Below are 52,362 nucleotides of genomic sequence, written 5' to 3'. Positions count from 1 at the left end.
GATGACGAGGTTGATAGGTCCGAGGTGGAAGCGTGGCGACACGTGGAGCTGACGGATACTAATCGATCGAGGACTTAACCAAGCGGAAAAACGGAAACCGCCTAGCGAAACGGTTTCTTCCGAACGGACGGTTATCTAGTTTTGAGGGAACGAATCCCTCTTGACAAAAGAAATGATTGAAATATAATAATATCTGTCCAATAGAAATACTTGCCTAGTGACAATAGCGGAGAGGAAACACCCGTTCCCATTCCGAACACGGAAGTTAAGCTCTCCAGCGCCGATGGTAGTTGGGGCCAGCGCCCCTGCGAGAGTAGGTCGTCGCTAGGCAATAGTTATAGAAAACAGCTGGCTAAGCTTTTACGCTTAATCAGCTGTTTTTTATATTTAGAAAGAAATATCTCCACTTCTCACATTTCCCTCTATTAAACTTCAGTAAAAGTGTGCATTCCCTAATCTGTTTTTGTTCATATGGTGTTATAAAATGATAAACATCTCTAATTTTATTAGTATACAAATTTATAAATGTGGGAAAAATAAAAGGTGGGAGGTGGAGAAGGTGGGTGCGCCGATTACGGATAAAGATAGTATTGAAAATGTATGTATCGTTTGTGAGCAACCAAAACAAGAAGGTATTAAAATTTATGATCAGTTTCTTTGTTTCGACTGTGAAAGGAAGATTGTGCAAACGGATACGACCGATCCGAAATATCGTTTTTACGTAAAACAATTAAGGAAAATTATATCTTCGAAAATATATTCATAGGGTCCTGTCGATAGGACCTGTTTTATTTATATAAACATGTTGACATGTTCAACTTTCATATGGAATGACATAGGAAATCGTATGTGTTTTTATTTAAGGCAAATCAGATTAATGATAATATATATCTTGTTATCTATGGTAAGATATTATCATTTGTGGACAGAAAGAGGAAAGAGGGACATTCATGGATCAACAGCAAACTCCTTTATATACCGCTTTAAAACGGCATGATTCCATTCATCCATTTTCGTTTCACGTACCAGGTCACAAATATGGCACAGTATTTCCTATAGAAGCGAAAGATGATTATAAACAGTTATTAAAACTAGATGCGACAGAGTTAAGCGGTCTTGATGATCTCCATCATCCAGAATCGGTCATCGCCGAGGCGCAATCGTTGGCAGCAAAGCTGTATAATGTAGAAGCAACGTTTTTTTTAGTAAATGGCTCTACTGTTGGAAATTTAGCGATGATTTTTGCCGCTTGCGGAGAAAAGAAAAAGGTAATCGTGCAGCGGAATTGCCATAAATCGATTATGCACGCGCTTCAATTAGTCGGAGCTACTCCTGTTTTTCTCCCTCCAGAACTCGATGAAAACGTCCGTGTCGCCTCTTATGTAGCGTATGAAACAGTGAAGCAGGCGATTGAGCTTCATCAAGATGCCGCAGCATTAGTGTTGACTAATCCAAATTATTATGGAATGGCGGTTGATCTTACGGAAGTCGTAAACATCGCGCATCGCTATCGTATTCCTGTGCTTGTCGATGAGGCGCATGGCGCTCACTTTGTTATCGGGGATCCTTTTCCGAAAACAGCGGTTGCGTGCGGAGCGGACGTAGTTGTCCAGTCAGCGCATAAGACATTACCGGCTATGACGATGGGATCGTATTTGCATGTAAATAGTTCATTAATAGACAAAGAAAAACTAAAATATTTTTTACAAGTGTTTCAGTCAAGCAGCCCATCTTATCCGATCATGGCTTCACTTGATTTGGCAAGAAGCTACCTTGCCTGTTTGACGCGAAAAGATGTAGAAGATATTTCTAAACAAATTCAACAGTTGAAAGATGCTCTTAGTGAGATAGAAGGGATTGCTGTCGTTCATTCGCAACATCCGTTTGTCAAAACGGATTTATTGAAAATTGTTGTTCAAACGAGAAGCAAGTTGTCTGGTTACGAGCTTCAGCAACGTTTAGAGAAAGAAGGAATTTTCGCGGAGCTTGCCGATCCGTTTAACGTTTTACTCGTATATCCACTTGCGGTTGTCGATCGTTTAGAGGAAGTGATCGAAAAGATAAAGCGGGCATTTCATGGATTAAACTATAGCGAAGAGGTGATAAATTCATTCCGTTCTTTCTCGTTCTTGGCATCTACAAGTTCTATTTCCTATAAAGAACTAGAAACATTACCGAAAAAAGTGGTTGACTTAGAAAAGGCGGAAGGATTTATCGCTGCGGAAACGATCACGCCTTATCCGCCTGGAGTGCCGTTATTATTTATAGGAGAACGGATTAGTAAAGAGCATATTGAACAAATAAAACAGTTAAAAAGTTATCACGCGCGGTTCCAAGGAGGAAAGTTTTTATCTTCTAATCAAATAGAAGTGTGTTCACTAGTAAAATAAGGGGGATATAAAGCATGAAAGGGCGTTTTTTTTCTTTTGAGGGGCCGGAAGGAGCGGGAAAAACGACAATGATTGCCATGGTGGAATCGTTTTTGCGAGAAAAAGGGTTTGACGTTTTAGCGACAAGAGAACCGGGAGGTGTTCGTATTGCCGAGGAAATTCGTTCGATTATTTTAAATCCAGCACATACGGAAATGGATGGACGTACGGAAGCGCTACTTTATGCCGCTGCGAGAAGGCAACATCTTTTAGAAAAAATTATTCCCGCGGTAAAAGCCGGCAAAATTGTATTGTGCGATCGATTTGTCGACAGTTCTTTAGCTTATCAAGGATTTGCGAGAGAATTAGGGATTGATGAAATATTACAAATTAATCAATTTGCTATTGATGGCTATTTTCCAACGCTGACGATTTATTTTGATATTGACCCTAAAATAGGATTAGAGAGAATTCAAAAAAATAAACAACGCGAAATGAATCGGCTTGATATGGAAAGTTTGTCTTTCCATTATAAGGTAAGAGAAGGATATTTAAAGCTAGCAGAACTGTTTTCTGACCGCATCGTTACTATTGATGCTTCCAAATCGGTCGATGAAGTGTTTGCAATGACGATAGCGGCGGTGATGGACCGAATCGAAGAAAGATAGCAGCAGCGTTGCCACGAAACAACACATGATGAAAAAAACAAGGCATGCTAGAATAAAAATATAAAGGATAGCGAGTGATGAACGTGGCGATGAAATGGGAGCAGTTTGAACGATATCAACCTGCAGTAGTGAAAATGATTACAAAAAGTCTGGAAAAAGGGCGAATTTCTCATGCTTATTTGTTTGAGGGACAGCGCGGAACGGGAAAAAAAGCAATGAGCCTTTTATTGGCAAAAAGCTTATTTTGTTTGAATCGTTCCGGAATAAATCCTTGCAATGACTGCCGAAATTGCCGCAGAATCGATTCCGGAAACCATCCGGATGTGCATGTCATTGAACCGGATGGGCAATCGGTGAAAAAAGAGCAAATTGAAATGCTGCAGCAAGAGTTTACGAAAATGGCGGTGGAGTCAGACCGAAAGCTATACATTATTGAGCATGCTGACAAAATGACAACGAACGCAGCGAATAGCTTGTTAAAATTTTTAGAAGAACCCCGTCCAGGAACGGTAGCGATATTGATTACGGAACAATATCACCGCATGTTGGAAACGATCATTTCCCGTTGCCAAGTGTTTTCGTTTAAGCCAATCCCACCAGTTTTGCTTGCTAATTATTTAGAAGAACAGCAAATTTCGCCTCATATTGCTTTCCTCGCTGCACATGTGACAAACAATCGTGAAGAAGCGCTCAAATTAAGCCGAGATGATTGGTTTGCGCAGGCGAGAAAAATAGTGTTACAATTATATGAAACGTTAAAGAAAAATGATTTGCAGGCACTTTTTTTTATTCATGATCAATGGCTGCCTCATTTTCAAGAAAAGGAACAAATCGATTTAGGATTAGATTTGCTTTTGTATATATATAAAGATATGCTGCATATTCAATTAGGACAGGTTGACAAGATCATTTATCGTGATCGTCTTGATGATTTGCGACAATGGTCTCTTTCTTGTTCTCAACGACAGATTGTAAAAAGCATGGAAATGATTTTGCGTGCAAAAGCGCGTTTAAATACAACCAATATGAGCGTGCAACTTTTAATGGAACAACTTATCCTTGACTTAAAGAAGTAAAGGAGGGAAAAGCGTTTGTATAATGTCGTCGGTGTCCGTTTTAAAAAAGCGGGAAAAATTTATTATTTCGATCCCGGAGAATTGACGATTCCTGTCGGGGAGTTCGTCATTGTGGAAACGGTTCGTGGAATCGAATACGGAAAAGTCGTTATTAGCAACAAGCAGGTTGATGAGAACGATATCGTTTTGCCGTTGAAAAAAGTGATCCGCGTCGCGGACGCGAAAGACAAATTAATTGTCGAGGAAAACAAAAAGGCGGCGCGGGAAGCGTACGATATTTGTTTGAAAAAAGTAGAAGAGCACGGTTTAGAAATGAAATTAGTCGATGTCGAATATACGTTTGACCGCAATAAAGTGATTTTTTATTTTACCGCAGATGGACGTGTCGATTTTCGCGAACTTGTCAAAGACTTAGCAGCGATTTTTCGTACGCGCATTGAATTAAGACAAATTGGTGTTCGCGATGAAGCAAAAATGCTTGGCGGGATCGGCCCGTGCGGAAGGATGCTTTGCTGTTCGACATTTTTAGGAGATTTTGAACCAGTGTCGATTAAAATGGCGAAAGATCAAAACTTATCGCTCAATCCGACGAAAATTTCCGGTCTTTGCGGTCGGCTAATGTGCTGCTTAAAATACGAAAATGATGAATACGAAACAGCGAAAGAGCAGCTTCCTGATTTAGGTGAGTATGTGAAAACTCCGCATGGCCTTGGAAAAGTGATCGGATTAAATATTTTAGAACGAGTATTGCAAGTCGAATTATCGGAATATGGGCGAGTCGTGGAATATACGCTTGATGAATTGATGAAAGATGGCACTTTACCAGTCCAAGCCACAGATTAATTGGGGTGGATTGACGTGGATAAGAAAGAAATTTTTCAGTCGGTAACAGGCATGGAGGAACAACTTAGCCATTTGTATCGTCAGCTTGTGCAATTAAAGGAATATGTAACGGAATTGCTTGAGGAAAACCATCATTTGCAAATTGAAAACGATCATTTGCGCCGCCGGCTCGAACAAGTGAGCGGAGAGTTGGCGGGAGAAAAACGAAAAGAAAAAGATCATAAGCATGGCCATGAAAGAAAATTGATTGATATCGGCGAAGGATACGATAATTTAGCCCGCCTTTATCAAGAAGGATTCCATATTTGCCATGTCCATTATGGAAGCGTCCGCAAAGAAGGCGATTGTTTATTTTGCTTATCCTTTTTAAATAAAAAGTAAGCCTTTCCTTTCCGCATAAGGAGAGGTTATTTTTTTGAGATAAGGAGGATGTGCGATGGTGGAATTGTATGACGATGAGAGGCTTGATTATCTTTTCAATGAAGATATCCGCATTATTCAAAGTCCGTCGGTGTTTTCTTTTTCCCTCGATGCGGTTTTGCTTGCGAAGTTTGCTTATATGCCGATTCAAAAAGGGTTGATTGTCGATTTATGTACGGGAAACGGCGTTATTCCGTTGTTATTAAGCATGAGAACGAAGGGAAAAATTATCGGTGTAGAAATTCAAGAGCGGCTTTGCGACATGGCAAAAAGAAGCGTAAAGTACAACGGCTTGGAAAAGCAGATAGAAATTATTCACGGAGATATTAAAGATGCGCCGAAGCAATTAGGATATAGTAAATATGATGTCGTTACGTGCAATCCTCCCTATTTTCCAACGATCGGCAAGGAGGAAATGAACAAAAATGTCCATTTTGCGATTGCCCGCCATGAAATTTATTGTACGCTTGAAGATGTGATTCGCGTGAGCAGCCAGTTGTTGAAGCAAGGGGGCAAAGCCGCATTTGTGCACCGGCCGGGAAGGCTGCTTGACATTATTACGCTAATGCGCGAGCATCGGTTAGAGCCAAAACGGCTGCGGTTTGTTTATCCGAAACTTGGAAAAGAGGCCAATACGATTTTGATTGAAGGCATTAAAGACGGAAATCCGGATTTGAAAATTTTGCCGCCGCTTATTGTATATAATGACGATAATGAATATACGGATGAAGTGAAGCAGCTGTTATATGGAATCATCCCATCGTAAAGGAGCAAGGACGAATGCTTTGGCAACAAAAAAGTTTTGACGATAATGATAAAGGAACGCTATATATCGTTCCGACGCCGATTGGCAATCTTGAAGATATGACGTTTCGGGCGGTGCGCATTTTGCAAGAAGTAGATATGATTGCTGCGGAAGATACAAGACAAACAAAAAAACTGTTAAATCATTTTAAGATTCATACGCCGATCATTAGTTATCATGAGCATAATAAATATAAAAGCGGACCGCAAATTGTTGAGCGACTAAAAGCGGGAAAATCAGTGGCACTCGTCAGCGACGCGGGAATGCCGGGAATTTCAGATCCGGGCCATGAACTGATTGTTTCCGCCCTCAAAGAGCGGTGTCCGGTTGTCCCGCTTCCGGGAGCGAACGCAGCGTTAACCGCGCTTGTTGCGTCGGGGCTATCGACAAACCACTTTTACTTTTTTGGTTTTCTTGAACGGACGAAAAAGGAAAAAAAGGAACAGTTGGAATCATTGAAAAAAATTCGTGAAACGATGATTTTTTATGAAGCTCCTCATCGCATGCAAGAAACGCTTATGATGATGCATGAAGTATTCGGAGAGCGCCGCGTTGTTTTATGCCGCGAGTTGACGAAGCGGTTTGAAGAGTTTATTCGCGGAAATCTTAGCGAGATTGTCGAATGGGTGAAAATCAACGAGATTCGCGGGGAATTTTGCGTCATTGTGGAAGGGGCAAAGGAAACGCAGGAAGATGAAGAAACGGAAGCGTGGTGGCATTCGTTAACACCGATTGAGCATGTGGAATATTATATTCAGGAAAAAAATTTTACGACAAAAGAAGCGATTAAACAAACGGCGAAAGATAGAAATATGTCGAAGCGGGAAGTTTATCGGCAATATCATCACCAATAAAAAAAGAGAGTTTCTCTGATACTAGAGAAACTCTTTATTTGTTGTTATCGTTATTCGATGATTGTTGTAGATGTTCTTGAATTTCTTTTAACAAAATTTCTGCGCCTTCGCGGCTTAAAATAATTTTACCGCCGGCTAATTTGAAATTGTCATCAGAAACTTCGCCGGTTACGACACATGTCATATTTGGTTTATATTTTTTCAAAATGATGCGATCGTCGTCGACATAGATTTCCAATGCGTCTTTTTCGGCAATGTCTAACGTGCGACGCAATTCGATCGGGATGACGACACGACCTAACTCATCAACTTTGCGGACGATACCTGTTGATTTCATACAGTGCTCTCCTCTCCATCAAATAGTTTTTTATTTTGATAGGATTTATTCGTCAATATTCGACAAATTTCCTACACCCTAATCATATCAGTGCTTCCATTATACGTCAATCCTTTTATATGTAAAATTAAAAAAAATTGTATATTATTATTTCAAAAAAGATAATAGTACTAAAATGGTGTTAACAAAAAATAGATGGATGGTATGCAAAGTTTTATGTGGAGCTTTTACGGAACGAGTAGGCATGGAATCTTTGCGCAACTAAAACGTTCAAGAGAGTATGCCTAAAAGCATATCGGATGTCAACTTAGAAACATTCTTTTTTTCGAATATAACTTTTAAAAGTATATTTTTTTCAATTGGTGAAATAGATGTTTTTGTAGAACGAAAAAAATTATGTAAAATAAAAGTAACATCGCTCTCGTCCGTCGGGCGGGGGCTTTTGTTCTAACAGAATAGGGAGGTATGAGGATGGAGAAAAAAACGTTTTATATTACGACGCCGATTTATTATCCGAGCGGAAACTTGCATATTGGTCACGCGTATACGACCGTAGCGGGAGACGCGATGGCACGTTATAAACGTTTGCGCGGTTATGATGTCATGTATTTGACGGGCACAGACGAACATGGGCAAAAAATTCAGCGAAAAGCGGAAGAAAAAGGAGTAACTCCGCAACAATACGTCGATGAAATTGTCGCAGGCATCCAAGAATTATGGAAAAAACTTGATATTTCTTATGATGATTTCATTCGTACAACGCAAGATCGCCATAAAAAGGTAGTGGAAAAAATTTTCGCGCGTCTTGTCGAACAAGGAGATATTTATTTGGGCGAGTACGAAGGATGGTATTGTACGCCGTGTGAATCATTTTATACAGAGCGGCAACTCGTTAATGGAAACTGTCCGGACTGCGGTCGCCCGGTAGAGAAGGTGAAAGAAGAATCGTATTTCTTTAGAATGAGCAAATATGTCGACCGGCTTTTGCAATATTATGAAGAAAATCCGGAATTCATTCAGCCGGAGTCACGCAAAAATGAAATGATTAACAATTTTATTAAACCGGGGCTTGAGGATTTAGCAGTTTCGCGCACAACATTTGACTGGGGCATTAAAGTTCCGGGTGATCCGAAACACGTCATTTACGTATGGATTGACGCGCTCACAAACTATATTACGGCGTTAGGATATGGCACGGATGATGACGAGAAATTTCGCAAATACTGGCCGGCTGACGTTCATTTAGTCGGGAAGGAAATTGTCCGCTTCCATACGATTTATTGGCCGATTATGTTGATGGCGCTTGATTTGCCGCTGCCGAAAAAAGTGTTCGCGCACGGCTGGCTATTAATGAAAGACGGCAAAATGTCGAAATCAAAAGGAAACGTCGTCGATCCGGTCACATTAATCGACCGTTACGGATTGGACGCGCTGCGCTATTATTTGCTTCGCGAAGTCCCGTTTGGCTCCGATGGCGTGTTTACTCCAGAAGGTTTTGTCGAACGCATTAACTACGATTTGGCCAACGATTTAGGAAACTTGTTGCACCGCACGGTGGCGATGGTGGAAAAATATTTCGGCGGCGTGATTCCGACATATCGCGGCGCAAAAACGGCATTTGACAATGATCTTGTCGAAACAGCGAAAGAAACGGTAAAACAATACGAAGAAGCGATGGAGAAAATGGAATTTTCCGTTGCGCTTGCGACAGTATGGCAGCTGATTAACCGGACAAACAAATATATTGACGAAACGCAGCCTTGGGTACTCGCGAAAGAGGAAAGCAAAAAAGAACAGTTGGCGTCGGTAATGACCCATTTAGCGGAATCGCTTCGCCATGTTGCGATTTTGTTACAGCCGTTTTTAACGCGCACGCCGGAAAAAATTTTCGCGCAGCTTGGCATTGTCGATGAATCATTAAAACAATGGGACAGCTTGTACGAGTTCGGCCTCATCAAAGAAGGAACAAGAGTGACAAAAGGTGAACCGCTGTTTCCACGGCTAGACATTGAAAAAGAAGTGGAATATATTAAAGCGCATATGCAAGGCGGTGCGCCGAAAAAGCAGACAGCGGAGCCGCAAACGCCAAAAGCGGAAGAGATCACGATTGACGATTTTGCGAAAGTCGATTTGCGCGTTGCCGAAGTCGTGCATGCGGAACCGGTGAAAAACGCGGATAAATTGTTGAAGCTCCAGCTAGATCTTGGCTATGAAAAACGTCAAGTCGTATCAGGAATTGCCCAATTTTATAAACCAGAAGAACTCGTTGGCAAAAAAGTCATTTGCGTAACGAATTTAAAACCGGTGAAATTGCGCGGCGAATTGTCTCAAGGCATGATTCTTGCCGGAGAAGAAAACGGCGCGCTTTCCATCGCTACCGTTGATAAAACGATTCCAAATGGGACAAAAATAAAATAATGGCGAACATAAGAGGTGTGGTGTTTATCGTACACGACACCTCTTTGTTGTCGTTTTGTAATGGAAATGTTAACAATTTGTGATATATGTAATGGATTTCTATGTTACACTTAACACCAAGGTACAGAAGGGGTTGCCGTTATGCTTTTTGACACACATGCGCATTTGAATGCCGTCCAATATAACGATGATTTACAAGAAGTGATTGATCGCGCTCTTGGCGAAGGAGTTTCTCATATTGTCGTCGTCGGTTTTGACCGTCCTACGATTGCCCGAGCGGTGGAACTAGCGGAACAATATGATTTTATTTATGCTTCCGTCGGCTGGCATCCCGTTGATGCGATCGATATGACGGACGAGAACTTCGACATGATCGCAGAGTTGGCTGCCCATCCAAAAGTGGTGGCGTTAGGAGAAATGGGATTGGATTATTATTGGGATAAGTCGCCAAAGGAAATACAGCATGACGTATTTCGGCGGCAAATCGCTTTGGCGAAAAAAGTGAAGCTGCCGATCATTATCCATAATCGTGAGGCGACAGCGGATATTTTGCGGATTTTAAAAGAGGAAAATGCCGCTGAAGTCGGTGGAATTATGCATTGTTTTAGCGGAAGTGTGGAAGTGGCGAAACAATGTATCGATATGAACTTTTTTATTTCTCTCGGCGGTCCAGTAACATTTAAAAACGCGAAAAAGCCGAAGGAAGTGGCGGCGCAAATTCCGCTTGAACATTTATTGATTGAAACAGATTGCCCGTATTTAACGCCTCACCCTTTCCGCGGAAAACGAAACGAGCCAAGCTACGTCAAGTACGTGGCGGAGGCGATCGCCGAGATAAAAGGCATTTCCTTTGAGGAAGTGGCAAAAGCGACGACGGAGAATGCGAAAAAAATATTCGGCATCGATCGCTAAAATCATTTGTCAATCGGTAAGGGGACTTGTCTAAACGCCAGCGAATAAAAAAGTTTGACAAATTTAGAACGTTACAGACGATAAACGTGTCGACAAGTCTCCCTTTCTTTTTCAGCGAATTTTCTGCATAATAGAGTGTGTTTACGCGTACATGTTTAGAGAAAGAGGGGAATATTCGCGCAAGAAGGAGGCGTTTTGCATGATGTTACCCAATATGAAGAGGATTTCTGATTCATTGAGGAAAAATTTCACGGTTACCGCTAGTAGTTTCATAGCTTTTTCAGCGACAACGGGATTTGCCGGGTATGAAATAGCGAAGGATGATGTGACGTTAACGGCGAACGGAAAAAAACAAGAGATTCGCACACATGCCAAGACGGTAAAAGAAGTATTGCAGGAACAAAATATTGAGCCAAGAAAAGAAGATTACGTCTATCCATCGCTAGATACGCCAATTACAGATGATTTAAACATTGTTTGGCAGGCGAGCAAAAAAGTAACGTTGACAGTAGACGGAAAAAAGCAAGAAATATGGACGACTGCAAAAAACGTTGCCGAGTTGTTAAACTCGCAACATATTAAAATTGGAAAGCACGACAAAATTGTCCCGTCGCCAGATGCAAAGATAAAAAAAGGAATGGAAGTGAACGTGGAAAAAGCATTTCCAGTCCAATTAAATGTCGGCGGTAAACAAAAACAAGTATGGGCAACTTCGACTACTGTCGCTGACTTTTTAAAACAACAAGATGTCAAATTAGGAGAACTTGATCGTGTCGAGCCATCTTTGCAAGAAAAAATAAGAGAAAACATGATGGTAAAAGTGGTTAAAGTTCAAAAAGTCACCGATGTAGTGGAAGAACCGATTGATTTTGCAGTCGTCACCCGCCAAGACGCACGATTGCCAAAAGGAGAACAGCGTGTTATCAGCCCAGGTGAAAAAGGAAGCGCTTTGAAGAAGTATGAAGTAGTGCTTGAAAACGGAAAAGAAGTATCGCGAAAACTAATAGAAACAAAAACGATTAAAGCAAGCAAAACTCGCATCGTTGCAATCGGCACACGATCTACAAATGCGCAAAGTCGTTCTGTTCCAATAGCGTCGCGCGGTCAAAGGCATGCAGCGAAAGAATTTTATGTTACTGCTACCGCTTATACCGCTTATTGCGGAGGCTGTTCGGGAACAACGAGCACAGGAATTAACTTGCGCGCGAATCCTTCTGCGAAAGTTATCGCGGTTGATCCAAGCATTATACCGATCGGATCAAAAGTGTACGTAGAAGGATACGGATACGCCATTGCCGCTGACACAGGCGGGGGTATTAACGGTTATAAAATTGACGTATTTTTCCCGAAAAAATCGGACGCGTTTCGTTGGGGTAAAAAACGCGTAAAAGTGAAAATTCTTCAATAAAGGAAAGAATGCGGAGGGTTTTTTACCCTCTGCTTTTTCGTTATAATGAAGAAAGATTTTTCTACTTATTTAGACGAAAAAAGTCGAAAAAAGTTTCAGTCATTTTTGAAAGAAAATAGAGGTGAAAACCTTTCAACAATTATTTTATCGGAAAGGGGGCAGCGCAGAAATAGGAAAAAAGGCTTATTCCTTGGGGAATGAGTGGACGATTTCTGCGTGTTAGTAATGAAAATCAAAGAAATTATTGTTGTCGAAGGTAAAGATGATACGGTGGCGATTCGGCGCGCCGTTGATGCAGATACGATTGAAACAAACGGGTCGGCAATCAGCGAAGAAACGATTGAGCAAATTAAGCTGGCAAAAGAAAAACGAGGGGTGATTATTTTTACAGATCCCGATTTTCCGGGTGAAAAAATTCGAAAAACGATTACAGAGCGTGTTCCGGGATGCAAACATGCATTTTTGCCAAGAAAAGCGGCTATTGCGAAAAATGGAAAAGGAATTGGCGTGGAGCACGCCTCTGTGGAAGATATACGCGAAGCGTTGAAAAATGTGTACGAGGAAGCGGTGGAGTGGAATGAAGAGATCACGTTTGACGAACTTATCGCCGCAGGTTTAATCGGCGGGCAATTAGCGAAAAAGCGGCGCCAGCATTTAGGGGAAATTTTAAAAATAGGATATACGAATGGAAAGCAGCTTTATAAGCGATTGCAAGTATTTCAAATCTCTAAAGAAACGTTTTACGCCGCATTAGAGCAAGTGCTGCAGGAGGAAGTAAACGATGAATAAAGACATTGCCACACCGGGGCGTACTCGGGAAATTTTAGAAAAGTACGGGTTTTCCTTCAAAAAAAGTTTAGGACAAAATTTTTTGATTGACACCAATATTTTGCGGAAAATTGTCGATGTTGCCGAGCTTTCGGACGATACAGGAGCGATTGAAATCGGTCCCGGTATCGGAGCGTTGACGGAACAGCTGGCGCGCCGCGCGAAGAAAGTAGTCGCGTTTGAGATTGACAAGCGGCTTTTGCCGATTTTGGAAGATGCGCTATCACCGTATAGAAACGTCCGCATTATTCATCAAGATGTTTTAAAGGCGGATATTCACCGTGTGATTGCAGAAGAGTTTGTCGATGTGGCCGATATTATGGTGGTGGCGAATTTGCCGTATTACGTTACAACGCCGATTATTATGAAGCTATTGACGGATAACTTGCCGATTCGCGGCATTGTCGTTATGTTGCAAAAAGAAGTCGCTGACCGCATTTCTGCACAACCGGGAACGAAAGATTACGGTTCGCTGTCCATTGCGATTCAGTATTACACGGAAGCAGAGAAGATCATGACTGTTCCAAGAACGGTGTTTATGCCGCAGCCGAACGTGGATTCCGCTGTGATTCGGTTAATGAAGCGAAAGCAGCCGCCTGTTGATGTAGACGATGAATCGTTTTTCTTTCAAGTGGTGCGGGCGAGTTTCGCTCAGCGCCGGAAAACGATTTTAAACAATCTAATCAGCAATTTGCCGAACGGAAAGGCGATGAAAGAGAAAATCGAGCGCATTTTAACAGAAAAAGGGATTGACCCGCGTCGCCGAGGAGAGACGTTGACAATGGAAGAGTTTGCCGCGCTTAGCAATGCGCTAAGGGAAGCCATGCACATGTAATTTTGTTTTTTCGATGATGTGAGAAACAAGGGAAGACCCGTGTCTATCACCTATTTTCCAGATGCGCATATGTTACTTAGTAAGCAATTTGTTTACAATGGAGTGAATGGTGATGGACGTTAAGGTCGGCGATATTGTCGCAAGGAAGTCGTATAACTGTGATTTATTGTTTCGTGTCATAGATGTGAAAGAAAAAAACGGGGAAAAAGAAGCGATTTTGTATGGTGAAAATGTGAGACTTATCGCCGATGCCCCGTGCAGCGATTTAGTCATTATTGATGAACGAGAACAGCAGGAAAGAAACAAAAAGGAAATAGAGTTAATCGAGCAATCGTATAAGCTGTTTCGCCAAGATTATCATGTCATCAAACAAAAAACAGAGTATCGGGCGACGGGGGGATACCGGACAGACAAAGATTTTTTTCAAATTCCGGGGCGCGTCCTTCATTTGGACGGTGACCCTTTATATTTGCGTAAGTGTTTGGATTTGTATGAACGAATTGGCGTGCCGGTGTATGGCATCTTTTGCGAGGAAAGCGAAATGCCTGAGAAAGTCGGTGGACTTCTTGAGCGGTTTCGCCCTGATATTTTAGTGATCACCGGTCACGATTCCTATTCGAAATCGAAAGGAAAAGTGACGGATTTAAAGGCATATCGCCATTCCAAACATTTTGTCCAAACGGTAAAAGAAGCGCGTAAAAAAGTTCCTCATCTTGACCAATTGATCATTTTTGCGGGGGCATGCCAATCCCATTTTGAATCACTTATTCGCGCCGGTGCAAATTTTGCCAGTTCTCCGGCGCGCGTAAACATTCACGCGCTCGATCCAGTTTATATCGTTTCAAGAATTAGTTTTACTCCTTTCATGGAAACGGTAGATGTTTGGGACGTTCTTCGCAATACATTGACCGGAGAAAAGGGACTTGGAGGGGTGGAGACGAAAGGAGTATTGCGCACGGGGATGCCGTTTCGTTTGATTGATGCGATGAGCGATTAGCAGCCGCCATGTAGGCGGTTTTTTTATTTCCTACTAAAGTTTATACATATTTTTACATAAAAAACGACATAATAAATAAAAACAGTATTGTGTAGAAAAATATGCATTGACAGTAAGGAAAATGCACTGATATAATTTTTATTTTTGACTTTGGGAATAAATTTTGTTATAATTACAAACAGTGAGGTGGATAGCGAATGCCAAAAACTTTATCCGATATTAAAAAAACGTTGGATTCTAACATCGGCAGACGTTTGACGTTACGCGCTAACGGCGGGCGAAGAAAAACGATTGAGCGGTGCGGAATTTTAGCAGAAACGTATCCATCTGTGTTTGTTATTGAACTCGACCAAAAAGAAAACGCGTTCGAACGGGTGTCATTTAGTTACGCTGATGTGTTAACAGAGACAGTCAAATTGACGTTTTTAGATGACGATAAGGCGGGTGGGCAGTAGACATTTGTTTGCTGCTTTTTATTTTTGTCATAAATCGGGCAACATAAACGTGCGCGTTTTTTTTCATACTAAAACTGTCGCGGCGATTTGAAAGGGGTTGCTCGCATTGGGTCGACGTCGTGGCATTATGTCGCAACGCTTTAAAGAAGAGTTAGCAAAAGAATTAGGCTTTTATGATGTCGTTCAAAAAGAAGGATGGGGAGCGATCCGCGCAAAAGACGCTGGAAATATGGTGAAATTGGCGATTGAAATGGCTGAACGACAGCTGTTGAAAAGATGATAGTGCCAACTTACGAAAAAATAAAAACAGCCGCGGCAGCCGAAGCAACATCGCTTCGGCTTTTTGTTTGACTTTGTTTGCCGTATTGTTTTGAATCGGCAAATTTACACGTTTCTGCTTGTTAGCAGTATACGTAATTTATGCTATTATGGTAAATGGATCTTGCAAGAAAGTTCGAAGTCATTAGTCATTAAAGTAGGTGGAACGTTTGAAGGTATTGGTCAAGGCGCCGGCAAAAATCAATTTATCGCTGGACGTATTACATAAACGGCCGGATGGATATCATGAAGTAAAGATGGTAATGACAACGATTGATCTGGCGGATCGAATCGAATTAATTCCGCGTTCTGATGATGCGATACAAATTATTTCGCAAAACCGATTTGTTCCCGATGACGACCGCAATTTGGCGTATCAAGCTGCAAAAGTATTGAAAGATACATTTGGCATCAAACAAGGAGTGGCGATTTCCATTACGAAAAATATTCCAGTAGCGGCAGGGCTGGCCGGAGGAAGCAGCGACGCCGCGGCGACGCTCCGCGGTTTAAACAAGCTTTGGCGTTTAGGGCTTACACTTGATGAATTGGCGGAACTAGGCGCGCAAATCGGTTCTGACGTCCCGTTTTGCGTTTATGGTGGAACCGCGGTTGCAACAGGGCGAGGCGAAAAAATTATGCCGATTGCTTCCCCGCCGCCATGTTGGGTGATTTTAGCGAAACCATCGATCGGCGTGTCTACTGCCGAAGTGTACCGGAATTTAAAGTTGGACGAGATTCGGCACCCGGATGTGGATGGAATGGTAGAGGCGATTGAAAGCCAAGATTATGCAGCTATTTGCAAACTAGTCGGAAACGTATTAGAGGAAGTGACATTAAAAATGCATCCGGAAGTGGCGCACATTAAAGAGCAAATGAAGCGGTTTGGAGCGGATGCGGCATTGATGAGCGGCAGCGGGCCGACGGTGTTTGGACTCGTTCAGCATGATTCAAGGTTGCAGCGAATTTATAACGGACTTCGCGGTTTTTGCGATCAAGTGTTTGCAGTGCGGATATTAGGCGAACAACATTCACTTGATTAAACACGTATATTTTTGGTATATTTACCTTAAAATATTCGGTTTTAGGAGGTCCTCTATGAAATTAAGGCGCAGTGGCCGTTTAGTAGATATGACTCATTATCTTCTAGAACGGCCTCATCAGCTTATCCCGCTTACGTTTTTTGCAGAGCGTTATGAATCAGCAAAGTCATCGATTAGTGAGGACTTAGCGATTGTCAAGCAAACGTTTGAACAACAAGGAATCGGCACGATCAAAACGCTGCCGGGCGCGGCGGGCGGAGTCCAATATATTCCGAAAATGTCGAAACAGGAAGCGGACGAGATCGTTACATATTTATGCGAACAGCTATCGCGCCCAGATCGGCTGCTGCCTGGTGGCTATTTATATATGACGGATATCCTTGGTGACCCTCGTGTTGTCAATAAAATCGGTCGCCTATATGCGTCGATTTTCGCCGACCGCCCGGTAGATGTCGTCATGACGATCGCGACAAAAGGAATTCCGCTCGCTTATGCGGTAGCGCACTTTTTGTATGTTCCCGTCGTGATCGTCCGTCATGACAACAAAGTAACGGAAGGGTCGATGGTCAGCATTAACTATGTTTCTGGTTCTTCTAAACGAATTCAAACGATGGTGTTGGCGAAGCGGAGTTTAGCCGAAGGAGCGAATGTTTTAATTATCGATGATTTTATGAAAGCGGGCGGAACGGTAAATGGCATGGTGAACTTATTGAATGAATTTAACGCCAAACTTTCCGGCATTGGCGTTCTTGTCGAATCGGAGGAGACGAAAGAGCGGCTTGTCGATGAATATATTTCGCTCGTCAAACTATCTTCCGTTGATGTGAAAGAAAAACAAATTACCGTAAAAGCAGGAAATTATATTCATTTTATGGAATAGATAAATGGGAAAGGAGAGCGAATGCAATGAAAAAAGTAGAAACGAATAAAGCGCCGCAAGCGATCGGTCCATATTCGCAAGGGATTATCGTTAACAACATGTTTTATAGCTCAGGGCAAATTCCGCTTACCCCAGAAGGAGAGATGGTGCAAGGCGACATAAAAGCGCAAACCCATCAAGTGTTTCAAAATTTAAAAGCGGTGTTGGAAGCGGCCGGAGCGTCGCTGGATACGGTTGTGAAAACAACGGTATTTTTGAAAAACATGGATGATTTTGCGGCAATGAATGAAGTATATAGCCAATACTTTACAAACCATAAACCGGCGCGTTCTTGCGTGGAAGTGGCGAGACTGCCAAAAGACGCATTGGTGGAAATCGAAGTGGTCGCGCTCGTTCGGTAATCGCTGCCCGCCTTTTCCCTAAAAGTTATTCCACATGTAACCAGCGAATTTATAAAAAATTTTCAAAAAAAAAGAAGGAAATAAACAACAACATGTGGAATAAATTAATCAAGTCTTATATAGGGAAAAGGTGGTGAGCATAATGGAAGTTACTGACGTAAGATTACGCCGCGTGAATACCGAAGGACGTATGAAAGCGATTGCCTCTATCACATTGGATAACGAATTCGTTGTCCACGATATCCGCGTGATCGATGGCAATAACGGATTGTTTGTCGCAATGCCGAGCAAGCGCACTCCAGATGGAGAATTTCGCGATATTGCCCACCCGATTAACTCGGCGACGCGCGGAAAAATTCAAGAGGCAATATTGGCTGAGTATCACCGTTTAGGTAAGTTGGAAGAAGAACTTGAAGAAGCTGGTGCTTCATAAAAATATGGAAAAGGGCCTGTTCCCATGGACAGGCTCTTTATATTTTCTGGAAAAATTGTTTCCTTGAAATACACTACTAATTGAGATATATTCAATTATGGATAAAAAGGTAATTGGAGGCCTTCTATATGGTAAAACGATATGCGGTCATATTGGCGGCTGGACAGGGGACAAGGATGAAGTCGAAGCAATATAAAGTATTGCACCCTGTTTGCGGCAAGCCAATGGTCCAGCATGTGGCGGACCAAGTTTTGCAGCTAGGGATAGAAAAGCTGATTACCGTTGTTGGCTTTGGCGCCGAACAAGTAAAAGCACAGCTTGGCGACCAAAGCGAATATGCCCTTCAACAAGAGCAATTAGGAACGGCGCATGCGGTGATGCAAGCAGCCTCCTATTTGCGTGAAAAAGATGGAGTAACGCTCGTTGTATGCGGAGACACACCGTTAATTACCGCTGAAACGATGCAAGCTTTGCTTGATCATCATCTTGCGACAAAGGCAAAAGCGACGATTTTGACGGCAGTTGCGGATAATCCTGCCGGATATGGCCGCATTGTTCGCGATTCTTATGGGAATGTTGAAAAAATTGTCGAACATAAAGATGCAAGCGAACAGGAACGTGCCATCAAAGAAATTAACACGGGAACATATTGCTTTGATAACAAATCTTTATTTGAAGCGCTTACACATGTTTCGAACAATAATGCACAAGGCGAATATTATTTAACAGATGTCATTGAAATTTTAAAATCCAATGGCGGCATCATTTCCGCGTACGAAGCCCCATCTTTTGAAGAAACGATCGGGGTGAATGACCGCGCTGCTCTCGCCGAAGCGGAAAAAATTATGCGCGCGCGGATTTGCCGCAAACATATGATGAACGGGGTCACGATTATTGATCCTGCTCATACGTATATATCGGCAGAGGCGCAAATCGGCCGCGATACCGTGATTTATCCCGGGACTGTCATTGAAGGGAAAACAGTGATTGGCGAAGATTGCATTATCGGGCCAAATTCAGAAATTAAAGACTGTCTGATTGGAAACGGCACCACGATTCGCCACTCTGTCGCGCACGATAGCGAAATTGGCAACGATGTGACGATCGGGCCGTTTGCCCATATCCGCCCGTCATCGAAAATCGCGGATGAAGTTCGCATCGGCAATTTTGTTGAAGTGAAAAAGTCGGTGTTTGGCAAAGGAAGTAAAGCATCACACTTAAGCTACATCGGCGATGCGGAAATCGGCGCGGACGTCAACCTTGGCTGCGGATCCATTACCGTAAATTACGATGGGAAAAATAAATATATGACAAAAATTGAAGATGGAGCGTTTATCGGCTGTAATGTGAATTTGATTGCTCCGGTGACGGTTGGGAAAGGCGCTTATGTCGCTGCTGGTTCGACGATTACGGATGATGTTCCCGCAAATGCGCTGTCAATTGCCCGCGCTCGGCAAGTAAATAAAGAGAATTATGTGGACCGCCTTTCTATTAAGAAAAATTCGTAATGGAGGTTTATCATGTCTGAATGTCATCATAACTTAAAATTGTTTGCGTTAAATTCCAATATGAAGCTGGCCGAAGAAATTGCGCAAGTGATGGGGATAGAATTAGGAAAATGCTCGGTTTCCCGCTTTAGCGATGGCGAAATCCAAATCAACATTGAAGAAAGCATCCGCGGCGATGATGTTTTTGTCATTCAATCAACAAGCGTGCCGGTGAACGAGCATTTAATGGAATTATTGATTATGATCGATGCGTTAAAACGTGCTTCCGCAAAAACGATTAATATTGTAATGCCTTACTATGGATATGCCCGCCAAGACCGAAAAGCGCGCTCCCGCGAGCCGATTACGGCGAAATTGGTGGCAAACCTTTTAGAAACGGCAGGAGCTTCCCGCGTCATCACGCTTGATTTGCACGCGCCGCAAATTCAAGGATTTTTTGACATTCCGATCGATCATTTAATGGGGGTTCCGATTTTAGCCGAGTATTTTAAAAGCAAAAATCTTGATGATATTGTTGTCGTTTCTCCAGACCACGGAGGGGTGACGCGGACGCGCAAGCTTGCCGACCGTCTAAAAGCGCCGATCGCCATTATTGATAAGCGTCGACCGAAGCCGAATGTGGCGGAGGTAATGAATATCGTTGGGCAAGTACAAGGAAAGACAGCGATTTTAATCGATGATATCATTGATACAGCTGGAACGATCACATTAGCGGCCAACGCTCTAGTCGAAAACGGCGCGAAAGAAGTATATGCGTGCTGCACGCACCCAGTATTATCGGGACCAGCGATTGAACGCATTCAAAATTCGAAAATTAAAGAACTTGTTGTCACCAATACAATTGCGTTGCCAGAAGAAAAGAAAATTGATAAAATTGTAGAGCTGTCAGTTGCGCCGCTCATTGCGGAGGCAATTACACGCGTATATGAAATGAAGTCTGTCAGTGTATTGTTTGACTAATGTACACGCATGTTTAGCCCTTCTTGTTTTAGGATAAAGTATCAATTAGATTCTAATTGATTCTAAATTCTAATTCAGGAAGGTGAGAAAACATGGCTGTAGTACTAGAAGCAAAAGAACGCACTGATAGAAGACATTCAACAACTCGACGCATTCGTTTACAAGGAAATATTCCTGGAATCTTGTATGGAAAAAACGTTGAAAACAAAATGATTTTTGTCAATGGTTCCGATTTTCAAAAAACGATTCGCGAAGCCGGACGGCATAGTCTGATTACATTAAAATTAAACGATGAGGATTATTCTGTATTATTGAGGGATATCCAAAGAGATCCGCTCCGCGGCAATATTATTCACGTTGATTTTCAAGCGGTCGATATGTCGACGGAAGTGGATATAGATGTAGATATTCGTTTCATCGGCGAAGCTGCCGGGGAAAAAGCTGGCGGTGTGTTGCAGCAAAATCTGCATCAATTGTCGATCCGCGTATTGCCAGCAAATATTCCTGCATCGATCGATATCGATATTTCAAATTTGCAAATCGGCGATACGATTACAGTAGCGGACATAAAAACAGACGGAAAATACAAAATTAACCATGAGCCTTCTGAAGTGATTGCGACGATCTTGCCGCCGCAACAAGAAGAGGAAATGGATAGCGGCGAACAGCAAGAATCTGGTCGCCCTGTCGCAGAAGGAGAAACGACTTCAGACGCATAAACTCGGACGTAGCCGTTTTCGGTTACGTCTTTTGTACTATCAACGCAAAGAGAGGAGACCGAGTGTTGAAATTATTTGTCGGCCTTGGCAACCCAGGGAAAGAATATGAACAAACGAGGCATAACGTTGGATTTATGGTCATCGATGAGCTTGCAAAACGATGGAATATTTCTTTTCAAGCAGCGAAATTTAATGGGATGATTGCCTCGAAGGTCATTTCCGGCGAAAAAGTGATATTGTGTAAGCCATTAACATATATGAATTTATCAGGGGAATGCGTCCGACCGTTAATCGATTATTATCGCATTGATATAAACGATTTGATTGTGATATATGATGACCTTGATCTTCCTGTCGGAAAAATTCGTTTGCGCATGAAAGGAAGCGCCGGCGGACATAATGGCATTAAGTCGCTGATTCATCATTTAGGAACGCAAGAATTCAAACGGATTCGGATCGGCATCGGGCGCCCGACGAACGGGCAAAAGGTGATCGATTATGTGTTGGGCCGCTTTCACGAAGAAGAAAGCGGCGCGATCATGGAAGCGATTTTACGCTCGGCTGATGCGTGTGAAAAAGCTGTTACTGCGCCGTTTTTGCAAGTGATGAATGAATTTAATGCGTGAATATTCTCCTCCTAATTGGTGCAAAATAACATATAGATACGCCCATTAGGAGGTTTGTTTCATGGCATTGCATTATTACTGTCGACATTGTGGAACAAAAGTAGGCACGATTGATAGAGTTTCGATCTATAGCGAACAATTGGGCTTTCATCATTTGACAGAGGAAGAACGATTGGAGATGATTGCATATCAGCCAGACGGCGATATCCACGTAAAAACGATTTGTGAAGATTGCCAAGAGGCGTTAGCGAGAAATCCTGAACTGCATCAGTATGAAAAGTTTATACATTAAGGCTTTGGGCAACCAAAGCATTTTTGTATTTTTGAAAAATATAAAAACTTCGTCTGTATTGAAACAACTAGTTAATATTTTTCGTGGAAGAATAAAGCATGATGACACATGAGAGCAAAAATAAAAAACAATTGTAGTTTTGTTGAGAGGAGGGAGAATAGGGGTGCTTTCATTGCATCACTATTTCGCTAAAAATCAAGATATTCGTTCTATCATCGGGGGTGTCGAGGCTGGGCTGAGAGAGCAGCTTGTCGCCGGGTTATCTGGTTCCGCCCGGTCTGTTTTCATTTCATCGTTATATAAAGAAACAGATCGACCGCTCTTGGTGATTACGCATAATTTATTTCAAGCGCAAAAAATATATGACGACATTGTTCAACTTCTTGGGCCGGAAGAGGTATTTCTCTATCCGGTAAACGAAGTAATTGCCGCGGAAATGGCGATCGCCAGTCCAGAACTGAAGGCGCAGCGTTTAGAAGTGATGAATTATTGGATGAAACACAACAAAGGTATTGTCATTTGTCCTGTCGCCGGATTGCGACGTCTGCTTCCTCCTGTGTCGTTATGGAAAAATCATATATTGACATTGGAGGTTCAGCAAAATATCGATATCGAACATTGCAAGAAGCAGTTTGTGCAAATGGGGTACAAGCGTGTGGCAACCGTGTCAGCCCCTGGGGAATTTAGCGTTCGCGGCGGCATTATTGATATTTATCCATTAACGGCGGAATTACCTTATCGGATTGAACTGTTTGATACGGAAATCGAATCGATCCGCACGTTTACCGCGGATGATCAGCGCTCTCGCGATGAAGTGCAACAAGTAACCGTTGGGCCCGCCGATGAAATGATTGTTTATGGGGAAATGCTAGAGCGGGGAATTGCGCAAATTGAAGCGGGATTAGCGAAAAGTCTCAACAAATTAAAAGATGAGAAAGCCAAGCAATTATTGTTAGAACACGTGTCGTCAGAACTGGAACAATTGAAACAAGGACAAGAAATTGAACAGCAATATAAGTATACGGCGCTCTTTTATGACGAACCTGCTAGTTTGCTAGACTACATGCCGGAAAATGGAATATTGTTGATGGACGAAATGAGCAGATTGCAAGAGGTGGCGGAAAGCCTAGATAAAGAAGAGGCGGAATGGTATACAAGTTTGCTTTCGGAAGGAAAAATTATCCATGACATACCAATTTCTCACTCTTTTTCTCAATTATTGCAGAAGCATCGCAAACAGCGGATTTATTTATCCATCTTTCTTCGCCATGTTCCGCATACACGTCCAGAGAATATCGTGAATATTTCCTGCAAACAAATGCAAAACTTCCATGGGCAAATGTCGCTGCTTAAGTCTGAGTTAGAGCGTTGGAAAAAAGCAAAATACGCTGTCGTTTTTTTAGCGCCGAACGCGGAACGGATGAAAAAGTTGCAAGCGGTGCTAGAAGACTACGAAATCGATGTCGCCCCGTTAAGCCGTGAAGCGACGTTGATGCACGGCAAATATCAAATTATCGAGGGCGATTTAAACACAGGATTCGAGCTGCCGATGCAAAAGCTTGCCGTGATTACGGAAGAAGAATTGTTTAAAAAGCGGGTAAAAAGACCAATTCGCCGCCAAAAACTGTCGAACGCGGAACGCATTAAAAGCTATTCGGAATTGCAAGTGGGCGACTATGTTGTGCATGTGAACCACGGCATCGGCAAATATTTAGGAATCGAAACATTGGAAATTAACGGCGTCCATAAAGATTATATTCATATTCAATATCAAGGCAGTGATACGTTGTATGTGCCTGTCGATCAAATCGATCAAGTGCAAAAATACGTAGGATCCGAAGGGAAAGAGCCGAAGATTTATAAATTAGGCGGATCCGAATGGAAAAAAGTGAAAAAGAAAGTGGAATCGTCCGTCCAAGATATCGCTGAAGATTTGATTAAACTGTATGCGGAGCGGGAAGCAAGCAAAGGATACGCGTTCTCCCCGGATACAGAAATGCAGCGGGAATTTGAAGCGGCGTTTCCGTACCAAGAAACGGAAGATCAACTCCGTTCGATTGAAGAAATCAAGCGCGATATGGAAAGTGACAAGCCGATGGACCGCCTTCTTTGCGGCGACGTTGGCTACGGAAAAACGGAAGTGGCGCTGCGGGCGGCGTTTAAAGCGATTATGGATGGAAAACAAGTCGCGTTTCTCGTGCCGACGACGATTTTGGCACAGCAGCATTACGAAACGGTCCGGGAGCGGTTCCAAGGTTTTCCGATTACCGTTGGGCTTTTAAACCGCTTTCGCACTAGAAAACAGCAAGCCGAAACGATTAAAGGGCTGAAAGACGGGACGATCGATATGGTCATCGGCACACACCGCCTATTATCGAAAGACGTCCAGTTTAAAGATTTAGGATTGCTCATTATTGACGAAGAACAGCGATTTGGCGTCACTCATAAGGAAAAAATTAAGCAGCTTAAGGCAAATATTGATGTGTTGACGCTAACGGCGACACCAATTCCGAGAACGTTGCATATGTCCATGATCGGTGTACGCGACCTGTCGATTATTGAAACACCTCCAGAAAACCGGTTCCCGGTGCAAACGTATGTGATGGAATATACCCCTGAGTTGGTGCGGGAGGCGATTGAACGGGAGCTGGCAAGGGATGGGCAAGTCTTTTTCTTATACAACCATATTGAAGATATTGATGTGAAGGCGGAAGAAATTTCGCAGCTTGTGCCGGAAGCGCGCGTGACGTATGTGCATGGACGGATGTCGGAAACGGAATTGGAATCAACGATGCTAGCGTTTTTGGAAGGACAATATGACGTGCTTGTCACCACGACGATTATTGAAACAGGCGTTGACATTCCAAATGTGAACACGCTGATTGTTTATGATGCGGACCGCATGGGATTATCGCAATTGTATCAGCTGCGCGGCCGCATTGGGCGTTCTAATCGCGTTGCATACGCATATTTCACATATCGAAAAGATAAAGTACTCAATGAAGCTGCTGAAAAACGTTTACAAGCAATCAAAGAATTTACCGAGCTTGGCTCAGGGTTTAAAATTGCGATGCGCGACTTGTCGATTCGCGGCGCCGGAAATATATTAGGGGCAGAACAGCACGGATTTATCGATTCCGTCGGCTTTGATTTATATTCGCAAATGCTGAAAGAAGCGATCGAGAAACGGAAAGGAATCAAACAAGAAGAAGAAAAGCATGAAGTAACGATCGATTTAGAAGTCGACGCTTATATTCCAGACACGTATATTTCTGACGGGTTGCAAAAAATTGATATGTACAAGCGTTTTAAAGCGGTAGAGACGATGGAGGACGTCGAAACGCTGCGTGAGGAAATGCTTGATCGCTTTGGAGAATATCCGGACGAAGTCGCTTATTTATTCCAAATTGCCGAAATTAAAGTGTATGCCAAACAAGTAGGAGTGGAATCGATTAAACAACAGAAACAGCAAATTGACATTTTATTTGCTGAGAAAGCATCCAAAGAAGTGGAAATTCAACGTTTATCGAAAATCGGCGGACAATACGGCCGCTTATTCGGATTTGGCATGGACGGTTCCAAACTAAAAATTGTTTTGTATATTAAAGACTTAAAACCGCAAGAATGGCTGATGATTTTATATGAAACGTTAAAAGAGCTTTCCGGCGTAAAAGATGAAAAATCGATTATCGCATAAACGAGATGTTTATGTTTCGAAAAAATCGTCGATAATGAAGGATGGGTAATTTTATCTAAAATTGAGAAAATCACTTTCATCGCGTATATAACTTGGATTGTGAAGGATACTAATCACAGCAATGGTGAATTCGCCATAACAAGGATTCATCGGCGTATTCTTCAAATCCTAGATGAAAGTGAGGGCATCTGTAGATGAAAGCAACTGGTATTGTCCGTCGAATCGATGATTTAGGAAGGGTTGTCATTCCGAAAGAAATCCGCAGAACGTTGCGCATTCGGGAAGGGGACCCGCTCGAAATATTTGTTGATCGCGATGGCGAAGTCATTTTAAAAAAATATTCGCCAATTAGCGAATTAGGCGATTTTGCAAAGGAATATGCGGACGCATTGTTTGACAGCTTAGGGCAACCTGTATTGATTTGCGATCGCGACGTTTTCATCGCGGTTGCGGGTGTTTCGAAAAAAGAATATTTGAACAAAAACGTCGGTCCATTAGTGGAAAAAGCGATGGAAGAGCGAAACTCTGTCCTTCATACGGAAGAAGGAGAAGCGGAACTTGTCGATGGAGTTTCCGAAACGTTGAAATCGTATACGATTGGGCCAATTGTGGCAAACGGCGATCCGATTGGCGCTGTTATCATTTTGTCAAAAGAGAAAGTGCTTGGCGAAGTGGAACATAAAGCGGTCGAGACAGCCGCTGGCTTTTTGGCTCGGCAAATGGAGCAATAAAACGACATGAACGGAAAAAGGTAGCTTGCTATGCTGCCTTTTTCTTTTGCGCTATAATAGCAACGTTATCAACGTTTGTTTGTTGCAGAAAATCAAAAACTTCGCAAATAATTGATCGCGTATGGAGAGGTATAAGCAAGACTTAAGAAAACGAGCGATCGTCGCGCATAAGTGAGACTTGAAAATTCCGCTTTTTACGGAATAATAAAATTTGGTGTAAAAAGAAACAACAAAGAAGCAGTTTTATTTTCTTCCCAAAACCTAATTCGCTGAGCCGAAAGCGAAATTTTACACAGATTTGATCGTTGTCGCAGTATTAGCGCGGAAGGAGAAACACGATGAGATCGCCGGAAGAAAAGATATGGAGAGGTGCGGTCGTCTTAACTGTTGCCGCCTTTGTGACGAAACTATTAAGCGCTTTTTATCGCGTTCCGTATCAGAATATCGTTGGTGATGTCGGCTTTTATATTTATCAGCAAGTGTATCCGATTTACGGCATTGTGATGTCATTGGCGCTATACGGCTATCCTATTGTCATTTCGAAGCTCGTGGCAGAACGTGTTGCTGACCGCGATCCAAAAGGCGTTGTTTCCGTTTTGCAAGTGTCGCTTTTGTTCTTATGTTTACTCGGTTTACTTATTTTTTCCATTCTCTATATAGGGGCGGAACAAATCGCGATATGGATGGGAGACGTGGGGCTCGCCCCGCTTGTTCGCCTCCTCTCGTTTTCATTTTTGCTATTTCCGTTTATCGCTTTATTGCGTGGCTATTTTCAAGGAAAAAACAACATGGTCCCGACCGCCGTTTCTCAAGTTGGGGAACAGCTCGTTCGCGTGATGACGATTATTGTTTTGTCGTATTTGTTTATCAAAGGCGGACGGACCGTATATGATGCTGGAGCGGCGGCGATGTTTGGTTCATTCGCCGGGGGCTTGACCGCGCTGCTTTTATTGACAGCGTATTGGATGAGAAGGGGAAATACCGAAAAAATACATATCACATGGAAAAGCGCGGGTGCCAAGCGCATTATTTCATATTTGTTCATCGAAGGGTTCATTATTTGTGTGACGAATATGGCATTAACGCTCACACAATTGGTCGACTCGTTTTCGTTATTGCCGTTGCTTGTCGAACGTGGCAAAGAAAGCTTCGAACATGCAAAGATATTAAAGGGAATTTACGATCGCGGACAACCTCTTATCCAGCTCGGCACGGTGGTAGCGACTTCGTTTTCGCTAGCGCTTGTTCCGCTCATTTCCGGAGCAAAAAGGCGCGAAGACGAACAATTGATTCGCGAAAAAACAGATTTATCGTTGCGCATCGCCACTGTCATCGGATTAGGAGCTTCATTAGGATTGATGTGTCTCATCCGTCCTGTGAACATTATGTTATTTGAAAATGATCTTGGTTCACTTCCGTTGGCGATTTTGGCCGCTTCGATCTTCTTTACGACATTGGCGCTTACGCTTTCGGCGTTATTGCAAGGAATGGGACATGAATGGATAGCGGTGGCGGGTGTGTGTGTAGCGGTAGCAGGAAAAGCCGTCTGTAATTGGCTGTTGGTCCCTTTATTCGGGACGGCCGGTGCCGCCGTTGCTACGGCGTTGTCTTACGCGGCGATGGCGTGTTTTTTGTACGTTATGTTGCAACGGAAGCTAGACGTTCGCTTTCCGAAGAAGACGTATTTGTATCCTGTGATAAAAGCAGCGGCAGCGATGGTTGTCGTGTTGCAGTTATACACGCTGCTTGCGGAGACAGTGGGCGGCGGCCGCCTGTTTGCGACTGGTGAAGCGGTGGCCGGAGTGCTGCTTGGCGGCGCTACGTATATTATAATAATCATAAAAGGAAATGTATTTTCGCAACAGGAATTGTCCTTTTTCCCATTTGGCGATAAACTACGTTTACTATTAGAAAACAGGTGATCGATGATGAATACGATTTATGTTTTCGGTTTAGGTGCTGGCGATATTGAGCAGCTGCCTTTAGGCATATATCGGAAGCTGAAAACCGCTTCTCCGCTTTTTTTGCGCACGAAAGAACATCCGGTTGTCCATGCCCTGCAAGCGGAGGGGGTTTCGTTTACGTCATTTGATGCCATTTACGAAAAACATGAACGATTTGCAGACGTATATGAGGAAATGGTGGCTATTTTACTGGAACAGGCGCAAAAAAGCGATGTGTTTTACGCCGTTCCCGGCCATCCGCTTGTAGCGGAAAAGACGGTGCAGCTTTTGCTCGAAGCGGAACAGCGCAAGCAATGCCGCGTCGTCATCGAGGGAGGCCAAAGCTTTTTAGATGCTTTGTTTACCGCGTTAAAGATTGATCCGATCGAAGGGTTTCAGCTCATTGATGCCACTTCGTTTCAAGGGGATGAATGGCAATTAACAAAGCATACGATTTTTTGCCAAGTGTATGATTCATTTATTGCCTCTGAGGTGAAATTGACGTTAATGGAGCAGCTTCCTGACGACTATCCCGTCTATATCGTGACGGCGGCGGGAAGCAAAGAAGAGAAAGTGACGAAAATTCCGTTATATGAACTTGACCGCGCTGTGACATTAAACAATTTAACGAGCGTATATGTCCCGCCTGTCCGCGAGGAAACGATGCTTTATCACCGTTTCGAAACGCTGCGGCGCGTGATCGCGACATTGCGGGGACCGAACGGCTGTCCATGGGACCACAAACAAACGCACGAATCGCTGAAACGGTATTTGCTTGAAGAAACGTATGAACTGTTTGAGGCGATCGATGAAAACGACGATGAACATATGGTCGAGGAGCTTGGCGACGTGCTTTTGCAAGTCGTGCTTCATGCGCAAATTGGCGAAGATGAAGGAATGTTTTCCATTGATGATGTCATCCGCGGGATTACCGAAAAAATGATTCGCCGCCATCCGCACGTATTCGGTGACGTCATCGTTGACAACGCAGAACAAGTTGTAGAAAATTGGCAGCGAATCAAAGAAAAAGAAAAGAAAGGCCGCCCTATTTCCTTGCTTGATGATATACCGAAAAGCTTGCCAGGCATTTTAAAAGCGTACGAGTTTCAGAAAAAGGCGGCAAAAGTAGGGTTCGATTGGGACGATGTCAAACCGATGTGGGACAAAGTAGAAGAAGAAATTGCCGAATTTAAACGGGAGGCATCGGGAGAAAAAACGACCCGTTCCCGTCTCATTAGCGAATTTGGCGATATTTTATTTGCGCTTATCAATATCGCCCGCTATTATGACATCAACCCGGAGGAAGCAATACATATGACAAACGAAAAATTTTACCGGCGCTTTTCCTATATCGAAGAGCAGGCGCGGAAAAGCGGCGTAGCGCTTACGTCGCTGTCGCTTGCCGAGTTGGATCGTTTTTGGGAAGAAGCGAAAGAAAAAGGATGGTAAAAGGAGAGGACGTATATGCGTTTAGACAAATTTTTAAAAGTTTCCCGCCTGATTAAACGCCGCACGTTAGCGAAAGAAGTAGCGGACCAAGGGCGCATCACGATTAACGGCGCCGTTGCAAAAGCAAGTTCGACGGTGAAAGTGGGCGATGAACTAACGATTCAATTTGGGCAGAAAAAGCTGACGGTGAAAGTGACTGATTTGAAGGAAACGACAAAAAAAGAGGAAGCGGCTAATTTGTATGAAGTGATTCGCGAAGAGCGGGTCGGCGCTGGAACGGAGGAGTAATGACCGCTTATTCGCGCGCATAGGCTTGTTCTAAAATTCCTCCTGCATTCATACATATGGTACAAACGCGGATTAGGAAAAACTTGATTTCAATATGAATGCGGGGGATGAACATGAGCCAACATTATGATTTTGGAGGCAATACGAATAAAGGTCCTGTCCAAGAGCATGACGTCATTATGCGGGGGAGAAGACTCCTTGATATTACGGGAGTCAAACAAGTGGAAAGCTTCGATAATGAGGAATTTTTGCTTGAGACGGTGATGGGGTTTTTATCGATTCGCGGGCAAAATTTGCAAATGAAAAACTTAGATGTGGATAAAGGGGTCGTTTCCATTAAAGGGAGAATTTTTGACCTTGTTTATTTAGATGACCATCAGGAGAAGGCTAAAGGATTCTTTAGCAAGTTGTTCAAATGAGTTTAACGACGCAGCTGGCGACAATGTTGGCGATGATCGGGATGGGCAGCTGGCTTGGCGCCGCGCTTGATACGTATAATCGCTTTTTGCAACGGCAAAACCGCAAACATTGGGTCGTCTTTATCAATGATGTTTTATTTTGGGTTGTTCAAGGTCTTGTTCTTTTTTACATTTTATTGCTCGTTAATGAAGGCGAGCTGCGCTTTTACATTTTTTTAGCGATTTTATGCGGATATGCCGCTTATCAAAGTTTGTTTCGTATGATATATTTAAAAGTACTCGAATGGGTGATTTCGCTCGCAGCGCGGTTATACCGCTTTTTCCTTCGCTTATGCTATTACTTGATCGTTCGTCCGATTCAGCTGCTTTTGCAAACGTTATTGGCGCTTTCGTTTTTTATATGGAAATTGTTTCTCGTTTTTCTTCGCATGTTGTACCAATGTATAAAGATATTGTTTGCTCCGGTCCGCTGGATTGGTTTTCTCATTTGGAGAGGAATCCCGCAAAATTGGAAAGAGACGCTGAAAAATTTTTTCGGCTATTTAGCAGGAATTATTCACCAAGTGAAGAATATGATTGTCAAATGGACGTTAAAATTGCGAAAATAAGAGTGGAGGTGTGAAAAGATGAACGTACCGCATAGAACAAATGTAACAAAGTTACAATCTTCATACATATCCGCTCAGGAAGAAAAGAGAACGAAAGCGTCGAGAAGACGGCGGGTCGCCATCGTGCGCTTTGCGTTTTTTAGCGTTTTATTAGCGGCGTTATCTTCGATATTTTTTTATACCCTCCACTCTCAATCGAAAGAGATTGAAGCGAAATTAGCGGATAAAAAGCGGATAGAACAGCAGTTAGACAAGCTTGAAAAGCAGCAAAAACAGCTGGAAGAAGAAATTAAAAAGTTGCATGATGACGAATATATCGCCGAGTTGGCGAGAAAAAAATATTATTTGTCGAAGGAAGGAGAAATTATTTTTGTCGTTCCCGAAAAGAAATCGCCTCCTTACGATGCCGATAAATTTGGGCATTGACATTATTGACACTTGTTTTTTCCTTTCGTTATAATAAAGAAAATAATTTTGAAGTTTTTAAGGAGGAGCACTTTTTTTATGTCAATTGAAGTAGGCAGCAAGTTACAAGGCAAAGTAACGGGGATTACGAAGTTCGGAGCGTTTGTGGAGCTGCCGGAAGGTGTAACTGGGCTAGTTCATATTAGTGAGGTAGCGGATAATTACGTGAAGGATATTAACGATCATCTGAAAATTGGCGATGTCGTTAACGTCAAAGTCATTAACGTCGAGAAAGACGGGAAAATCGGGCTATCCATTAAAAAAGCAAAAGACGCGCAGCCTTCGCAGCGCTCACGCCATAAGGCCAATGATCGAGCCGCAAAAGAAAGCTTGGAGCAGAAAATCAGCCGCTTTCTCAAAGAAAGCGAAGATCGTCTAGCTTCCCTCAGACGTCATATGGAATCAAAGCGGGGAGGTCGTGGCGCGAGACGTGGGTAACTTGCTGCTGAATGAATGTCGCGATGGATAAAAAGCGTCTATCTTCATGATAGATGCTTTTCTTATTTTCGGCGGATAGCATGCTTTGCTTCCTTGTCTATTAATGGTGTCGGGAGGCTTCGGAATTTGTGCAATAAGAAACGGCACAAAGCGGTGTTGTTTTCCAGATGTCTAGGTTCGCTAGATTGCGGGAAGGATTTTACGCAATAATTGCGACTTTAGCCGCTTTTCCGGACCAGAGCGGTGTGTTTCACAATTTATATTCGCTATATCGGCGATGGAAGATATGGCTCACTAGGGCGAGTGAGGCTGCCGATCAAGCTGGCTATAAGCACGCGTTTTAGCCGAGAGGGGATAATCGAGAAAAACTATTGACAATAATATGTTTGATCAATTATTATAGGAAATGTTGTTGCGTGGCGGCGTAGCTCAGCTGGCTAGAGCGTACGGTTCATACCCGTGAGGTCGAGGGTTCGATTCCCTCCGCCGCTATCAAAAAGCGGCCCGTTGGTCAAGTGGTTAAGACACCGCCCTTTCACGGCGGTAACACGGGTTCGAATCCCGTACGGGTCACTAAACGAGGATGTTTCTTTAAAGAAACATCCTCGTTTTTTTGTATATGTTTGTGAGTTTATGACATGTAATCAAAAAATACGTCGAACGGTTTTTTTGATCGCTTTTCTTTTTTTGACAAATTTTTGACAATTAAAAATATATAATAGGAGCAAAAGAAAAGCAAAGGAGTGGATCGGAATGGAAAGAGTAGAAAAAAGGTGGATGAACCGAATCTCGGAAGTGTCTATAAACGAGACGCAAGCTATGTTGTCACGGTGGATGCGCCATGTGAAATTACGAATCGGGCACTTATTTATTCATAAGGGATTTCTTCTTCTTATTATTGGTTTTTTGCTTGGACGAGCCCTTATTTTATCCAAACTAACTCCGTTCGCTTTGCCGTTTTTTGCCGCTGTTTACATGCTGCGCCGCGATAAAGCGGCATTAGCATTTGTTGCGTTACTTGCAGGTTCACTTACTTTATCATTTGCGACAATGTTATTTGTTTTTGTCGGAATATTCGGGTTTCTTATTGTAAACGCCTTTTTACGAAAGTTTTTTAGTGAATCGATCAAAATCGTACCTCTTGTAATATTTTTCCTATCATTTTTTGCAAAATTATTCATTTTGCGTTATTTGCTAAAAAACGAGACGTTGTATGAAGCGGTGCTGGCGTTTGTCGAAGCAGGGCTCGCATTTGTACTGACACTTATTTTTATCCAAAGCATTCCGCTGCTGGCGGTCCGTAAACATAAACAAGCGTTACGCGCGGAAGAAATCATTTCACTGATTATTTTAATTGCGTCCATGTTGACGGGAATGATCGGTTGGACGTTTTATGGACTTTCGCTCGAACATGTAATGTCTCGCTATCTCGTGTTAATTTTTGCGCTCGTGGCGGGGGCGACGATTGGTTCTACAGTAGGAGTAGTGACAGGGCTTATTTTAAGTTTGGCGAACGTTGGTAATTTGTATGAAATGAGTTTGTTAGCGTTTGCCGGCCTTTTAGGAGGTTTACTAAAGGAAGGAAAGAAAGCCGGCGCGTCTTTCGGGCTGCTTGTCGCTACGTTGCTTATCGGTTTATATGGAAACGGCAAGGCGGAAATCGTTCCGACGGTGATGGAGTCGTGCTTGGCGATGATTTTATTTATGTGTACGTCTCGTTCATTAATGGAAAAGATCGCCAAACACATCCCCGGTACTGTAGAATATGCCAATGAACAGCAGCAATATGCCAGAAAAATTCGCGATGTGACGGCACAGCGCGTTTCGCAATTTTCCCACGTGTTTCAAGCGTTAGCCAATAGCTTTTCGACGGAAAACTTAACTTCCTCGGAAGACTACAATGAGCGAGAAATTGATTATTTTCTAAGTGACATTGCAGGGAGAACGTGCCAAACTTGCTTTAAAAAAGAGCAATGTTGGTCATGCCACTTTGATACAACATATGAGTATATGAAGAAAATAATGCTAGAAGCGGATGCGGGAAAATTGGAGCATAATCGCAAACTATTGCGAGAATGGGAGCGCCATTGCGTAAAAGCAGGTAAAGTAGTCGACATGATTGAAAAAGATGTGGCGCTTTATCGAGCGAATCGCAAAGTGCGCAAGCAAATGAATGAAAGCAGAAAGTTAGTTGCTGAACAATTGTTAGGTGTCTCGCAGGTGATGGAAGATTTTGCGAAGGAAATTCAGCGCGAACGCGAAAATCATTATTTGCAGGAAGAACAAATTTTTCACGCCTTGCAGGAGTTTGGGATTGAAATCGGTCATGTTGACATTTATAGCTTGGAAAAAGGAAATATCGATATTGAAATGAGCGTTCCATATTGCGAAGGCCGCGGTGAATGCGAAAAATTGATTGCGCCGATGCTATCGGATATTTTGGGAGAAACGATCGTGGTAAAGCGAGAAGAATGCGCCGTTTACCCGAACGGCTACTGCCGGGTCGCATTCGGCTCGGCGAGAGCGTTCGTCGTCGAAACGGGTGTGGCGTTTGCCGCGAAAGGCGGCGGGCTTGTTTCAGGGGATAGCTATTCGATGATTGAACTTGGAACAGGAAAGTATGCGATTGCGATCAGTGATGGAATGGGAAATGGAGAACGAGCACATCATGAAAGCAATGAAACGCTGCGTCTTTTACAAAAGATTTTACAAACAGGGATGGATGAATCGATCGCCATTAAATCCGTTAATTCTATTTTGTCGTTGCGAACGACAGAAGATATGTTTTCTACACTAGATTTAGCCATTATTGATTTGCAAAATGCTGTGACAAAGTTTTTAAAAATCGGTTCCACGCCGAGCTTTGTTAAGCGTGGGGATAAAGTCATGAAAATCGAGGCGAGCAATTTGCCAATCGGCATTATTAAAGAAGCAGAATTTGAGATTGTCAGTGAACAATTAAAAGCGGGTGATTTGCTTATTATGATGAGCGATGGGGTGTTCGAGGGGCCGCCGCACGTGGAAAATCACGACGTATGGATGAAGCGAAAAATTAAAGAATTGAAAACGAACGACCCGCAGGCAGTAGCGGATTTAATCATGGAAGAAGTCATCCGCAGCCGTTCTGGAAGAATTGAAGACGACATGACGGTAGTCGTCGCAAAAATTAAGCATAATACGCCAAAATGGGCGACGATTCCGGCCTATATGTATACAAAAAAAGCGCAATAGTGTATAAAATCCCTATCCTCCGGCGATGCTTGTAATACATTAGCTGAGGAGGGGATGAAAACATGCGCAAAGGAACATTACGACAAATTTTACTGATTACGGATGGGTGTTCCAATCATGGCGAAGATCCGATTGCGATGGCTGCTTTGGCGAAAGAACAAGGGATTACGGTGAATGTAATCGGTGTTCTCGACCAAGATACGATTGATGAAAGCGGGTTGCGTGAAATTGAAGGGATCGCTTTATCGGGAGGTGGAATTAGCCAAGTCGTCTATGCAAAACAGCTGTCTCAAACGGTGCAAATGGTGACGAGGAAAGCGATGACGCAAACGCTTCAAGGTGTCGTGAACAAAGAATTGAAGCAAATATTAGGACCGGACGTGTCGCTTGAAGATTTGCCCCCGGAAAAACGAGGTGAGGTGATGGAAGTCGTCGATGAACTTGGGGAAACGGTGGAATTAGAAGTTTTAATATTAATAGATACGAGCGGAAGTATGAAAACGAAACTACCGACGGTGAAAGAGGCGCTGCTTGATTTGTCCCTTAGCCTTAATGCGCGCATCGGCGATAATCGTTTTGCTGTATTTGTATTTCCGGGAAAACGAGGAAATGTCGAAAAAATTGTAGATTGGACGCCGAAAATGGAGGAGCTTTCCACCGTTTTTCCAAAATTGACATCGGGAGGCTTGACACCGACTGGACCAGCCTTGCGCGAAGCACTAACGTATTTTGAGAGAAAGCGCTCATTAAGGAGTCTGATCCGCGATGATGAATCATACTTTGAAGGGTCTATGTAACCTTCGGGCCGGGACGGTCGTTACTGGAAAGTGGCATCATCAGTCGTACAAGCTGTTAAAACCGCTTGGACATGGAGCAAATGGGGTCGTTTATTTGGCGGAAAGCATGAAAGGGATTGTCGCGTTAAAGTTGAGCGATAATAGCGAAGCGGTCACATCGGAAGTCAATGTATTACGTCGGTTTTCCAAGGTCCAAGGAGTCGCCCTTGGACCTTCTTTGCTAGATGTCGATGACTGGGTAACTCCTTTGATGAAGAAACATATTCCTTTTTACGTGATGGAATATATAAAAGGGGAAGATTTTTCCACATTTATCCGTAAACGCGGAAAAGAGTGGATCGTCATTCTTTTGTTGCAGCTTTTATCCGCGCTCGACAAACTTCATCAAGAAGGATGGGTATTTGGCGATTTGAAGCCGGAAAATTTGTTGGTCGCAGGTCCGCCGCCGACGGTCCGCCTTCTTGATGTAGGAGGGACAACGTTACAAGGAAGAGCGATTAAAGAGTTTACCGAACTTTACGATCGCGGCTACTGGGGGTTAGGATCACGAAAAGCAGAACCTTCATATGATTTGTTTGCGGTGGCGATGATTATGATCCAGTCTTGCTGCCCGATCAAGTTGGAACGGAAGGGAGATGGGCGGCATCAGCTCATTTCCATCATTCAAGCAGATGGGATGCTACGAAAATATCAGGCGGTATTAATGAAGGCGATTGACGGGAAGTATAAAAGAGCTTCCGAAATGAAGCAAGACTTGTTGGCTACTATTCATCGTTCTGCTCATTCCCATTCCAAGCAGCGCGCTTCCAAAAAAACAACTCAGAAATCACAACGAAGCAAAAAAAGAAAACGCGGAAAAGCAAAGAGCGTGGTGGAAACGGCGCTGATCATTGCCGTACTTTTATGCGCTTATGCAATATATGTATATCATCAAATACTTCCTTGACAAATTTTTGTCGCTATAGCGCCTATTTATTGATAAAATAATGGGCGGGATTTTTGAGAAAATATTGTAATAATGGTACGATGAAAATGAGAAATTACGTGATAAAAGAGGGTTTCTCCGAATGATTGCGGAAGTTTGCGAATTTATCAAAAAGCATAAGCTGCTCACACCGAATGCAACGGTCATTGTTGGGGTATCGGGAGGCCCCGATTCGCTGGCGTTATTACATTTTTTTTGGTCGATTCGGCAAAAATGGAATATCACGTTGATCGCCGCTCATGTCGATCATATGTTTCGCGGGAAACAGTCGGAAGAAGATATGAATTTTGTGAAACATTTTTGCCAAGCGCGCGGTATTATATGTGAGGCGGTGCAAATTGATGTTCCCGCATTTCAGCGCCAGTTTAAATTAGGTGTGCAGGAGGCAGCGCGCCAATGCCGTTACCGTTTTTTCGGTGAACTGATGGAAAAATATAAAGCAAATTATTTAGCTTTAGGCCATCATGGTGATGACCAAGTCGAAACGATTTTAATGCGGCTTGTGCGCGGCAGCACTAGCAAAGGCTATGCCGGTATTCCGGCAAAGCGTCCGTTTCACGGAGGATATATTATCCGCCCATTTTTGGCGGTCAGCCGCGCCCATATTGATGCGTATTGTCAAAAACATCACATTACGCCGCGTCATGACGCTAGCAATGATAAAGACGATTATACGAGAAATCGGTTTCGCCATCATGTCATCCCGTTTTTAAAAAAAGAAAACCCGCGTCTTCACGAGCGGTTTCAATCGTATAGCGAAATGGCGATGGAAGATGAGTTATTTTTAGAGGAATTGGCGAAAGACGCAATGAATAAGGTAATGAAAAAACAAGATGATGCAGTTGCGTTAAAGATTGAGCCGTTTCAGGCGATGCCAAAGCCTTTACAAAGAAGAGGGATTCAACTAATATTGAACTATCTTTATAAGGAAATCCCTTCTTCCCTTTCTTCTATACATATCCATAATTTATTGGCGTTTTTAAATCGCAACCATCCCTCCGGAAGGTTAGACTTTCCGCGCGGCTTGAAAGTGGTTCGTTCTTATGACTGTTGCTTGTTTACATTTCGCGAAGAAAAAGAAGATGTGAGTTATATGTTCGAACTCGACGTTCCAGCTATATTGCCCCTCCCAAACGATCATGTAATCATTAGTGAAATTTGGGAACACTATCCGAAAGAACGGAGAGGAAACGATGTGTTCATTATTGATCCGGAAACGGTTCGTTTTCCGTTACGGGTGCGAACACGCCGCGTTGGTGATCGAATGACGTTGAAAGGAACAAAGGGGACGAAGAAAATTAAGGAAATTTTCATCGAAGCGAAAATCCCTTTATACGAAAGAGACCGCTGGCCAATCGTCGAAGACGGGGAAGGAAATATTTTATGGGTTCCAAAGTTAAAAAAATCAAATTTTGAGGCAATAGATGTTACAAAAGCGCGCTATATTGTATTACACTATAAAGAGCAATGAACAGCTAGGAGGAAAAAAGATGGGGATGAAAGACGACATTCAAAAAATATTAATTACTGAACAACAGATTCAGGAAAAAGTCAAGGAATTAGGCAAACTGTTGACAGAAGAATATGAGGGTCGTTTTCCGTTGGCGGTCGGCGTATTAAAAGGGGCAATGCCGTTTATGGCGGACTTGTTAAAGCATATCGATACATATTTGGAAATGGATTTTATGGATGTATCGAGTTACGGGAATGCGACGGTATCATCTGGCGAAGTGAAAATTTTAAAGGATTTGAATACTTCGGTGGAAGGGCGCGATATTTTAATTATTGAAGATATTATTGACAGTGGCTTAACGTTAAGCTATTTGGTCGATTTATTCCGTTACCGAAAAGCCAACTCCATTAAAATCGTGACGTTATTAGATAAACCTTCAGGGCGTAAAACGAACATTCAAGCAGATTATACCGGGTTTATTGTCCCTGACGAGTTTGTCGTCGGTTATGGCTTAGACTATGGTGAAAAATACCGTAATCTTCCTTATATCGGAGTGTTGAAACCGGAAGTGTACAATAAATAAATTTGCTTTTCAAGCCGCTAACGAATTGTTTGTATTTATCCAATTTTCTATGATACTATTGACTATAGTGTGTTTCATATGGGAGGAGGCAAGAAATGAATCGGATCTTCCGAAATACAATATTTTATTTATTGATTTTTCTCGTCGTCATCGGCGTGGTTAGCTTCTTCAACGGAAGCAATCAGCGAACGGAACCGATGACATACGATGCGTTTATGACCCATTTAGAAAATGGCGATGTAAAGTCGTTTTCCATGAAGCCGGAGCGCGGCGTATATGAAATAAGAGGGCAGCTCAAATCGTACAGCGAGGATCAATACTTTTCCACTTATGTCATGAACAGTGATACGGTATTGAATCGCATTGATGCTGCAGCGAAGCGGACGAGAGTAGAAGTAATGCCAGCGGATGAGACGAGCGGATGGGTTACCTTTTTCACTTCGATCATCCCGTTTGTGATTATTTTTATCTTGTTTTTCTTCTTGTTGAATCAAGCACAAGGCGGCGGCAGCCGGGTAATGAACTTTGGGAAAAGCCGGGCGAAATTATACACGGACGACAAAAGAAAAGTTCGTTTCCGCGATGTTGCTGGCGCTGACGAAGAAAAACAAGAGCTTATCGAAATTGTTGAGTTTTTAAAAGACCCGCGGAAGTTTGTCGAACTCGGTGCCCGCATTCCAAAAGGAGTGCTTCTTGTTGGGCCTCCTGGAACGGGGAAAACGTTGCTCGCGCGCGCGGTTGCTGGAGAAGCTGGCGTGCCGTTTTTCTCGATCAGCGGTTCGGATTTCGTAGAAATGTTCGTCGGTGTCGGTGCATCGCGTGTACGGGACTTGTTTGAAACAGCGAAAAAGAACGCGCCTTGTATCATTTTTATTGACGAAATTGACGCGGTTGGCCGGCAACGCGGCGCAGGTCTTGGCGGCGGACATGATGAACGCGAACAAACGCTCAACCAATTGCTTGTGGAAATGGATGGTTTCAGCGGCAATGAAGGAATTATTATTATCGCGGCGACAAACCGCCCGGATATTTTAGACCCAGCGTTGTTGCGGCCAGGCCGTTTTGACCGGCAAATTACGGTGGACCGTCCGGACGTGAAAGGCCGTGAAGCGGTATTGCGCGTACATGCTCGCAATAAGCCGCTCGACGAGTCCGTTGATTTAAAAACGATCGCGATGCGTACGCCGGGCTTTTCCGGGGCGGATTTGGAAAACTTGCTGAACGAGGCGGCGCTTGTTGCGGCGCGACGAAATAAAAAGAAAATTGACATGAGCGACATTGATGAGGCGACAGACCGCGTCATTGCCGGACCAGCAAAGAAAAGCCGCGTTATCTCGGAAAAAGAGCGGCGCATTGTTGCATACCATGAAGCGGGGCATACCGTTATTGGCATGGTGCTCGATGACGCGGAAATGGTGCATAAAGTGACGATCGTTCCGCGTGGCCAAGCGGGAGGCTATGCGGTGATGCTTCCGAAAGAAGATCGTTATTTTATGACAAAGCCGGAGCTAATGGACAAAATTACCGGTCTATTAGGCGGTCGCGTCGCGGAAGAAATCGTGTTTAACGAAGTTAGCACAGGGGCGCATAACGACTTTCAACGCGCGACGAACATTGCTCGCCGCATGGTGACCGAGTTTGGAATGAGCGAGAAGCTTGGACCGCTGCAATTTGGGCAGCCGAGCGGGCAAATATTTTTAGGTCGCGACTTGCACAATGAGCAAAATTACAGCGATAAAATCGCGTATGAAATCGATTTGGAAATTCAGCGGATCATTAAGGAATGTTATGAAAAAGCGAAAAATATTTTAACGCAATATAGAGACAAACTTGAGTTAATCGCCACTACGCTTTTGGAAGTGGAAACGTTGGATGCGGAACAAATTAAACATTTATTTGAACACGGAACATTGCCAAACCGCGATGCAAATAATGATAATGACAATAATAATAACGATAATGGCGATCACGACAATGATGTAAAAATAAATATTCAAAAGAAAGATGAGTAAGATGTCTCTTTATAAGGGGCATCTTTTTTTATCAGATAAGCGACAAGATATGGTATGATGTAGGAAGTAACAATGGTGAAAAGTGGGGATGAAACGATGATTTTTGTCTTAGACGTCGGCAATACAAATACGGTATTAGGGGTATATGATGGAGACGAATTAAAACATCATTGGCGCATCGAAACGAGCCGCGGCAAAACGGAAGATGAATACGGCATGACGATCAAGGCGTTATTGAACCACGTCGGGCTTCAGTTTTCCGATATTGATGGCATTATTATTTCCTCGGTTGTGCCGCCGATTATGTTTGCGCTTGAGCGAATGTGTTTAAAATATTTTCATATTAAGCCGATTATCGTCGGTCCAGGGATTAAAACAGGCCTTGACATTAAATACGATAACCCGCGGGAAGTAGGTGCGGACCGAATCGTCAACGCGGTTGCCGGCATTCATTTATATGGCAGCCCGCTCATCATTGTCGATTTTGGTACGGCGACAACGTATTGTTATATTAACGAACATAAACAATATATGGGAGGGGCGATCGCCCCGGGGATTATGATTTCCACGGAGGCGCTGTTTGCACGAGCCGCGAAATTGCCGCGTATTGAAATCGCCCGACCGGATGATATTATCGGAAAAAATACCGTTAGCGCGATGCAAGCTGGGATTTTATACGGATATGTCGGGCAGGTGGAAGGCATTGTCTCGCGGATGAAAGCAAAAAGCCCTGTCCCGCCAAAAGTGATAGCGACGGGAGGATTGGCTTCGTTAATTGCCAGCGAATCGGATGTCATTGATATTGTCGATCCATTTTTGACATTAACGGGCTTGAAAATTTTATACGAAAAAAACGTTGATAAAAAACAATGAAAGGTTGAGTTGGTATGTCAGACTACTTAGTGAAGGCTTTAGCTTATGATGGACAAGTAAGAGCGTATGCTGCTCGAACAACGGATACAGTCAGCGAGGCGCAGCGCCGCCACCAAACATGGCCGACTGCTTCCGCGGCGCTTGGCCGGGCGATTACGGCGGGCGTCATGATGGGAGCTATGTTAAAAGGAGATGATAAATTAACGATTAAAATTGATGGCGGCGGTCCAATCGGCACCATCCTTGTCGACAGCAACGCGAAGGGGGAGGTGCGCGGATACGTTACGAATCCACACGTCCACTTTGATTTAAACGAACATGGGAAGTTGGACGTCGCAAAAGCAGTCGGCACAAACGGCATGTTAACGGTCGTAAAAGACCTAGGACTGCGTGACTTCTTTACTGGACAAGTGCCGATTATCTCGGGAGAGCTTGGTGAAGATTTTACGTATTATTTTGCATCTTCGGAACAAGTTCCATCTTCTGTCGGCGTCGGTGTACTTGTCAATCCCGACAACACGATATTGGCGGCGGGAGGTTTTATCATCCAGCTGATGCCGGGAACGGAAGAAAAGACGATTGATCAGATTGAAAATCGTTTACGGACGATTCCGCCTGTCTCAAGAATGGTAGAAAAAGGATTGACGCCGGAAGAGATTTTGGAAGAACTGCTTGGAAAGGGAAATGTCAAAGTGCTAGAGACGCTTCCAGTCGCGTTTGTTTGCCGCTGTTCACGGGAGCGAATTGCCGATGCGCTGATCAGCTTAGGAGCGCAGGAAATTCAAGACATTATTGACAAAGAAGGGTACGCTGAAGCGTCATGTCATTTTTGCAACGAAACGTACCGTTTCACGAAAGAGGAACTCGAGCAGCTGAAACAGCTCGCAAACGCGAAAGAAGAATAAAAAATTTAAAAAAATCAAAATGATTGACAATTAAGCCAATAATTGATACATTGGAGACAAATTCTATAAAATTAATCGGGATTAGGGGTGGAAATATGGCAAAAGTAGCAAACTCTGTTACAGAACTGATTGGTGATACGCCGGTAGTGAAATTAAATCGTATTGTCGATGAAGGTAGTGCCGATGTTTATTTAAAACTGGAATTTATGAACCCTGGAAGCAGCGTGAAAGACCGTATTGCCTTGGCGATGATCGAAGCTGCGGAAAAAGAGGGAAAAATAAAACCTGGTGACACGATTGTTGAGCCGACAAGCGGAAACACAGGAATCGGGCTGGCAATGGTCGCAGCGGCAAAAGGATATAAAGCGATTTTAGTCATGCCGGATACGATGAGTTTAGAGCGCCGCAATTTATTGCGCGCATATGGCGCCGAATTAGTGCTTACGCCGGGAAGCCAAGGAATGCGCGGCGCGATTGCGAAAGCAGAAGAATTGGTAAAAGAGCATGGCTATTTTATGCCGCAACAATTTAAAAACGAGGCAAACCCGGAAATCCACCGGTTGACGACAGGGAAAGAAATTGTTGAACAAATGGGCGACCAATTAGACGCGTTTATTGCCGGCGTTGGTACTGGCGGAACGATTACTGGAGCGGGACAAGTTCTTCGCGAAAAATATCCAAACATTAAAATTTATGCGGTAGAGCCTGCTGATTCGCCTGTATTATCCGGCGGAAAACCAGGCCCACACAAAATTCAAGGAATCGGTGCCGGATTTGTGCCGGACATTTTAGATACAAACATTTACGATGGAGTCATTACGGTAACGACGGAGGAAGCGTTCGCTGCTGCCCGCCGCGCTGCCCGCGAAGAAGGAATTCTTGGCGGAATTTCTTCTGGCGCCGCTATTCATGCTGCATTAAAAGTCGCCAAAGAACTTGGCAAAGGGAAAAAAGTGTTGGCAATTATCCCAAGTAACGGTGAACGCTACTTAAGCACTCCGCTTTACCAATTTGATGAATAATCATGCGATTTCGACAGGGAGAAGGCCCCTGTCGAAATTTTTTGTAATGATATGTTTGGCGACTCATTGTACAATAAAAATGTGCAATGGTCGAAAATAAGGAGTGACGTCATTGTGCGAAAATGGGGAAATAGAAAGAGGCGGACGCTCTCTTACCCAAAACGCGATTGGTTTCGGCAATATAAGGCGCTTGCCGCTCGTGAGCCGTACCATGTTTTGCTAGAAAGCGGTCAAGGCGGGCGTTACAGCATTATCGGTTTAACTCCTGCAGGTATCATTCAAGCGAAAGAAAATCAGCTCTTCATCTCTTATCACGGTGAAGAAAAGCAGTATGAAGGGAATCCGCTATTATTGCTCAAACAATGGTTTGCGCAATTTTCGCTTCACTTTTCCAAAAGCGAACTGCCTTTTCAAGGTGGAGCGATTGGTTATATCAGCTATGACTGCGCAAGATATATTGAGAAAATCCCTTCGTATGCGCGAGACGATTTGCAGCTTCCAACTATGTACTTTTTGATTTTTGACGACGTATTCGTATATGACCATCAAAAACAGCAACTTCATCTGATTGTTCATTACGCGGACGGCGAAGAACTGGAAGCAAAACGGCGCCTTTCTTTTTATGAGTCACGTTGGTTGGAAGAGAAGAAAAGCGATAGCGAATGGACGTTTCAAAAACGAGACGCCATCTCATCGGTGTCGATGACAAAAGAAGATTTTGTTGAAGCTGTAAAAAAAGTCCAGCAATATATTGCCCAGGGAGACGTGTTTCAAGTGAATTTATCCGTGCGGCAATCGAAGCCGCTGTTGACACATCCATTTCATATTTATGAGCAGCTGCGCGTCATTAATCCGTCTCCGTACATGGCGTACATCCACTTTCCGGAGTTTCAAATCGTTAGCAATTCGCCTGAATTGCTTGTCAAAAAGCGGGGAGATGATATTAGCACAAGGCCGATTGCCGGAACGCGCTCACGCGGGAAGACGAAGGAAGAAGACAGACGGCTGGCAAAAAAGCTGCTTTCTAGCGAAAAAGAAATAGCGGAACATGTGATGCTCGTCGATTTAGAGCGCAATGATCTGGGGCGTGTATGCCAATATGGCACGGTGAAAGTAGATGAATGGATGACAATCGAGCGTTATTCCCACGTTATGCATATCGTGTCCCATGTGTCAGGAAAATTAAAGCAAGGAAAAGATGCGTTTGATTGTTTACAAGCAATGTTCCCTGGCGGCACGATTACTGGAGCTCCAAAAGTGCGGACAATGGAGATTATCGAAGAGCTTGAGCCGGTACGTCGCGGCGTATATACCGGTTCCATCGGGTGGATTAGCTTCGATGGTGATATGGAATTCAATATTGCGATTCGTACGATGATTGCTAAAGATGGAATCGCGCATGTACAAGCGGGAGCCGGAATTGTCATCGATTCCCATCCCGAACATGAATATCGCGAATGTTTAAAAAAGGCGGCGGCCCTTTGGAAAGCAAAAGAGATGAGCGAAGCGGAGAAACTATTAAGAGTATGAGGTGAGACAAGATGATTTTGATGATTGATAATTACGATTCGTTTACATACAATTTAGTTCAATATTTGGGGGTATTGGGGGAAGAATTAGTTGTAAAACGGAACGATGAAATTACGATTAAGGGCATAGAGGCATTAAGTCCTGATTTTCTGATGATCTCCCCTGGTCCCTGCACTCCGAATGAAGCTGGCGTCAGCATAGAAGCGATCGAATATTTTGCAGGAAAAATCCCGATTTTTGGGGTTTGCCTCGGCCATCAGGCGATTGCGCAAGCATTCGGCGGAAAAGTCGTTCGTGCCGATCGTTTAATGCATGGGAAAACATCGCAAATTTTCCATGACGGAAAAACCGTTTTCACTAATATTCCTAGCCCGTTTACAGCCACTCGTTACCATTCTCTTATCGTTGAAAAAGAGACGTTGCCGGATTGTTTTGAAATTTCCGCGTGGACGGAAGAAAACGAAATTATGGCGATTCGCCATAAAACATTGCCGGTTGAAGGGGTTCAGTTTCATCCAGAGTCGATTATGACAAGCCATGGAATGAAGCTGTTGGAGAACTTTATCCAAACGTATAAAAGGGTTCGATAGCCGTATGTATGTATATGTCGATGGACGAGTCGTTCATAAGGATGAAGCGCGTATTTCGCCGTTTGACCACGGCTTTTTATACGGGCTTGGTGTATTTGAAACGTTTCGCACGTACGATGGCCATCCGTTTTTGTTAGACGACCATTTGGAGCGGTTGAATCATAGCTTGCGGGAGATGAATATCGCCAAATCTTTTACTCGCTGTGAAGTGATGGAAATACTTCATCGTCTTTTGGAAGCAAATCGATTGCAAAATGCTTATGTTCGCTTAAATGTTTCGGCAGGCATCGGGGATATTGGCTTACAAACAAGCAAGTACGATCAACCGACGGTCATTATGTACATGAAGCCGATTTTGGCTCCTTCCTTTTCAAAAGGAAAGATCGGCATCGTTTTAAAAACGAGACGAAACACTCCCGAGGGAAAAGAACGGTTAAAGTCGCATCATTATTTGAACAATATTATCGGCAAACGGGAAATTGGCGCCCGTACCGACGTGGAAGGCATTTTTTTGAATGAACAAGGATATGTTGCCGAGGGAATTGTCTCGAATATTTTTTGGGTAAAAAGCGGCACGGTATACACTCCAGCGCTTCATACTGGAATTTTAAATGGTGTGACAAGACAATTTGTGATTGCGCTGTTGAATGCGTTAAAAATCGAATGTCAAGAAGGTTTTTATACACTTGATCATCTGCGACAAGCAGATGAAATATTTGTGACAAATTCTATTCAAGAAATCGTCCCTATTTATCAAATGGATGACCGTGCTTATCCGGGTGCCGATGGGCCGGTCACTTCATTATTGCAGAAGCATTACAAGCATTTCACATCATTTTTATGGACAAAATATGAGTTGGTAGAAAGGATGGAATGAACGTTGGCTACAACCAATATCACTCCTTTTGTACTTCGCTGTGGAGATTACGAGTTGGATTTGCGGAAAAAGACAATGGTCATGGGCATTGTCAACGTAACGCCGGATTCTTTCTCTGACGGTGGACGGTTTTATGATCTCGATCGCGCGGTCGAGCACGCAAAACAACTTGTTGCCGATGGAGCGGACATTATTGATATTGGAGGGGAATCGACTCGTCCCGGTGCGGAAAAAGTATCGCTCGAGGAAGAACTGCGGCGGGTAATTCCTGTGGTAAAAGCGGTAGCTCAAGAAGTCGATGTCCCTATTTCCGTAGATACGTATAAAGCCGAAGTCGCCAGACAAGCGATCGAAGCGGGAGCGCACATCATTAACGACGTGTGGGGAGCGAAAGCGGATGAAAAGATGGCGGAAGTCGCCGCTTTTTACGATGTTCCGATTATTTTAATGCATAATCGTCACGATCTTCAGTATCGTGATTTAATTTCTGACATGATTTCCGATTTAATGGAAAGTGTCGCAATCGTAAAACGCGCGGGCGTGAAAGACGAAAACATTATTTTAGATCCGGGTATCGGGTTTGCGAAAACATTTGAACATAACCTAGAAATCATGCGCCGTTTAGACGAATTTGTCAAACTGGGGTATCCGCTTTTGCTTGGAACGTCACGGAAACGGTTTATCGGTCGTGTTCTTGATTTACCGGTCGATGAACGAGTCGAAGGAACAGGAGCGACCGTATGCTTCGGAATCGCAAAGGGAGCCCACATTGTCCGCGTTCACGATGTATTGCCAATTGCGCGAATGGCGAAAATGATGGACGCAATGCTTGGAAAAGGAGTGGAGGGCGATCGATAAAATTTATCTTCACCGTATGGAATTCTACGGATATCACGGCGTTCTTCCAGAAGAAAATGTGCTTGGGCAGCGCTTTATTGTCGACGTCATCCTCGAGACGGATTTACAAAAAGCTGGAAAAAGCGATCAGTTAGATGATACGATTAATTATGCGGAAGTATACGATATTTGCCGAAATGTCGTCGAGCAACGGCGATTTTCGTTAATCGAAGCAGTGGCGGAAACGATCGCTGAGCAAATATTATCTTCTTTTCCAACCGTTGCTCGTTGTACGATTAAAGTGACAAAACCAAATCCGCCCATTCAAGGTCATTATGAATCTGTCGCAGTAGAAATTGTAAGGGGTCGTTAAATGGAAAATTATGCGTATATTGCAATCGGTTCTAATATCGGCGATCGCTTCTATTATTTGCGGGAAGCCGTCAAAATGCTGGATAGCCATGAACACATTTCCGTCGCCGCTACTTCGTCTATTTATGAGACCGAACCAGTCGGCTATGTCCATCAAGGTAAGTTTTTAAATATGGTTATTAAAATTTATACTTCCCTTTCTCCTTTTGCGTTACTAGATGTTACGCAAAAAATCGAACAAAATTTTGGGAGAAAAAGGGAAATACGTTGGGGACCGCGAACGTTGGACCTTGACATTTTATTATATAATCACGAAAATATTGAAACAGAACAGCTTACCATTCCTCATCCGCGTATGACGGAGCGTGCATTTGTGATGATTCCGTTATTGGAATTAAATCGCGATATCCATATTCCGAATGTTACCCAACATTTATTATGCCTCGTAGATCGACTACCTGACAAAGAAGGAGTTCGCGTATGGAAGCAGAAAAATGGGGAAGACGTATTCGCGCTTTTCGAAAGCTGAAAGGATATACACAAGAAAGGCTGGCAAAAGAACTGGGCATATCTGTGTCGATTTTAGGAGAAATTGAGCGGGGAAATCGTTTGCCGCCAGAGGAATTAGTACAGCAAATTGCCGAACGGTTGAATATATCTGTTGAAGAGCTTGCTCCGCCACGATCAGAGTCTGGGGAATAAGAAAGGAGGCAGACCGATGTTTAAAATCGGCGATGTAGAAATTAAAAACCGCGTTGTCCTTGCGCCAATGGCCGGTGTGTGCAATTCGGCATTCCGCCTTACTGTGAAAGAGTTCGGAGCTGGGCTTGTTTGTGCGGAAATGGTAAGTGATAAAGGGATTGTGTACAATAACGAAAAAACGCTAAACATGTTATATATTGATGAACGCGAAAAACCGCTAAGCTTGCAAATTTTTGGCGGAGAAAAAGAAACGCTTGTAGAAGCTGCAAAATTTGTCGATAAAAATACGAACGCCGATATCATTGATATTAATATGGGATGCCCTGTGCCAAAAATCACGAAATGCGATGCAGGTGCAAAATGGCTTTTAGATCCGAATAAAATTTATGATGTCGTTGCCGCGATTGTAGACGCAGTGGAAAAACCTGTAACAGTAAAAATGCGAATCGGCTGGGACGAAGAACATATTTACGCAGTGGAAAATGCGCAAGCTGTAGAGCGCGCCGGCGGCAAGGCGGTAGCGGTTCACGGAAGAACGAGGGTGCAAATGTACGAAGGCAAAGCCGATTGGAATATCATTAAACAAGTAAAAGAAGCGGTCAATATTCCTGTCATTGGAAACGGTGATGTAAAAACGCCGCAAGACGCAAAACGGATGCTGGAAGAAACAGGTGTGGACGGCGTGATGATCGGGCGCGCCGCTCTCGGGAACCCATGGATGATCTACCGAACAGTTCGTTATTTAGAAACGGGAGAATTAATCCCAGAACCGACGGTAAGGGAAAAAGTGGAAGTGTGCCTTTTGCATTTAGATCGCCTCATTGCGTTAAAAGGCGAGCATATCGCGGTAAAAGAAATGCGCAAGCATGCGGCGTGGTATTTAAAAGGAGTGCGCGGTAACGCAAAAATTCGCAATGCGATTAATGAATGCAACACTCGCGAACAACTTGCCACTCTTTTGCTTAATTTTGTCGAAGAAGTAGAAAGCAAAGAACAAATGAATGCACAGGCTGTGTAAAAGAGTCGATATATTCGCTGCCAGCCTTCGCTGGCAGTATTTTTCATAAAAACTTTTTAAATGGAGTGAAGCGTATATGAGTCATGAAGAACTAAACGACCAATTGCGAGTTCGCAGGGAAAAATTACATAAATTAAGAGAAATGGGAATTGATCCGTTTGGCAAACGGTTTGAGCGCACGCATAAAGCACAAGAGTTGTTTGATTTATACGGAGATTTATCAAAGGAAGAACTGGAAGAGAAACAAATAAAAGTTGCTGTCGCTGGACGGATTATGACAAAACGAGGTAAAGGGAAAGCGGGGTTCGCTCATATTCAAGATGTCACTGGCCAAATTCAAATTTACGTTCGCGAAGACGCGGTCGGTCAAGAGCAGTACGAGCTTTTCAAAACATCTGACTTGGGTGATATTATCGGTGTGTGCGGAACGGTATTTAAAACAAAAGTAGGGGAGCTGTCCATTAAAGTATCCTCCTATGAATTTTTAACGAAAGCGCTGCGCCCGCTTCCGGAGAAATACCATGGTCTAAAAGATATCGAGCAACGCTATCGACAACGGTATTTAGATTTAATTATGAATCCGGACAGCAAAAATACGTTTATTACTCGTAGCCGGATTATTCAATCGATGCGCCGCTACTTGGATAGCCATGGTTATTTAGAAGTCGAAACGCCGATGATGCACACCATTGCCGGAGGTGCGGCAGCTCGTCCGTTTATCACTCATCATAACGCGTTAGATATGCCGTTATATATGCGGATTGCGATCGAGCTTCATTTGAAACGTTTAATTGTCGGCGGATTAGAAAAAGTTTATGAAATAGGTCGTGTGTTCCGTAATGAAGGAATTTCTACACGCCATAACCCGGAATTTACGATGCTTGAACTATATGAAGCATACGCGGATTTCCGCGATATTATGACATTGACGGAAAATTTAATTGCTCACATCGCCCAAGAAGTATTGGGGACGACAAAAATCCAGTATGGGGAGCACACGGTTGATTTAACTCCTGAATGGAAACGACTTCACATGGTAGACGCCATTAAAGAATATGTAGGGGTCGATTTTTGGAAACAAATGAGCGATGAAGAAGCTAGGGAATTGGCAAAAGAGCATGGTGTAGAAATAGCTCCGCACATGACGTTTGGCCATATTGTTAATGAGTTTTTTGAGCAGAAGGTGGGGGACAAGCTTATTCAGCCAACGTTTATTTATGGGCATCCGGTAGAGATCTCACCGTTAGCTAAGAAAAATGCAGACGATCCGCGCTTTACAGATCGTTTCGAGTTGTTTATCGTTGGCCGTGAGCATGCAAACGCATTTACTGAGTTAAATGATCCAATTGACCAACGCGAGCGCTTCGAAGCACAGCTGAAAGAGAGAGAGCAAGGAAACGACGAAGCACATGAGATGGACGAAGACTTCATCGAAGCACTGGAATATGGAATGCCACCAACAGGCGGTTTAGGCATCGGTGTCGATCGACTTGTTATGCTATTGACAAATTCACCGTCTATTCGTGATGTGTTGCTATTTCCACAAATGCGTAACAAATAAAATCGTGTCCCCTATGAACAAAAGGATCATAGGGGACATAAAAATTTTTTAAAAAAAGTAATTGACTTTTATACATATAATTGATATATTAAATTATGTCGTTTTTAAAAAACTATTGACACCAAATTTTAAAAATGATATATTGATAAAGTCGCTTAAAAAAGAAAATGTTCCTTGAAAACTGAACAAAACGAAGCGTCCACATAGAAAAGTGGAGGCGACTGATTAGCCCTGACAGGCGCTGGAGGGCTCGCGAGGAGGCTGTTGCCGCCACAGCGAGACCGAAGCGTCCCGAGGGGCTAGGAGCCGAAACTAGACAATCAGAAAAGCGAAGGCGACTGGCGCCTTGTGGTGTCGGCGCTGAAGCTTATGAGAATAAGCCAATCAACTTTCTATGGAGAGTTTGATCCTGGCTCAGGACGAACGCTGGCGGCGTGCCTAATACATGCAAGTCGAGCGGACCAAACAGGAGCTTGCTCTTGTTTGGTTAGCGGCGGACGGGTGAGTAACACGTGGGTAACCTGCCCGTAAGACCGGGATAACTCCGGGAAACCGGAGCTAATACCGGATAACA

53 protein-coding genes, 2 tRNA genes and 3 rRNA genes are annotated in these 52,362 nt (G+C 43.4%); 57 read left to right on the top strand and 1 reads right to left on the bottom strand.

Annotated features, from left to right (window positions below):
• From BM278_RS11185 to rsmI, 10 genes are all read left to right on the top strand, one after another.
• Positions 1-82 (top strand): 23S ribosomal RNA (locus BM278_RS11185); the annotation flags it as partial.
• A gap of 131 nt (positions 83-213) precedes the next feature.
• Positions 214-330: ribosomal RNA gene (rrf, locus tag BM278_RS11180) — 5S ribosomal RNA — on the top strand.
• A 229-nt stretch (positions 331-559) separates the two neighbouring features.
• A complete protein-coding gene (locus BM278_RS11175) occupies positions 560-766 on the top strand; it encodes a sigma factor G inhibitor Gin (protein ID WP_090949747.1) in 207 nt (68 codons plus the stop codon).
• Between the two features lie 184 nt (positions 767-950).
• Positions 951-2,390, top strand: coding sequence for an aminotransferase class I/II-fold pyridoxal phosphate-dependent enzyme (locus BM278_RS11170; RefSeq protein ID WP_090949745.1), 1,440 nt, complete (start codon positions 951-953; stop codon positions 2,388-2,390).
• 14 nt (positions 2,391-2,404) lie between these two features.
• A complete protein-coding gene (gene tmk / locus BM278_RS11165) occupies positions 2,405-3,037 on the top strand; it encodes a dTMP kinase (RefSeq protein WP_090949743.1) in 633 nt (210 codons plus the stop codon).
• An 83-nt stretch (positions 3,038-3,120) separates the two neighbouring features.
• Positions 3,121-4,113, top strand: a complete 993-nt coding sequence (gene holB / locus BM278_RS11160; RefSeq protein ID WP_090949752.1) for a DNA polymerase III subunit delta' — start codon at positions 3,121-3,123, stop codon at positions 4,111-4,113.
• A 15-nt stretch (positions 4,114-4,128) separates the two neighbouring features.
• The gene (ricT, locus tag BM278_RS11155; RefSeq protein WP_090949742.1) at positions 4,129-4,956 is read left to right on the top strand and encodes a competence/sporulation regulator complex protein RicT; all 828 of its coding nucleotides are present in this window, start codon (positions 4,129-4,131) and stop codon (positions 4,954-4,956) included.
• Positions 4,957-4,971: 15 nt separating this feature from the next.
• A complete protein-coding gene (yabA, locus tag BM278_RS11150) occupies positions 4,972-5,337 on the top strand; it encodes a DNA replication initiation control protein YabA (RefSeq protein ID WP_090949740.1) in 366 nt (121 codons plus the stop codon).
• A 55-nt stretch (positions 5,338-5,392) separates the two neighbouring features.
• Positions 5,393-6,142 (top strand): tRNA1(Val) (adenine(37)-N6)-methyltransferase, encoded by a 750-nt coding sequence (locus tag BM278_RS11145; protein WP_090949739.1) that lies wholly within the window; start codon positions 5,393-5,395, stop codon positions 6,140-6,142.
• Positions 6,143-6,156: 14 nt separating this feature from the next.
• Positions 6,157-7,035, top strand: coding sequence for a 16S rRNA (cytidine(1402)-2'-O)-methyltransferase (gene rsmI / locus BM278_RS11140; protein ID WP_090949736.1), 879 nt, complete (start codon positions 6,157-6,159; stop codon positions 7,033-7,035).
• Positions 7,036-7,069: 34 nt separating this feature from the next.
• On the opposite strand, the gene BM278_RS11135 is transcribed toward rsmI, so the two are convergent.
• A complete protein-coding gene (locus BM278_RS11135) occupies positions 7,070-7,372 on the bottom strand; it encodes an AbrB/MazE/SpoVT family DNA-binding domain-containing protein (protein ID WP_003247396.1) in 303 nt (100 codons plus the stop codon).
• A gap of 471 nt (positions 7,373-7,843) precedes the next feature.
• Here BM278_RS11135 and metG point away from each other — a divergent pair, with 471 nt between their 5' ends.
• The 47 genes from metG to BM278_RS10900 all read left to right on the top strand — a co-directional run.
• Positions 7,844-9,790 carry a methionine--tRNA ligase gene (gene metG / locus BM278_RS11130; protein WP_090949734.1) on the top strand — a complete coding sequence of 649 codons (1,947 nt, stop codon included), beginning with the start codon at positions 7,844-7,846 and terminating at the stop codon, positions 9,788-9,790.
• Between the two features lie 141 nt (positions 9,791-9,931).
• Positions 9,932-10,702, top strand: a complete 771-nt coding sequence (locus BM278_RS11125; protein WP_090949733.1) for a TatD family hydrolase — start codon at positions 9,932-9,934, stop codon at positions 10,700-10,702.
• 202 nt (positions 10,703-10,904) lie between these two features.
• The gene (locus tag BM278_RS11120; RefSeq protein ID WP_167359626.1) at positions 10,905-12,110 is read left to right on the top strand and encodes a ubiquitin-like domain-containing protein; all 1,206 of its coding nucleotides are present in this window, start codon (positions 10,905-10,907) and stop codon (positions 12,108-12,110) included.
• 225 nt (positions 12,111-12,335) lie between these two features.
• A complete protein-coding gene (gene rnmV, locus BM278_RS11115) occupies positions 12,336-12,899 on the top strand; it encodes a ribonuclease M5 (protein WP_090949750.1) in 564 nt (187 codons plus the stop codon).
• Positions 12,892-13,773 (top strand): 16S rRNA (adenine(1518)-N(6)/adenine(1519)-N(6))-dimethyltransferase RsmA, encoded by an 882-nt coding sequence (gene rsmA / locus BM278_RS11110; RefSeq protein WP_090949730.1) that lies wholly within the window; start codon positions 12,892-12,894, stop codon positions 13,771-13,773. Before rnmV ends, rsmA begins: the two co-directional genes overlap by 8 nt.
• Positions 13,774-13,885: 112 nt before the next feature.
• The gene (yabG, locus tag BM278_RS11105; protein WP_090949728.1) at positions 13,886-14,770 is read left to right on the top strand and encodes a sporulation peptidase YabG; all 885 of its coding nucleotides are present in this window, start codon (positions 13,886-13,888) and stop codon (positions 14,768-14,770) included.
• 197 nt (positions 14,771-14,967) lie between these two features.
• Positions 14,968-15,225, top strand: coding sequence for a biofilm formation stimulator Veg (gene veg / locus BM278_RS11100; protein WP_017434468.1), 258 nt, complete (start codon positions 14,968-14,970; stop codon positions 15,223-15,225).
• Positions 15,226-15,331: 106 nt separating this feature from the next.
• Complete coding sequence (locus tag BM278_RS11095) at positions 15,332-15,505, top strand: small, acid-soluble spore protein, alpha/beta type (RefSeq protein ID WP_013876094.1); 174 nt, start codon at positions 15,332-15,334, stop codon at positions 15,503-15,505.
• 208 nt (positions 15,506-15,713) lie between these two features.
• The gene (gene ispE / locus BM278_RS11090; protein WP_090949725.1) at positions 15,714-16,583 is read left to right on the top strand and encodes a 4-(cytidine 5'-diphospho)-2-C-methyl-D-erythritol kinase; all 870 of its coding nucleotides are present in this window, start codon (positions 15,714-15,716) and stop codon (positions 16,581-16,583) included.
• A gap of 55 nt (positions 16,584-16,638) precedes the next feature.
• Positions 16,639-17,463 (top strand): pur operon repressor, encoded by an 825-nt coding sequence (gene purR, locus BM278_RS11085; RefSeq protein ID WP_090949723.1) that lies wholly within the window; start codon positions 16,639-16,641, stop codon positions 17,461-17,463.
• 26 nt (positions 17,464-17,489) lie between these two features.
• Positions 17,490-17,864, top strand: coding sequence for a RidA family protein (locus tag BM278_RS11080; protein WP_090949721.1), 375 nt, complete (start codon positions 17,490-17,492; stop codon positions 17,862-17,864).
• Positions 17,865-18,006: 142 nt separating this feature from the next.
• The gene (gene spoVG / locus BM278_RS11075; RefSeq protein WP_003247437.1) at positions 18,007-18,297 is read left to right on the top strand and encodes a septation regulator SpoVG; all 291 of its coding nucleotides are present in this window, start codon (positions 18,007-18,009) and stop codon (positions 18,295-18,297) included.
• Positions 18,298-18,425: 128 nt separating this feature from the next.
• Complete coding sequence (glmU, locus tag BM278_RS11070) at positions 18,426-19,805, top strand: bifunctional UDP-N-acetylglucosamine diphosphorylase/glucosamine-1-phosphate N-acetyltransferase GlmU (RefSeq protein ID WP_090949719.1); 1,380 nt, start codon at positions 18,426-18,428, stop codon at positions 19,803-19,805.
• Between the two features lie 12 nt (positions 19,806-19,817).
• The gene (locus BM278_RS11065; protein ID WP_090949718.1) at positions 19,818-20,765 is read left to right on the top strand and encodes a ribose-phosphate diphosphokinase; all 948 of its coding nucleotides are present in this window, start codon (positions 19,818-19,820) and stop codon (positions 20,763-20,765) included.
• A gap of 92 nt (positions 20,766-20,857) precedes the next feature.
• The gene (locus BM278_RS11060) at positions 20,858-21,484 is read left to right on the top strand and encodes a 50S ribosomal protein L25/general stress protein Ctc (protein WP_090949716.1); all 627 of its coding nucleotides are present in this window, start codon (positions 20,858-20,860) and stop codon (positions 21,482-21,484) included.
• Positions 21,485-21,549: 65 nt separating this feature from the next.
• Positions 21,550-22,110 (top strand): aminoacyl-tRNA hydrolase, encoded by a 561-nt coding sequence (gene pth / locus BM278_RS11055; RefSeq protein WP_167359625.1) that lies wholly within the window; start codon positions 21,550-21,552, stop codon positions 22,108-22,110.
• Positions 22,111-22,171: 61 nt separating this feature from the next.
• The gene (gene fin / locus BM278_RS11050; RefSeq protein ID WP_090949713.1) at positions 22,172-22,402 is read left to right on the top strand and encodes an anti-sigma-F factor Fin; all 231 of its coding nucleotides are present in this window, start codon (positions 22,172-22,174) and stop codon (positions 22,400-22,402) included.
• A 163-nt stretch (positions 22,403-22,565) separates the two neighbouring features.
• Positions 22,566-26,099 carry a transcription-repair coupling factor gene (gene mfd, locus BM278_RS11045; RefSeq protein WP_090949711.1) on the top strand — a complete coding sequence of 1,178 codons (3,534 nt, stop codon included), beginning with the start codon at positions 22,566-22,568 and terminating at the stop codon, positions 26,097-26,099.
• A gap of 194 nt (positions 26,100-26,293) precedes the next feature.
• Positions 26,294-26,830, top strand: a complete 537-nt coding sequence (gene spoVT, locus BM278_RS11040; protein WP_090949709.1) for a stage V sporulation protein T — start codon at positions 26,294-26,296, stop codon at positions 26,828-26,830.
• Between the two features lie 338 nt (positions 26,831-27,168).
• A complete protein-coding gene (locus BM278_RS11035) occupies positions 27,169-28,752 on the top strand; it encodes a putative polysaccharide biosynthesis protein (RefSeq protein ID WP_143093440.1) in 1,584 nt (527 codons plus the stop codon).
• A 6-nt stretch (positions 28,753-28,758) separates the two neighbouring features.
• Entirely contained in the window at positions 28,759-30,222 is a 1,464-nt protein-coding gene (gene yabN, locus BM278_RS11030; protein ID WP_090949708.1) for a bifunctional methyltransferase/pyrophosphohydrolase YabN, read from the top strand.
• 15 nt (positions 30,223-30,237) lie between these two features.
• On the top strand, positions 30,238-30,510 hold the full coding sequence (locus BM278_RS11025; protein ID WP_090949706.1) for an RNA-binding S4 domain-containing protein: 273 nt from the start codon (positions 30,238-30,240) through the stop codon (positions 30,508-30,510).
• A 113-nt stretch (positions 30,511-30,623) separates the two neighbouring features.
• Positions 30,624-30,929: a sporulation protein YabP gene (yabP, locus tag BM278_RS11020; RefSeq protein WP_003247459.1), complete on the top strand. Its 306-nt coding sequence runs from the start codon at positions 30,624-30,626 to the stop codon at positions 30,927-30,929.
• Positions 30,926-31,537 (top strand): spore cortex biosynthesis protein YabQ, encoded by a 612-nt coding sequence (gene yabQ / locus BM278_RS11015; RefSeq protein WP_090949705.1) that lies wholly within the window; start codon positions 30,926-30,928, stop codon positions 31,535-31,537. Before yabP ends, yabQ begins: the two co-directional genes overlap by 4 nt.
• Before the next feature lie 18 nt (positions 31,538-31,555).
• Positions 31,556-31,963 carry an FtsB family cell division protein gene (locus BM278_RS11010; protein ID WP_090949703.1) on the top strand — a complete coding sequence of 136 codons (408 nt, stop codon included), beginning with the start codon at positions 31,556-31,558 and terminating at the stop codon, positions 31,961-31,963.
• A 78-nt stretch (positions 31,964-32,041) separates the two neighbouring features.
• Positions 32,042-32,440, top strand: a complete 399-nt coding sequence (locus BM278_RS11005; RefSeq protein ID WP_090949702.1) for a S1 domain-containing RNA-binding protein — start codon at positions 32,042-32,044, stop codon at positions 32,438-32,440.
• Between the two features lie 418 nt (positions 32,441-32,858).
• Positions 32,859-32,932, top strand: a tRNA-Met gene (locus BM278_RS11000).
• A 9-nt stretch (positions 32,933-32,941) separates the two neighbouring features.
• Positions 32,942-33,013, top strand: a tRNA-Glu gene (locus BM278_RS10995).
• Between the two features lie 180 nt (positions 33,014-33,193).
• Entirely contained in the window at positions 33,194-35,671 is a 2,478-nt protein-coding gene (gene spoIIE, locus BM278_RS10990) for a stage II sporulation protein E (protein WP_090949700.1), read from the top strand.
• A gap of 62 nt (positions 35,672-35,733) precedes the next feature.
• Complete coding sequence (locus tag BM278_RS10985; RefSeq protein ID WP_090949698.1) at positions 35,734-36,468, top strand: VWA domain-containing protein; 735 nt, start codon at positions 35,734-35,736, stop codon at positions 36,466-36,468.
• Entirely contained in the window at positions 36,437-37,414 is a 978-nt protein-coding gene (locus BM278_RS10980; protein ID WP_090949697.1) for a protein kinase domain-containing protein, read from the top strand. Before BM278_RS10985 ends, BM278_RS10980 begins: the two co-directional genes overlap by 32 nt.
• 121 nt (positions 37,415-37,535) lie before the next feature.
• Positions 37,536-38,924, top strand: coding sequence for a tRNA lysidine(34) synthetase TilS (gene tilS, locus BM278_RS10975; RefSeq protein ID WP_090949695.1), 1,389 nt, complete (start codon positions 37,536-37,538; stop codon positions 38,922-38,924).
• 19 nt (positions 38,925-38,943) lie between these two features.
• On the top strand, positions 38,944-39,489 hold the full coding sequence (hpt, locus tag BM278_RS10970) for a hypoxanthine phosphoribosyltransferase (protein ID WP_090949694.1): 546 nt from the start codon (positions 38,944-38,946) through the stop codon (positions 39,487-39,489).
• A 95-nt stretch (positions 39,490-39,584) separates the two neighbouring features.
• The gene (ftsH, locus tag BM278_RS10965; RefSeq protein WP_090949692.1) at positions 39,585-41,501 is read left to right on the top strand and encodes an ATP-dependent zinc metalloprotease FtsH; all 1,917 of its coding nucleotides are present in this window, start codon (positions 39,585-39,587) and stop codon (positions 41,499-41,501) included.
• A 96-nt stretch (positions 41,502-41,597) separates the two neighbouring features.
• The gene (locus BM278_RS10960) at positions 41,598-42,374 is read left to right on the top strand and encodes a type III pantothenate kinase (protein ID WP_090949749.1); all 777 of its coding nucleotides are present in this window, start codon (positions 41,598-41,600) and stop codon (positions 42,372-42,374) included.
• A 14-nt stretch (positions 42,375-42,388) separates the two neighbouring features.
• Positions 42,389-43,279 (top strand): Hsp33 family molecular chaperone HslO, encoded by an 891-nt coding sequence (hslO, locus tag BM278_RS10955; RefSeq protein ID WP_090949690.1) that lies wholly within the window; start codon positions 42,389-42,391, stop codon positions 43,277-43,279.
• Between the two features lie 95 nt (positions 43,280-43,374).
• Positions 43,375-44,301 carry a cysteine synthase A gene (cysK, locus tag BM278_RS10950; protein WP_090949688.1) on the top strand — a complete coding sequence of 309 codons (927 nt, stop codon included), beginning with the start codon at positions 43,375-43,377 and terminating at the stop codon, positions 44,299-44,301.
• 114 nt (positions 44,302-44,415) lie between these two features.
• The gene (gene trpE / locus BM278_RS10945) at positions 44,416-45,831 is read left to right on the top strand and encodes an anthranilate synthase component I (RefSeq protein ID WP_090949686.1); all 1,416 of its coding nucleotides are present in this window, start codon (positions 44,416-44,418) and stop codon (positions 45,829-45,831) included.
• A gap of 11 nt (positions 45,832-45,842) precedes the next feature.
• On the top strand, positions 45,843-46,421 hold the full coding sequence (pabA, locus tag BM278_RS10940) for an aminodeoxychorismate/anthranilate synthase component II (protein ID WP_090949685.1): 579 nt from the start codon (positions 45,843-45,845) through the stop codon (positions 46,419-46,421).
• Positions 46,422-46,425: 4 nt separating this feature from the next.
• Positions 46,426-47,298: an aminodeoxychorismate lyase gene (pabC, locus tag BM278_RS10935; RefSeq protein WP_090949683.1), complete on the top strand. Its 873-nt coding sequence runs from the start codon at positions 46,426-46,428 to the stop codon at positions 47,296-47,298.
• 75 nt (positions 47,299-47,373) lie between these two features.
• Entirely contained in the window at positions 47,374-48,156 is a 783-nt protein-coding gene (folP, locus tag BM278_RS10930) for a dihydropteroate synthase (RefSeq protein ID WP_425272981.1), read from the top strand.
• Positions 48,149-48,508 carry a dihydroneopterin aldolase gene (folB, locus tag BM278_RS10925; protein ID WP_279625760.1) on the top strand — a complete coding sequence of 120 codons (360 nt, stop codon included), beginning with the start codon at positions 48,149-48,151 and terminating at the stop codon, positions 48,506-48,508. Before folP ends, folB begins: the two co-directional genes overlap by 8 nt.
• Positions 48,509-49,036 carry a 2-amino-4-hydroxy-6-hydroxymethyldihydropteridine diphosphokinase gene (gene folK / locus BM278_RS10920; protein ID WP_090949677.1) on the top strand — a complete coding sequence of 176 codons (528 nt, stop codon included), beginning with the start codon at positions 48,509-48,511 and terminating at the stop codon, positions 49,034-49,036.
• The gene (locus BM278_RS10915) at positions 48,988-49,209 is read left to right on the top strand and encodes a helix-turn-helix domain-containing protein (protein WP_090949675.1); all 222 of its coding nucleotides are present in this window, start codon (positions 48,988-48,990) and stop codon (positions 49,207-49,209) included. The genes folK and BM278_RS10915 overlap by 49 nt, the downstream gene beginning before the upstream one ends.
• A gap of 16 nt (positions 49,210-49,225) precedes the next feature.
• Positions 49,226-50,227, top strand: coding sequence for a tRNA dihydrouridine synthase DusB (gene dusB, locus BM278_RS10910; protein ID WP_090949674.1), 1,002 nt, complete (start codon positions 49,226-49,228; stop codon positions 50,225-50,227).
• Positions 50,228-50,303: 76 nt separating this feature from the next.
• A complete protein-coding gene (lysS, locus tag BM278_RS10905; protein ID WP_090949672.1) occupies positions 50,304-51,788 on the top strand; it encodes a lysine--tRNA ligase in 1,485 nt (494 codons plus the stop codon).
• Between the two features lie 391 nt (positions 51,789-52,179).
• Positions 52,180-52,362, top strand: a 16S ribosomal RNA gene (locus BM278_RS10900); the annotation flags it as partial.

Origin of the sequence: Parageobacillus thermantarcticus (assembly GCF_900111865.1) — a bacterium.
Lineage (GTDB): Bacteria > Bacillota > Bacilli > Bacillales > Anoxybacillaceae > Parageobacillus > Parageobacillus thermantarcticus.
Note: the sequence above shows the minus strand (reverse complement) of the source record. Positions and strands in the feature narration are given on the sequence as shown.

What these genes read in the sequence shown, in the direction of transcription:
- BM278_RS11170 (WP_090949745.1), top strand. Translation starts at nt 951, where the DNA reads ATGGATCAACAGCAAACTCCTTTATATACCGCTTTAAAACGGCATGAT.
- tmk (WP_090949743.1), top strand. Translation starts at nt 2,405, where the DNA reads ATGAAAGGGCGTTTTTTTTCTTTTGAGGGGCCGGAAGGAGCGGGAAAA.
- BM278_RS11145 (WP_090949739.1), top strand. Translation starts at nt 5,393, where the DNA reads ATGGTGGAATTGTATGACGATGAGAGGCTTGATTATCTTTTCAATGAA.
- rsmI (WP_090949736.1), top strand. Translation starts at nt 6,157, where the DNA reads ATGCTTTGGCAACAAAAAAGTTTTGACGATAATGATAAAGGAACGCTA.
- BM278_RS11135 (WP_003247396.1), bottom strand. Translation starts at nt 7,372, where the DNA reads ATGAAATCAACAGGTATCGTCCGCAAAGTTGATGAGTTAGGTCGTGTC.
- metG (WP_090949734.1), top strand. Translation starts at nt 7,844, where the DNA reads ATGGAGAAAAAAACGTTTTATATTACGACGCCGATTTATTATCCGAGC.
- BM278_RS11125 (WP_090949733.1), top strand. Translation starts at nt 9,932, where the DNA reads ATGCTTTTTGACACACATGCGCATTTGAATGCCGTCCAATATAACGAT.
- BM278_RS11120 (WP_167359626.1), top strand. Translation starts at nt 10,905, where the DNA reads ATGTTACCCAATATGAAGAGGATTTCTGATTCATTGAGGAAAAATTTC.
- rnmV (WP_090949750.1), top strand. Translation starts at nt 12,336, where the DNA reads ATGAAAATCAAAGAAATTATTGTTGTCGAAGGTAAAGATGATACGGTG.
- rsmA (WP_090949730.1), top strand. Translation starts at nt 12,892, where the DNA reads ATGAATAAAGACATTGCCACACCGGGGCGTACTCGGGAAATTTTAGAA.
- yabG (WP_090949728.1), top strand. Translation starts at nt 13,886, where the DNA reads ATGGACGTTAAGGTCGGCGATATTGTCGCAAGGAAGTCGTATAACTGT.
- veg (WP_017434468.1), top strand. Translation starts at nt 14,968, where the DNA reads ATGCCAAAAACTTTATCCGATATTAAAAAAACGTTGGATTCTAACATC.
- purR (WP_090949723.1), top strand. Translation starts at nt 16,639, where the DNA reads ATGAAATTAAGGCGCAGTGGCCGTTTAGTAGATATGACTCATTATCTT.
- BM278_RS11080 (WP_090949721.1), top strand. Translation starts at nt 17,490, where the DNA reads ATGAAAAAAGTAGAAACGAATAAAGCGCCGCAAGCGATCGGTCCATAT.
- spoVG (WP_003247437.1), top strand. Translation starts at nt 18,007, where the DNA reads ATGGAAGTTACTGACGTAAGATTACGCCGCGTGAATACCGAAGGACGT.
- glmU (WP_090949719.1), top strand. Translation starts at nt 18,426, where the DNA reads ATGGTAAAACGATATGCGGTCATATTGGCGGCTGGACAGGGGACAAGG.
- BM278_RS11065 (WP_090949718.1), top strand. Translation starts at nt 19,818, where the DNA reads ATGTCTGAATGTCATCATAACTTAAAATTGTTTGCGTTAAATTCCAAT.
- BM278_RS11060 (WP_090949716.1), top strand. Translation starts at nt 20,858, where the DNA reads ATGGCTGTAGTACTAGAAGCAAAAGAACGCACTGATAGAAGACATTCA.
- fin (WP_090949713.1), top strand. Translation starts at nt 22,172, where the DNA reads ATGGCATTGCATTATTACTGTCGACATTGTGGAACAAAAGTAGGCACG.
- spoVT (WP_090949709.1), top strand. Translation starts at nt 26,294, where the DNA reads ATGAAAGCAACTGGTATTGTCCGTCGAATCGATGATTTAGGAAGGGTT.
- BM278_RS11035 (WP_143093440.1), top strand. Translation starts at nt 27,169, where the DNA reads ATGAGATCGCCGGAAGAAAAGATATGGAGAGGTGCGGTCGTCTTAACT.
- yabN (WP_090949708.1), top strand. Translation starts at nt 28,759, where the DNA reads ATGAATACGATTTATGTTTTCGGTTTAGGTGCTGGCGATATTGAGCAG.
- BM278_RS11025 (WP_090949706.1), top strand. Translation starts at nt 30,238, where the DNA reads ATGCGTTTAGACAAATTTTTAAAAGTTTCCCGCCTGATTAAACGCCGC.
- yabP (WP_003247459.1), top strand. Translation starts at nt 30,624, where the DNA reads ATGAGCCAACATTATGATTTTGGAGGCAATACGAATAAAGGTCCTGTC.
- yabQ (WP_090949705.1), top strand. Translation starts at nt 30,926, where the DNA reads ATGAGTTTAACGACGCAGCTGGCGACAATGTTGGCGATGATCGGGATG.
- BM278_RS11010 (WP_090949703.1), top strand. Translation starts at nt 31,556, where the DNA reads ATGAACGTACCGCATAGAACAAATGTAACAAAGTTACAATCTTCATAC.
- BM278_RS11005 (WP_090949702.1), top strand. Translation starts at nt 32,042, where the DNA reads ATGTCAATTGAAGTAGGCAGCAAGTTACAAGGCAAAGTAACGGGGATT.
- spoIIE (WP_090949700.1), top strand. Translation starts at nt 33,194, where the DNA reads ATGGAAAGAGTAGAAAAAAGGTGGATGAACCGAATCTCGGAAGTGTCT.
- BM278_RS10985 (WP_090949698.1), top strand. Translation starts at nt 35,734, where the DNA reads ATGCGCAAAGGAACATTACGACAAATTTTACTGATTACGGATGGGTGT.
- BM278_RS10980 (WP_090949697.1), top strand. Translation starts at nt 36,437, where the DNA reads ATGATGAATCATACTTTGAAGGGTCTATGTAACCTTCGGGCCGGGACG.
- tilS (WP_090949695.1), top strand. Translation starts at nt 37,536, where the DNA reads ATGATTGCGGAAGTTTGCGAATTTATCAAAAAGCATAAGCTGCTCACA.
- hpt (WP_090949694.1), top strand. Translation starts at nt 38,944, where the DNA reads ATGGGGATGAAAGACGACATTCAAAAAATATTAATTACTGAACAACAG.
- ftsH (WP_090949692.1), top strand. Translation starts at nt 39,585, where the DNA reads ATGAATCGGATCTTCCGAAATACAATATTTTATTTATTGATTTTTCTC.
- BM278_RS10960 (WP_090949749.1), top strand. Translation starts at nt 41,598, where the DNA reads ATGATTTTTGTCTTAGACGTCGGCAATACAAATACGGTATTAGGGGTA.
- hslO (WP_090949690.1), top strand. Translation starts at nt 42,389, where the DNA reads ATGTCAGACTACTTAGTGAAGGCTTTAGCTTATGATGGACAAGTAAGA.
- cysK (WP_090949688.1), top strand. Translation starts at nt 43,375, where the DNA reads ATGGCAAAAGTAGCAAACTCTGTTACAGAACTGATTGGTGATACGCCG.
- pabA (WP_090949685.1), top strand. Translation starts at nt 45,843, where the DNA reads ATGATTTTGATGATTGATAATTACGATTCGTTTACATACAATTTAGTT.
- pabC (WP_090949683.1), top strand. Translation starts at nt 46,426, where the DNA reads ATGTATGTATATGTCGATGGACGAGTCGTTCATAAGGATGAAGCGCGT.
- folP (WP_425272981.1), top strand. Translation starts at nt 47,374, where the DNA reads ATGGTCATGGGCATTGTCAACGTAACGCCGGATTCTTTCTCTGACGGT.
- folK (WP_090949677.1), top strand. Translation starts at nt 48,509, where the DNA reads ATGGAAAATTATGCGTATATTGCAATCGGTTCTAATATCGGCGATCGC.
- BM278_RS10915 (WP_090949675.1), top strand. Translation starts at nt 48,988, where the DNA reads ATGGAAGCAGAAAAATGGGGAAGACGTATTCGCGCTTTTCGAAAGCTG.
- dusB (WP_090949674.1), top strand. Translation starts at nt 49,226, where the DNA reads ATGTTTAAAATCGGCGATGTAGAAATTAAAAACCGCGTTGTCCTTGCG.
- lysS (WP_090949672.1), top strand. Translation starts at nt 50,304, where the DNA reads ATGAGTCATGAAGAACTAAACGACCAATTGCGAGTTCGCAGGGAAAAA.